Source organism: Perspicuibacillus lycopersici (assembly GCF_025660475.1).
In the GTDB taxonomy this organism is placed as follows: domain Bacteria; phylum Bacillota; class Bacilli; order Bacillales; family Caldibacillaceae; genus Perspicuibacillus; species Perspicuibacillus lycopersici.
Genome location: NZ_JAOUSF010000008.1, coordinates 1 through 52,672 on the forward strand (window position 1 = coordinate 1; position 52,672 = coordinate 52,672).

General features: G+C 35.5%; 53 protein-coding genes, 1 tRNA gene and 1 rRNA gene. 2 read left to right on the plus strand and 53 right to left on the minus strand.

What is annotated here, in order from left to right; all coding sequences use genetic code 11:
- Positions 1–581 precede the first annotated feature (581 nt).
- The 15 genes from lysS to spoIIE form a co-directional block, all read right to left on the minus strand.
- Positions 582–2,066 carry a lysine--tRNA ligase gene (lysS, locus tag OEV98_RS17165; protein ID WP_263074582.1) on the minus strand — a complete coding sequence of 495 codons (1,485 nt, stop codon included), beginning with the start codon at positions 2,064–2,066 and terminating at the stop codon, positions 582–584.
- Between the two features lie 281 nt (positions 2,067–2,347).
- Positions 2,348–3,349 carry a tRNA dihydrouridine synthase DusB gene (gene dusB, locus OEV98_RS17170; protein WP_263074583.1) on the minus strand — a complete coding sequence of 334 codons (1,002 nt, stop codon included), beginning with the start codon at positions 3,347–3,349 and terminating at the stop codon, positions 2,348–2,350.
- A 93-nt stretch (positions 3,350–3,442) separates the two neighbouring features.
- Positions 3,443–3,667 (minus strand): helix-turn-helix domain-containing protein, encoded by a 225-nt coding sequence (locus OEV98_RS17175; protein WP_263074584.1) that lies wholly within the window; start codon positions 3,665–3,667, stop codon positions 3,443–3,445.
- Positions 3,619–4,143, minus strand: a complete 525-nt coding sequence (gene folK / locus OEV98_RS17180; protein WP_263074585.1) for a 2-amino-4-hydroxy-6-hydroxymethyldihydropteridine diphosphokinase — start codon at positions 4,141–4,143, stop codon at positions 3,619–3,621. Before folK ends, OEV98_RS17175 begins: the two co-directional genes overlap by 49 nt.
- Positions 4,144–4,277: 134 nt before the next feature.
- The gene (gene folB / locus OEV98_RS17185; protein ID WP_263074586.1) at positions 4,278–4,637 is read right to left on the minus strand and encodes a dihydroneopterin aldolase; all 360 of its coding nucleotides are present in this window, start codon (positions 4,635–4,637) and stop codon (positions 4,278–4,280) included.
- 18 nt (positions 4,638–4,655) lie between these two features.
- A complete protein-coding gene (gene folP / locus OEV98_RS17190) occupies positions 4,656–5,486 on the minus strand; it encodes a dihydropteroate synthase (RefSeq protein ID WP_263074587.1) in 831 nt (276 codons plus the stop codon).
- A 165-nt stretch (positions 5,487–5,651) separates the two neighbouring features.
- A complete protein-coding gene (gene cysK, locus OEV98_RS17195) occupies positions 5,652–6,575 on the minus strand; it encodes a cysteine synthase A (RefSeq protein ID WP_263074588.1) in 924 nt (307 codons plus the stop codon).
- 111 nt (positions 6,576–6,686) lie between these two features.
- Complete coding sequence (hslO, locus tag OEV98_RS17200; protein WP_263074589.1) at positions 6,687–7,577, minus strand: Hsp33 family molecular chaperone HslO; 891 nt, start codon at positions 7,575–7,577, stop codon at positions 6,687–6,689.
- Between the two features lie 53 nt (positions 7,578–7,630).
- Positions 7,631–8,401, minus strand: coding sequence for a type III pantothenate kinase (locus OEV98_RS17205; RefSeq protein WP_263074590.1), 771 nt, complete (start codon positions 8,399–8,401; stop codon positions 7,631–7,633).
- A gap of 209 nt (positions 8,402–8,610) precedes the next feature.
- Positions 8,611–10,539 carry an ATP-dependent zinc metalloprotease FtsH gene (gene ftsH / locus OEV98_RS17210; protein WP_263074591.1) on the minus strand — a complete coding sequence of 643 codons (1,929 nt, stop codon included), beginning with the start codon at positions 10,537–10,539 and terminating at the stop codon, positions 8,611–8,613.
- A 163-nt stretch (positions 10,540–10,702) separates the two neighbouring features.
- Positions 10,703–11,245 carry a hypoxanthine phosphoribosyltransferase gene (gene hpt / locus OEV98_RS17215; RefSeq protein ID WP_263074592.1) on the minus strand — a complete coding sequence of 181 codons (543 nt, stop codon included), beginning with the start codon at positions 11,243–11,245 and terminating at the stop codon, positions 10,703–10,705.
- Between the two features lie 15 nt (positions 11,246–11,260).
- On the minus strand, positions 11,261–12,655 hold the full coding sequence (gene tilS / locus OEV98_RS17220; protein ID WP_263074593.1) for a tRNA lysidine(34) synthetase TilS: 1,395 nt from the start codon (positions 12,653–12,655) through the stop codon (positions 11,261–11,263).
- A gap of 250 nt (positions 12,656–12,905) precedes the next feature.
- Positions 12,906–13,889 carry a protein kinase domain-containing protein gene (locus OEV98_RS17225; RefSeq protein WP_317633831.1) on the minus strand — a complete coding sequence of 328 codons (984 nt, stop codon included), beginning with the start codon at positions 13,887–13,889 and terminating at the stop codon, positions 12,906–12,908.
- Entirely contained in the window at positions 13,873–14,610 is a 738-nt protein-coding gene (locus OEV98_RS17230) for a VWA domain-containing protein (RefSeq protein WP_263074595.1), read from the minus strand. Before OEV98_RS17230 ends, OEV98_RS17225 begins: the two co-directional genes overlap by 17 nt.
- A 91-nt stretch (positions 14,611–14,701) precedes the next feature.
- Positions 14,702–17,173 (minus strand): stage II sporulation protein E, encoded by a 2,472-nt coding sequence (spoIIE, locus tag OEV98_RS17235; protein ID WP_263074596.1) that lies wholly within the window; start codon positions 17,171–17,173, stop codon positions 14,702–14,704.
- Positions 17,174–17,516: 343 nt separating this feature from the next.
- Here spoIIE and OEV98_RS17240 point away from each other — a divergent pair.
- Positions 17,517–17,590: transfer RNA gene (locus tag OEV98_RS17240), tRNA-Met, on the plus strand.
- 165 nt (positions 17,591–17,755) lie between these two features.
- On the opposite strand, the gene OEV98_RS17245 is transcribed toward OEV98_RS17240, so the two are convergent.
- From OEV98_RS17245 to metG, 26 genes are all read right to left on the minus strand, one after another.
- Positions 17,756–18,175, minus strand: coding sequence for a S1 domain-containing RNA-binding protein (locus OEV98_RS17245; protein ID WP_263074597.1), 420 nt, complete (start codon positions 18,173–18,175; stop codon positions 17,756–17,758).
- A 72-nt stretch (positions 18,176–18,247) separates the two neighbouring features.
- Positions 18,248–18,640 carry an FtsB family cell division protein gene (locus OEV98_RS17250; RefSeq protein WP_263074598.1) on the minus strand — a complete coding sequence of 131 codons (393 nt, stop codon included), beginning with the start codon at positions 18,638–18,640 and terminating at the stop codon, positions 18,248–18,250.
- A gap of 15 nt (positions 18,641–18,655) precedes the next feature.
- Positions 18,656–19,288, minus strand: a complete 633-nt coding sequence (gene yabQ / locus OEV98_RS17255) for a spore cortex biosynthesis protein YabQ (RefSeq protein WP_263074599.1) — start codon at positions 19,286–19,288, stop codon at positions 18,656–18,658.
- Positions 19,285–19,590 (minus strand): sporulation protein YabP, encoded by a 306-nt coding sequence (gene yabP, locus OEV98_RS17260; RefSeq protein ID WP_263074600.1) that lies wholly within the window; start codon positions 19,588–19,590, stop codon positions 19,285–19,287. Before yabP ends, yabQ begins: the two co-directional genes overlap by 4 nt.
- A 100-nt stretch (positions 19,591–19,690) precedes the next feature.
- Positions 19,691–19,957: an RNA-binding S4 domain-containing protein gene (locus tag OEV98_RS17265; protein WP_263074632.1), complete on the minus strand. Its 267-nt coding sequence runs from the start codon at positions 19,955–19,957 to the stop codon at positions 19,691–19,693.
- A gap of 30 nt (positions 19,958–19,987) precedes the next feature.
- Complete coding sequence (gene yabN / locus OEV98_RS17270; protein ID WP_263074601.1) at positions 19,988–21,445, minus strand: bifunctional methyltransferase/pyrophosphohydrolase YabN; 1,458 nt, start codon at positions 21,443–21,445, stop codon at positions 19,988–19,990.
- The gene (locus OEV98_RS17275; RefSeq protein WP_263074602.1) at positions 21,442–23,061 is read right to left on the minus strand and encodes a putative polysaccharide biosynthesis protein; all 1,620 of its coding nucleotides are present in this window, start codon (positions 23,059–23,061) and stop codon (positions 21,442–21,444) included. The genes yabN and OEV98_RS17275 overlap by 4 nt, the downstream gene beginning before the upstream one ends.
- A gap of 187 nt (positions 23,062–23,248) precedes the next feature.
- A complete protein-coding gene (gene spoVT / locus OEV98_RS17280) occupies positions 23,249–23,785 on the minus strand; it encodes a stage V sporulation protein T (RefSeq protein ID WP_263074603.1) in 537 nt (178 codons plus the stop codon).
- A gap of 658 nt (positions 23,786–24,443) precedes the next feature.
- Positions 24,444–27,983: a transcription-repair coupling factor gene (gene mfd / locus OEV98_RS17285; RefSeq protein ID WP_263074604.1), complete on the minus strand. Its 3,540-nt coding sequence runs from the start codon at positions 27,981–27,983 to the stop codon at positions 24,444–24,446.
- Positions 27,984–28,136: 153 nt separating this feature from the next.
- Positions 28,137–28,367, minus strand: coding sequence for an anti-sigma-F factor Fin family protein (locus tag OEV98_RS17290; protein WP_263074633.1), 231 nt, complete (start codon positions 28,365–28,367; stop codon positions 28,137–28,139).
- Between the two features lie 119 nt (positions 28,368–28,486).
- On the minus strand, positions 28,487–29,047 hold the full coding sequence (gene pth, locus OEV98_RS17295; protein WP_263074605.1) for an aminoacyl-tRNA hydrolase: 561 nt from the start codon (positions 29,045–29,047) through the stop codon (positions 28,487–28,489).
- Positions 29,048–29,108: 61 nt separating this feature from the next.
- The gene (locus tag OEV98_RS17300; protein ID WP_263074606.1) at positions 29,109–29,741 is read right to left on the minus strand and encodes a 50S ribosomal protein L25/general stress protein Ctc; all 633 of its coding nucleotides are present in this window, start codon (positions 29,739–29,741) and stop codon (positions 29,109–29,111) included.
- Between the two features lie 124 nt (positions 29,742–29,865).
- Entirely contained in the window at positions 29,866–30,816 is a 951-nt protein-coding gene (locus OEV98_RS17305) for a ribose-phosphate diphosphokinase (RefSeq protein ID WP_263074607.1), read from the minus strand.
- Between the two features lie 15 nt (positions 30,817–30,831).
- Positions 30,832–32,205, minus strand: coding sequence for a bifunctional UDP-N-acetylglucosamine diphosphorylase/glucosamine-1-phosphate N-acetyltransferase GlmU (gene glmU / locus OEV98_RS17310; RefSeq protein WP_263074608.1), 1,374 nt, complete (start codon positions 32,203–32,205; stop codon positions 30,832–30,834).
- A gap of 220 nt (positions 32,206–32,425) precedes the next feature.
- Positions 32,426–32,716 carry a septation regulator SpoVG gene (gene spoVG, locus OEV98_RS17315; RefSeq protein WP_263074609.1) on the minus strand — a complete coding sequence of 97 codons (291 nt, stop codon included), beginning with the start codon at positions 32,714–32,716 and terminating at the stop codon, positions 32,426–32,428.
- 224 nt (positions 32,717–32,940) lie between these two features.
- Positions 32,941–33,312 (minus strand): RidA family protein, encoded by a 372-nt coding sequence (locus OEV98_RS17320; RefSeq protein WP_263074610.1) that lies wholly within the window; start codon positions 33,310–33,312, stop codon positions 32,941–32,943.
- Positions 33,313–34,143, minus strand: coding sequence for a pur operon repressor (gene purR / locus OEV98_RS17325; RefSeq protein WP_263074611.1), 831 nt, complete (start codon positions 34,141–34,143; stop codon positions 33,313–33,315). It lies immediately after the preceding gene.
- 233 nt (positions 34,144–34,376) lie between these two features.
- Positions 34,377–35,243 (minus strand): 4-(cytidine 5'-diphospho)-2-C-methyl-D-erythritol kinase, encoded by an 867-nt coding sequence (gene ispE, locus OEV98_RS17330; protein WP_263074612.1) that lies wholly within the window; start codon positions 35,241–35,243, stop codon positions 34,377–34,379.
- A 198-nt stretch (positions 35,244–35,441) separates the two neighbouring features.
- A complete protein-coding gene (locus tag OEV98_RS17335; RefSeq protein WP_263074613.1) occupies positions 35,442–35,618 on the minus strand; it encodes an alpha/beta-type small acid-soluble spore protein in 177 nt (58 codons plus the stop codon).
- A 134-nt stretch (positions 35,619–35,752) separates the two neighbouring features.
- Positions 35,753–36,007, minus strand: coding sequence for a biofilm formation stimulator Veg (veg, locus tag OEV98_RS17340; protein ID WP_263074614.1), 255 nt, complete (start codon positions 36,005–36,007; stop codon positions 35,753–35,755).
- 258 nt (positions 36,008–36,265) lie between these two features.
- Positions 36,266–37,135, minus strand: a complete 870-nt coding sequence (gene yabG / locus OEV98_RS17345) for a sporulation peptidase YabG (RefSeq protein WP_263074634.1) — start codon at positions 37,133–37,135, stop codon at positions 36,266–36,268.
- 118 nt (positions 37,136–37,253) lie between these two features.
- Complete coding sequence (rsmA, locus tag OEV98_RS17350; protein ID WP_263074615.1) at positions 37,254–38,132, minus strand: 16S rRNA (adenine(1518)-N(6)/adenine(1519)-N(6))-dimethyltransferase RsmA; 879 nt, start codon at positions 38,130–38,132, stop codon at positions 37,254–37,256.
- Entirely contained in the window at positions 38,129–38,686 is a 558-nt protein-coding gene (rnmV, locus tag OEV98_RS17355; RefSeq protein ID WP_263074616.1) for a ribonuclease M5, read from the minus strand. The genes rsmA and rnmV overlap by 4 nt, the downstream gene beginning before the upstream one ends.
- Before the next feature lie 99 nt (positions 38,687–38,785).
- A complete protein-coding gene (locus OEV98_RS17360) occupies positions 38,786–39,976 on the minus strand; it encodes a G5 and 3D domain-containing protein (protein WP_263074617.1) in 1,191 nt (396 codons plus the stop codon).
- 205 nt (positions 39,977–40,181) lie between these two features.
- Positions 40,182–40,946, minus strand: a complete 765-nt coding sequence (locus tag OEV98_RS17365) for a TatD family hydrolase (RefSeq protein ID WP_263074618.1) — start codon at positions 40,944–40,946, stop codon at positions 40,182–40,184.
- Positions 40,947–41,128: 182 nt separating this feature from the next.
- Entirely contained in the window at positions 41,129–43,096 is a 1,968-nt protein-coding gene (gene metG, locus OEV98_RS17370; protein WP_263074619.1) for a methionine--tRNA ligase, read from the minus strand.
- A 634-nt stretch (positions 43,097–43,730) separates the two neighbouring features.
- Between metG and OEV98_RS17375 the strand changes: the two genes are divergently transcribed.
- Positions 43,731–44,021, plus strand: a complete 291-nt coding sequence (locus OEV98_RS17375) for an AbrB/MazE/SpoVT family DNA-binding domain-containing protein (protein ID WP_263074620.1) — start codon at positions 43,731–43,733, stop codon at positions 44,019–44,021.
- A gap of 68 nt (positions 44,022–44,089) precedes the next feature.
- Here OEV98_RS17375 and rsmI read toward each other — a convergent pair whose 3' ends face one another.
- From rsmI to rrf, 12 genes are all read right to left on the minus strand, one after another.
- The gene (gene rsmI / locus OEV98_RS17380) at positions 44,090–44,968 is read right to left on the minus strand and encodes a 16S rRNA (cytidine(1402)-2'-O)-methyltransferase (RefSeq protein WP_263074621.1); all 879 of its coding nucleotides are present in this window, start codon (positions 44,966–44,968) and stop codon (positions 44,090–44,092) included.
- The gene (locus OEV98_RS17385; protein ID WP_263074622.1) at positions 44,940–45,227 is read right to left on the minus strand and encodes a GIY-YIG nuclease family protein; all 288 of its coding nucleotides are present in this window, start codon (positions 45,225–45,227) and stop codon (positions 44,940–44,942) included. The genes rsmI and OEV98_RS17385 overlap by 29 nt, the downstream gene beginning before the upstream one ends.
- Entirely contained in the window at positions 45,214–45,957 is a 744-nt protein-coding gene (locus OEV98_RS17390) for a tRNA1(Val) (adenine(37)-N6)-methyltransferase (protein ID WP_263074623.1), read from the minus strand. Before OEV98_RS17390 ends, OEV98_RS17385 begins: the two co-directional genes overlap by 14 nt.
- A 67-nt stretch (positions 45,958–46,024) precedes the next feature.
- On the minus strand, positions 46,025–46,456 hold the full coding sequence (gene yabA, locus OEV98_RS17395) for a DNA replication initiation control protein YabA (protein WP_407676528.1): 432 nt from the start codon (positions 46,454–46,456) through the stop codon (positions 46,025–46,027).
- A complete protein-coding gene (locus OEV98_RS17400) occupies positions 46,410–47,237 on the minus strand; it encodes a PSP1 domain-containing protein (RefSeq protein WP_263074625.1) in 828 nt (275 codons plus the stop codon). Before OEV98_RS17400 ends, yabA begins: the two co-directional genes overlap by 47 nt.
- Entirely contained in the window at positions 47,230–48,240 is a 1,011-nt protein-coding gene (holB, locus tag OEV98_RS17405; protein ID WP_263074626.1) for a DNA polymerase III subunit delta', read from the minus strand. Before holB ends, OEV98_RS17400 begins: the two co-directional genes overlap by 8 nt.
- A gap of 38 nt (positions 48,241–48,278) precedes the next feature.
- Positions 48,279–48,719, minus strand: coding sequence for a YaaR family protein (locus OEV98_RS17410; protein ID WP_263074627.1), 441 nt, complete (start codon positions 48,717–48,719; stop codon positions 48,279–48,281).
- Between the two features lie 98 nt (positions 48,720–48,817).
- On the minus strand, positions 48,818–49,147 hold the full coding sequence (locus OEV98_RS17415; RefSeq protein ID WP_263074628.1) for a cyclic-di-AMP receptor: 330 nt from the start codon (positions 49,145–49,147) through the stop codon (positions 48,818–48,820).
- Positions 49,148–49,602: 455 nt separating this feature from the next.
- Positions 49,603–50,238, minus strand: coding sequence for a dTMP kinase (tmk, locus tag OEV98_RS17420; RefSeq protein ID WP_263074629.1), 636 nt, complete (start codon positions 50,236–50,238; stop codon positions 49,603–49,605).
- A gap of 202 nt (positions 50,239–50,440) precedes the next feature.
- The gene (locus OEV98_RS17425; RefSeq protein WP_263074630.1) at positions 50,441–51,904 is read right to left on the minus strand and encodes an aminotransferase class I/II-fold pyridoxal phosphate-dependent enzyme; all 1,464 of its coding nucleotides are present in this window, start codon (positions 51,902–51,904) and stop codon (positions 50,441–50,443) included.
- A 143-nt stretch (positions 51,905–52,047) separates the two neighbouring features.
- Positions 52,048–52,248 (minus strand): sigma factor G inhibitor Gin, encoded by a 201-nt coding sequence (locus OEV98_RS17430; protein WP_263074631.1) that lies wholly within the window; start codon positions 52,246–52,248, stop codon positions 52,048–52,050.
- Positions 52,249–52,591: 343 nt separating this feature from the next.
- Positions 52,592–52,672 (minus strand): 5S ribosomal RNA (gene rrf, locus OEV98_RS17435); the annotation flags it as partial.

The window sequence follows — 52,672 nt, forward strand, 5'->3', positions numbered from 1 at the left end:
ACGCCGCCAGCGTTCGTCCTGAGCCAGGATCAAACTCTCCAAAAAGTGTTTGATTAGCTCAAAAATGTTTTAAAAATAGTTTAATTAAACGCTTCGTCTTGTTCAGTTTTCAAGGTTCAATTTCAATCACTTCACTAAAAGCGACTTATTTATTGTATCAAATCCAAAGTGATTTGTCAACATTTTTTTATCACTCGAAAGTTTAAAAACTTTCAAAAGCAACTTTTATATAATATCAAATCATTTTTACATTGTCAAGCAATTAATTTATTTCGTTTTGTGTTCTTAACAACAGAAATAAATATACCACCTTTTTTCCATCGAATCAACTAAAAAATGAAAAACAATGTATTAAAAAAATTTATTATATTTGTTCAGCTATTTACGTTTCGCACTAGTTCCTAATAGCTTTTTAGTTTACTATGTTTCGGATACCAAAATGACGAAGCTTTTGTCCTATTCACCGGCTACGCAACAAAGAAAAAGCGCAGCCTCACCGTTCCCTCTTTAAAATAACAACTGTAACAAAAAAGAGAGCAGCTTTAAAAGCATGCTCTCTAACAATAAGACATTTATTTGAATTAACGATGGCGCATTAATGGGAATAATAGAACATCACGAATGGATGGTGAATTCGTTAATAACATAATTAAACGGTCAATCCCTATTCCAAGGCCGCCTGTTGGAGGCATTCCATATTCTAACGCTTCTACAAAATCTTCATCCATCATATGTGCTTCGTCATTTCCTTGTGCACGTTCTTGTAATTGAGATTCAAATCTTTCTTTTTGATCAATCGGGTCGTTTAATTCTGTAAATGCATTCGCATGTTCACGACCAACAATAAATAACTCAAAACGATCCGTAAATCGTGGATCATCAGCATTTTTCTTCGCTAATGGAGAAATTTCAACAGGATGTCCAAAAATAAAGGTTGGTTGGATTAATTTATCCTCTACCTTTTGTTCAAAGAATTCATTTACAATATGCCCGTATTGCATCGTATTATTGATTTCCACACCGTGTTCTTTTGCTAGCGCACGAGCTTCTTCTACCGACATCTCGTTCCAGAAATCAGCACCGGTAAATTCTTTAATTGCATCTACCATATGAAGTCTCTTCCAGTTTGGCGTTAAATCAACTTCATATTCACCATATTGAATTTTCGTTGTTCCTAATACTTCTTTAGCTACATGTGCAATTAAGTTTTCAGTCAAGTTCATAATATCATGGTAATCTGCATATGCTTCATATAGCTCTAATAATGTAAATTCAGGATTATGTCTTGTTGATACTCCTTCATTACGGAATACTCGTCCAATTTCATACACTTTTTCCAGACCACCAACAATCAGTCGTTTTAAATGCAGCTCAATTGCAATACGAAGATATAATTGCATATCTAAAGCATTATGATGAGTAATAAACGGTTTCGCTGCCGCTCCACCTGCAATAGAATGAAGTAGCGGTGTTTCTACTTCTAAAAAACCTAATCCATCTAAATAGCGGCGAATCGATTGGATAATTAAACTACGTGTAATAAATGTTTGTTTACTTTCTGGGTTCACAATTAAATCTAAATAACGTTGACGGTATCGTTGTTCAACGTCTTTTAAACCATGGAATTTATCCGGTAATGGACGTAGTGCTTTCGTCAACATTTGAAATTCGTCTGCTTTAATAGAAAGTTCTCCAACCTTCGTTTTGAAGACCATCCCTTTAACACCAACAATATCTCCTAAATCAGCTGTTTTGAAAACAGAATACTGCTCTTCCCCAACATGATCCTGGCGAACATATATTTGAATTTGGCCAGTTAAATCTTGAAGATGGGCGAAACCAGCTTTCCCTTTTCCGCGTTTCGTCATGATTCTTCCTGCAAATTCTACTATTACTGCTTTTTCTTCTAATTCTTCATTCGAGAACTCTTCAAACATATTAAATATTTGCTCAGAACTATACGTTCTGTCAAATCGTGCTCCAAATGGGTCAATACCGTTCGAACGCAAGTCTTCCATTTTTTCTCTTCGAATCTTTAATTGGTCATTTAATTCTTCATGACTCATAGAAAATCATCTCCATCATTATATTTCGAAAAAAGCTTACTGCTTATGTAAAAGTATACTTTGGTGAAAAATAAATTCATAAATAAGGAAAACTGCCAGCATATTACTGGCAGTATATAACTCAAAAATATTATAGGTTAAATTTGAACTTATTGTCAAACTAGCCTTTATCATTATTAGCTCCAATTATCTAGATTTCATTCGATAGAGCGCGGTTTTGTTATCTCAAAATTTTCAACTATTTTTTAAAAAACAGCCTATTACAAACAACTTTTAGTAGGTTAAACTGCACCTGCAGCTACTAATACTCTTCTTTCTACTTCTTCAACTAATTGATTTAATAGGTCTACTATCTCTTGCCGAGTTTCACATGTATTTATTGCGTTATAAAATTTGTTACTACCTGTGATTTCTTTTAAATACCATACAGCATGTTTTCGCATTTCACGAACAGCTACCGTTTCCCCTTTTAATGTAATAAGTCGTTCTAAATGTAAAATACAAACATCTACTTTTTCACGAGCGGATGGCTCTTCAGCTAAGACACCTGTTTCTAAATAATTTACGGTTTGATAGATCATCCACGGATTTCCTACTGCTGCACGACCAAGCATTACGGCATCGACACCAGTTTCATCAAGCATTCTTTTTGCATCTTTTGGCGTGTTTATGTCGCCATTCCCTATAACAGGAATAGAAACAGCTTGTTTTACTTCACGAATAATATCCCAATTAGCGACACCATCGTTCATTTGTGAACAAGTTCGTCCATGGATAGTAACTGCCGCTCCACCTGCACGCTCCACAGCTCTTGCGTTTTCCGCTGCATAAATATGCTTGTTATCCCAACCGATACGCATTTTAACTGTAATTGGTTTTTCTACCGCATCTACAACTGCAGAAACTATATCATAGATTTTATCAGGATGTAATAGCCATCTTGCAGCCGCTTTACCTTTAACGAAATTATTTACTGGGTAATCCATCATAATATCAATAATATCTGCATTCGTATTTCTATCAACAAATTTAGCAGCTTCTACTAAGTTTGTTTTTTCTTCGCCGAAAATTTGTATGCTGATCGGCTTTTCTCTTTCATCTATATATAACATGTTTAACGTTTCATCGTTTTTATTAACAATACCTTTATCACTAATCATTTCACAGCAAACTAATCCTGCACCAAATTCTTTTACTGTTAATCGGAATGCCGAATTACCGATCCCTGCCATCGGTGCTAAAATGACACGATTTTTTATATTAACATTACCAATTTTAAACAATTGATTCCCTCCGTACATTTGCTTACTAATCATTACGGCACACATAGGACATTCTTTATCCTTCATTTTCCTTAATGGAAAGTGTAAAAAGAATTAGCTTGAACTATTTTCCTCTTCTGGTGGCTTTAAATCATCGATCGTGATACTCAATATTTTTGAAATATCGGAGACTAGCGCATTTGAAGGTAATCTTGTTCCCCTTTCTACTTCTCCTAATACAGAGACAGATATTCCTAGCTCATCAGCCAGCTCCTTTTGCGTAAAACCTTTTAACTTTCGAAAAGCTCGTATACGTCTACCCCACTTTTCACTTTCCATAACCGAACTCCTTTATTAAAAATATTGTCAATTAATTGCGTAATCGATCTCTCTTGAGATGGAATCTTTAATAACGGATTGATTTCTGCTAAAGGTATAAGGACAAATGCTCGTTCACTCATTCTCGGATGAGGAATAACAAGCTGTTCAGTGTCTATATTTTCTTGATTATATAATAAAATGTCAAGGTCTATCGTTCTTGGACCCCAATGGATAATTCGTTTCCTGCCTAACTTATGTTCAATCGATAAGCATTGATCTAATAGCTCATTCGCACTGTAGTCTGTTTCTATTTCTACTACCATATTTAAAAAACATTGTTGGTCTTCGTATCCGACAGGATCTGTTTCATAAATAGAGGAGTAGTTCGTTAGTTTGATTTTATCGGATATATTTAGTTCAGAAATTGCTTCTTTTAGATACATTTCCCTTGTACCAATATTTGATCCTAGCGATAGATATGCCTTATTATTCATATGATCATCTTCCATTTTTCATTTTTAAAATCGGTAGTTACCAATAGATTATTGCTTGTTGTTAATATCCCGCTGACTAAACAAACGAATGCCAACAATCATCAGAAAACACCCTTACAAAAATTACTACTTCCTTATCTCGTTCTTGTTATTTCTACAGCAACCGATCGATAATGGCCAGGTATCGGCGGGTCCGGTTTGATTAATTTAACCGTACAAAATTGTACTTTCGAATATTTTTCGAGAATCGTTTGGGCAATTTTTTCTGCAACTGCCTCGATTAATTGATAGCTTTCCCCTTCCACTATTTCTTTACAAACGAAATACATTTCTGCATAATTGACGGTCTCTGCTAAATCATCCGTTTCTCCCGCTTTTTTCAAATCTGCTGCTACTGTTAAATCTACTATAAATCGTTGTCCTAATACTTTTTCTTCTGGGAGCACGCCATGGTAGCCATAAAACTCCATAGCATTGAGATATATTCGGTCCATTGTGTTACTCCTTTATGTTTATGATTCCATTTTTGTTTTTCCAATTAACACATCCATCATTTTTGCCATTCTGCTCATTTCTTTGACATCATGGACACGGATGATGGAGCTACCTTTTTCTATACCATAACAAACAGTTGCTCCTGTTCCTTCCATTCTCTCATTAACCGGTAAGTCTAATACCGCTCCAATCAGAGATTTTCGGGAGGTACCCAATAATACGGGATATCCTAAAGCTACTACCTTATCTATATTTCGCATCATTTCAAGATTTTGTTCCACTGTTTTAGCAAAACCAATGCCTGGATCAAGAATGATTTGATCATCTCTTACTCCACGCTTTTTTGCTATAGTTATACTTTCATATAGATCCAAAAGTGCATCACGAATAAAGGATTGATAATCCATATTCTCTCGATTATGTGTCAAAATAATCGGCACATTATATTCCGAAGCAACATCTGCAATCTCCGGGTCCTTTTTTGCACCCCATATATCATTAATGATGTGTCCTCCTGCTTCGATTGCTTGTTTGGCTGTTTCTGCTTTATATGTATCAATAGAAATCGGTACAGGTAACATTTTCGCCAATTCTGAAACGACCGGGACGATTCTCTCGATTTCCTCCTCTGCGGAGACAGGAGCAAATCCTGGTCTCGTTGATTCACCACCGATATCGATTATATCTGCACCATCTTGTACCATTGCTCTAGCATGGGAGAGTGCCCTATTTATTTCATTATGTCTTCCACCATCTGAAAAAGAATCAGGAGTGACATTCAATATCCCCATGATATAGGTTTTATTACGAAAATCTAACAAATAGGACCTACATTTCATCTTACTCATAAACACACCCCTTATTAACGAACTATACGCATTTACCATTTTATCAAAAAAGGCTCTATTAAATAGAAAAATTTTTTCTAATACTATAAATAAAAACTCCCTACTGTGTAGCAATATTTTCACACAGTAGGGAGCCTTATCTTTTAACAGTTTTTCATATCTTTATTATTCAAAGTTATATAATGGTGTACTGAAATAGCGTTCACCAGTATCTGGAATAATCGCTAATACTTTTTTACCTTTTCCTAATTCTTTCGCTACCTTTAATGCTGCGCTAATGGCTGCACCTGAAGAAATACCACCTAAAATACCTTCTTCACTTGCAGCACGACGAGCACCTTCAAATGCTTCTTCCGTAGAAATATGGATGATTTCCTCATAAAGCTCCGTATCCAAAACAGTTGGTACAAAGTTTGCACCGATCCCTTGGATTTTATGCGGCCCTGGGTTTCCTCCAGCTAATATTGGAGAATCCTTTGGCTCCACTGCAACGATTTTTATATTTGGATATTTCTCTTTTAAAACACTGCCAGCACCAGTAATGGTTCCTCCAGTACCAATTCCTGCAATAAATGCATCTAATTGGTCACCCATTTGTTCTATGATTTCTGGACCTGTCGTTAATCGATGAACTTCTGGGTTTGCTGGATTATCAAATTGTTGTGGCATGAAATAGCCATTTTCCTTTGCAAGCTCTTCTGCTTTATCGACAGCACCCTTCATTCCTGCTGGTCCTGGTGTTAAAACGAGATCTGCTCCATATGCACGCAGTAAATTACGTCTTTCCACACTCATTGTTTCTGGCATTACTAAAATTGCTTTATAGCCCTTTGCAGCTGCAACCATAGCTAATCCAATTCCAGTATTACCACTTGTTGGTTCAATGATTGTATCACCTTTTTTTAACTTTCCAGCTTTTTCGGCTGCTTCAATCATAGAAAGTGCAATACGATCTTTCACACTACTGCCAGGATTAAAATACTCTAATTTTACATAAACATCTGCAGAATTTTCGTCAACCATATGGTTTAATTTAACGATAGGTGTCTGGCCAATTAATTCCGTAACAGAATTTACAGCTTTTAACATTTTCACCACTCCTAATTCCTAGTAAGTTTATTGGATTAATATAATTTTATTCCTTTAAAAAACCACTGTCAAACAAATAATTTATTCTTCTTGAAATTTTAACCCAATATTTTAGTTGTAGTGTGCTTCAGCTTCTTCTTTCAAATGTTCTAATTCTTCTTTTGAATAATGATAGGTTTCATTACAGAAATGACATTGTGCTTCTGCTTTTCCATCTTCATCTATCATATCCTGTAACTCTTGAACCCCTAAGCTAACCATTGCATTTGCAAAACGTTCCTTTGAGCAAACACAATTAAATTGTACAGGACTTTTATCTAGGAATTTCACATTGTCCGTTCCTAAAATTTCTTCTAATATTTGCTCCGGGGTTAACCCTTCTTGAATTAAAGTGGAAATTGGTTTGATGGATTGAATCCGATTTTCTAACGCAGTTATAGTTTCGTCTGTAGCCCCAGGCATCACTTGGATAATAAATCCACCTGCTGCTAAAATTGAATGGTCTGGGTTAACTAAAACACCTACACCAACTGCGGAAGGAACTTGCTCTGATGTTGCAAAATAATAAGTGAAATCTTCCCCTAATTCACCAGAAACAATCGGTACTTGTCCGGAAAATTTTTCACGTAATCCAATATCTTTTACAACCGTTAATGTACCGGAAGTTCCAACAGCACGTCTTACATCTAATTTTCCATGCTCATTTATTGGAAAATGAACCTGTGGATTGGTTACATACCCACGAACATCTCCAGACACTTTTGCGTCAACTAGGATGACACCAATCGGCCCATCTCCTTCGACTTTCACTGTTATTTGCCCTTCTCCTTTTAACATTGACGCCATCATCACACTTGCTGTCATCGTTCTTCCTAATGCAGCAGATGCAGTCGCCCATGTATCGTGTCTTCTTTGCGCCTCAGCAACTGATTCCGTTGTCCGTACAGCAAATGCCCGAACCTGACCATCATAGCCTAAAGCCTTTACTAAATAATCGTTCATTGTATTACTCCTTCCTTATGTAAAACCAATTCCGTATCTACTAAAATTAAGTATTATCTTTCGGTGTTTCTTTTATAAATTAAATGCAAGCCTTTTAACGTTAACATGGAATCAACGGTGTCAATTTCATTAGATTCCTTTGCAATTAAATTAGCAAGTCCGCCAGTTGCAATTACTTTAGGTTCTTTTTTAGCATGAGCTTTCATGCGCGAAACAATACCATCTACTTGACCAACATATCCGTAAACAATTCCTACTTGCATTGATTCAACTGTATTTCGACCAATAATTTTTTCAGGTGCAGCAATTTCAATTCTCGGAAGCTTTGCAGCCTTTGTATAAAGTGCTTCTGTGGAAATGCTAATTCCTGGTGCAATTGCTCCACCCATATATTGCTTCTCTTCATTTACGTAGCAATAAGTAGTTGCCGTGCCAAAATCCACAATAATTAACGGACTTCCATATTCATGAATACCTGCAACAGCATTTACGATACGGTCCGCTCCAACTTCCTTCGGATTATCATATTTAATATCTAATCCTGTTTTTACCCCTGGTCCCACTACTAGTGGCTTAACTCCGAAGTATTTTTCACACATTTTTTCCAAAAAGAACATAATCGGAGGAACAACAGATGAAATAATAATTCCTTTTACTTCTTTAAACGATCTACCTTCATGTTCAAATAAAGATTTTATGATCATTCCATATTCATCTTCTGTTCGATTACGATTTGTTTCGATTCGCCAATGATGCTTTAATTGGTTATCTTCATATACACCCAGTACTATATTTGTATTCCCTACATCTATAACAAATATCATTTCTCCACCAACTTTTATTATGATTAAACGCACCAACATATTATCATAAATAGGGTATTGATAAAAACCTATTTGCTTGATATTAATGTATTGGTGTTTGAAAAAAATTATACAGTTAAAAACTGGTAAATAAAACGAGTGTTCTGCAAAATTCACACTCTAAATCCATGAAAAAAGCTGGCTTTCTCAAGCCAGCTTTTTCATCTGAATCAGTCTTCTTTTTTCGTCTCAGAATCTACATCCTGTTTACCAGTAATATTGACTTTAACATCACCGCTATCGTCACTACTGTCAGAAGTATTATCTAGTTCAGGAAGTGTACCATGATCATACAAATGACGAATTTGTTTGGCATCTAATGTTTCAACTTTTAGAAGTGCTTGTGCAACAGCTTCTAATTTATCACGATTTTCCGTTAAAATATTTCTTGCCTTTTCATAGCATTCTTTAATAAAGCGTTGAATTTCCTGGTCGATTTCATAAGCAATCGTATCGGAATAATTTTGCTCGTTGTTAATATCTCTTCCAAGAAATACTTGACCTTGTGAATGACCAAATTGTAATGGACCTAGTTTTTCACTCATTCCAAATTCAGTTACCATTCTACGTGCAATACCAGTTGCCCGTTGGAAGTCATTGCTAGCTCCAGTACTTACTTCACCAAAGACAATTTCTTCCGCTACACGGCCACCTAGTAAGCCAGTGATTTTATCAAGAAGCTCTGGCTTTGTCATGAAGTAACGATCTTCTTTTGGAAGCATAACAGCATATCCACCAGCTTGCCCACGAGGAACGATTGTTACTTTATGTACCATGTCAGCATCTTCTAAAACTAAACCAATAATTGTATGACCACCTTCATGGTAGGCTACAATATTTCGTTCTTTTTCAGAAATTACTCTTGTTTTCTTCGCTGGCCCTGCAATAACCCGATCTGTTGCTTCATCAATATCAAACATATCGATTGTTTTCTTATTCTGCCTTGCAGCAACAAGCGCAGCTTCATTTAGTAAGTTTTCTAAATCTGCTCCTGAAAAACCTGGTGTTCTCATCGCAATAGTTTTCAAATCGACAGATTCATCAAGCGGTTTATTTCTTGCATGTACTTTTAATACTGCTTCTCTTCCGTTAACATCTGGACGATCTACAGTAATTTGTCTATCAAAACGGCCTGGACGTAATAATGCAGGGTCGAGAATATCCGGACGGTTAGTAGCGGCTACAATAATAATACCTTCATTCGCACTGAATCCATCCATTTCAACCAGCAATTGGTTTAATGTTTGTTCTCTTTCGTCATGACCACCGCCAAGACCTGCCCCACGTTGACGACCTACTGCATCAATTTCATCGATGAAAATAATACAAGGTGCGTTTTTCTTTGCATTTTCAAATAAATCACGAACACGGGAAGCACCGACACCGACAAACATTTCGACGAAATCAGATCCACTGATTGAGAAGAAAGGTACGCCAGCCTCACCAGCAACTGCGCGAGCAAGAAGTGTTTTACCTGTTCCTGGAGGTCCTACTAATAAGACACCCTTTGGAATACGTGCTCCTAATTCAGAGAACTTACGAGGATCTTTAAGAAATTCTACTACTTCTTCAAGTTCTTGTTTTTCTTCATCCGCTCCTGCTACATCACGGAAGCGAACCTTTTTCTTCTCATCATTATATAATCTCGCTTTACTTTTACCAAAGTTCATTACACGGCCACCGCCGCCTTGGGATTGGTTTAGTAAGAAGAAAATAAAGAAGAAAAGGATGATGAACGGAATCATCGAAGTTAGCAGTTGAATCCATCCACTTGTTTCTTTTGCTTGTAAATTATTGTGCTCAGTTCCATTTTTTAGCGCAAGTGATTCAATTCTTTCCAATGTAGCTGGACTATTCCAAGCATTTACAGTGAAAAATTGATTTTCATCATATGATTTCAATTTACCAACAATGACATATACTTGTCTTTCAGGCTGAGCCTCAAATTCCTTAACCTCACCTTTTTCAAGGTGTGAAATAAAGTCACTATAAGACATTTGTGTATTGGCTTCTTGACCGCCTGTAAAAATGCTGACAACACCAATGATGACTAAAAATACCAATAGATAAAATACGGTATTTCGTAAAATACGATTCATCCTTGACCTCCTCTCAAGGGGAAACAGACTTATTAAATAGTATCATAGAAAAATACGGTAATACAAGAAATTCGGTTTGTATAACACTTAATTTTCAAACAATAGTTTCTTCCGTAAGGACTGCTATCTATTCCCTTGATATAATAAACTAGATGCTTCTTCTTTAATTTTTAGTATAAACCTCAGGTTTTAATACTCCAACATATGGTAAATTACGATATTTTTCCTCGTAGTCTAATCCATAGCCTACAACAAATTCATTCGGAATAATAAAGCCCGTATAATCAGCTTGAATATCGACTTTTCTTCCTTCTGGTTTATCTAGCAATGTGACGATTTTTATCGATTTCGCTTTCCGATATCGGAACAAATCCACCAAATATTTCAACGTTAAGCCACTATCAATAATATCTTCAATAATGAGAATATCTCTACCTTCTACCGATGTGTCTAAATCCTTTAAAATTTTTACTTCACCAGTGGAAACAGTTCCGCCACCATAGCTAGATACATCCATAAAATCCATTTCTAAATATGTATCTACTCTCTTAAGTAAATCAGCCATAAAAGGCATCGCACCTTTTAATACACCGATAGCTAGTGGATATCTCGTATTATATTCTTCCGTCAAAGTATTTGCTAGCTCTTTTATTTTAGCTTGGATTTCTTCTTCTGTTATTAATATTTTTTCGATATCCTGGTTCATCGATTTTTTATCCTCCTAGAAGTCCTCGTACGTTTTGTACTGTAGTATGATTACATTTTCTTGATTTAATGCTTCAAACTGTGATTTTTTTAACAACGGAATCCATAAAATATTGCCTTCTCTATCCGTTACAATTGGCCACTCATCACGCATGTGAAGCGGTATCTTGTAATCAATAAACACTGATTTTATTTTTTTCGTTCCTCCAGAACCTTTTAACTGAATGCGATCTCCTTCATTTCTAGTTCGAACGATTAATGGAAATGCTGATTGTTCTTTTAGAAGGTAATAGTTATTACCCTTTTCTAAAGTCTCCTTATTGCAATGCATTAACAATTGATTTCCATTGGGAAGTGTAATAGTCTCCCCTTTATTCCATTCATATGTATACGCTTTTGGTTTGGAATGGTTAAAGGTAAAACGGCAGGTTTGATACGACATTATTGCTTGTAAACCATTAGGTAAATCAACTTTGCTTGAAGGCTTCGTACTCCCCATCGTTTCCAATAAGTAGTTTATATGTATTGCAGCTAAATTTTCTGGAAGCTTCCCTTTATAGAGATAGTTTAATATTAGATGAATACATCTCCTTTGTAAAGGCATAGGCTCCCGAAGAAGTTCATTCCTTTTTATGGTTAAATCTCCAGCTTCCTCTTTTGTTACAAGGTTATTATATACTGTTCTTGCGTGATTCATTATGTATTCTTCGTCTTCTGTTAACTCTTCACTAAATCGTTGAAAATGCATATGTACATTTTTGTTTTCTTGCTTTAAAAAAGGTAATACATACTTTCGGAATCGATTTCTAGTATAAATATCTTTCTTATTGCTTGGATCATATACCGGTTCTAATCGATTCTGTCGGATATATTCTTCAATTTCAGCCTTTGTTACACAGAGAAACGGGCGAATAATCTTACTATGGCCAAAATCACGATGCACTCTGATACCAGCACTTCCTTTTAATGAAGATCCTCTTGTTAACCGCATTAAAATGGTTTCCATTTGATCATCACCATGATGTGCTAATGCAAGAACAGGGATGTGGTGCTTTTCCATAACTTCTTGATAAAACTGGTACCGTAGTTCTCGAGAGACAGCTTGCGAACTCTTAGACTGCTTGGAAATTGCTAAAGGTACATTTAATTGAACACCTTCAAATCCAATATCCCATTTTGTACAAATTTGCTCAACGTATTTTAATTCGTTAAATGATTGTTCTCCACGAAACATATGGTCAACATGTGCTACAGTTAGCTTTAAATCCCATTGCTCGCGAATTCGTTTTAAGAAATAGAGCATGGCTAATGAATCGGGTCCACCAGAGACTCCTACTAATACATGCAGTCCCTTAGATAATAGTTTATGCCGTTCAATAAAATTATTAACCTTTGCTTCAAACAAATCCATTATTTAATTCCTTCTTCTACTACAAATTCTAACCGAATGGTTATTGTAACCTTGAGATAATGATGAACCCAACGATAATAATTGCATTAGTAGTGTAAGCTAAGCTAATACTTTTATGCAATCATTCCTAGTGAAAGGAAAGCATGTGATACCTATGTTGTGTCGCTAATGTTGTTATTCAATATTTTACATCAACAAACTCGTTTTTAAAAACATTTTCCTATACAAATTTCTATTTACTCGTAAATAATTAAATTTGTTGATATATATAAAGAACATACAAAAAGCAAACCACCATGAAGATAATAATAGTTTCTTTTATACCAGAATGTTTTCTCGGGCGCTTCTTCGTACTTGGTTGTATTTGTTTAACCGTTCGTTTTTTATTCGGAGTCGGTGACACCGTTGTTTTTTGTTTTAATGCTCTTGATTGATTTCTTAATGAGGATTTCGAAATACTGTCAAGTAAATCTTCCCTCATTTGAATAGCTGTAGCATATTTACCGGTAAGTGCACGTAGGAGCACCTGCTCGTGTTTTCTTAATTCAGGAATAGCTTCAATTTTTTGCCTTAATAAGGATAGCCCATCTTGTTGCTTCGGAAATCTTTGTGGATAATATGTATTGATCATAATCATGGCGACAGCAAATAAATCAAAGGACGGCTCTGCTTTCCTACTGCCTAACCCCCAATAGCCTCGATCATAAAACTCGGTAAATTCTTTAATGGCTCTTCCCTGTAACGTCACACCACCAACATCAATACAGCGAATTTTAATTGGTGGGCCGGTAACGATTAGATTATCTGGCTTTAAATCACCAAATACCCAGCCTTGTTCATGGAGCTTTTCTAAGTCAGCTAATAATTGAAGAATAAATATATCTACCCATGATTTTCCCTTCTGTTGAATAAAAGCAAGAAAATGGACACCTTCAATAAATTCCATCACATAAAATGGTATTGTTTTATTTCCAAGTACCCAATCATCAACATCTAATAAAGAAGGCCCGAGGGTAACCCCTTGGGCTTTCGAGAACGATTTAAGTACATTCATTTCTGATGTTATCGTGACATTATTATCACTTACCTTGATTGCTACCCTTTTCTTATTCCAATCCGCTAAATAAACGACTCCATTTGCCCCTCGACCTAATTCCTTTACAATCGTATAGCTCTGTAGGTGCCATTTTCCTTTAATAACGGTTCCGTTTGGAATATTAAATGGATTCTTCATAGAATTCATCATCATGACGAGATAACAATCCCCTTATCGATCGTTTTTTTCTAAAGTAGCTAATAGCTTCTTTAATGGCAGGTCCAGTTGGGGTCATCCCACCAGGTGTTAACTTAGAGAATGCCGATGTTAATGTTTCCAGTCTCGGTGACCAATCTAGTAATTTTTCGACATCATTCTTTTTCCCGGGAAATATAAATAGTGAAAACAAATTATTGCCCAATCTAGCATTTAAGCTTAATGATAAGTCTAGCAGTGCCTCTTTTACTGTTGGCAATTTATGCTTCATACTTGCACTAGTATCTACTAATATTAATACCTCTAAATTAACCGTCTCATTTAAGTCATCGACTACCTCCATTATTTCTCCACGTTTTTCTGGAGGTAAATCTTCCATTGATGAGCTAGAGCCTAATATTTGTTTTAGCTCCTGGTTGACAACACCTTGTAATGTTTGTGTCATCGCTTGTCTAGTTACCATTTGAACAGTCTGTGATAATTTCTTGGCGTAAACAACCTGACTGACACCACCGCCTTGACTCGCAATTTGTTCTATTTCTCGCATTCCTTGATCATCGATTACGTCGTTTTCCATCACACCAATTACATTCACCGATATCCCTTGCTCTTTTGCTAACGCAGCCATCGCCACCGGATCCTCTCCATGGTTTGAACAGCCATCGGTAATAAGTAAAATTTGCTTTAAAGTACCAGTTTGCATACATTCCCCTCCTACAATAATTTTTATCATCCTTACCTTTTAGAAGGGGTTTTATACATAATATACTGAATTTTCATCTGTTTGATTCAAATTATGCATATTTCCTGATTGACTCTACCGGAATCGTTTTCCACTTCGGATTATTATGCTTAATTTTGGCAACAACAACGGTCATGTCATCTTCAATATATCCTCCTCTTGTTCGAATTACCTCCTCCATTAATAAATCTGCTATTTCTTGTGGATCATTTGTTTCTATTTCTAATATTTTTCGTTTTAACCAGAGATCGATATTTTCAATATGCTTCGGCCCTTCAAATATTCCGTCACTCATCATGATTAAAATATCTTCTGCCTTTAACTGCTCACTAACCACATCTACCTCAAATTCTTGCAAAATACCAATTGGTAAATTATTTGCTTGGATTTTGATAACTTTATCTGATCGCTTAATAAAACTCGGAGTCGATCCAACTTTTATAAATTTGGATTTTGCATCTTGTAAATCGATAATGGCAAGATCCAATGTCGCATAAATCTCATCCGTTGTCCGAAGCGTTAAAATGGAATTAATCGATTTAATAGCAACCTCCTCATCTATTCCTGACTGGAGTATTTTTTTCAGTAAAAGTAATGTTTCATAGCTTTCATTATGGGCTCGCTCTCCATTTCCCATTCCATCGCTAATTGCTAGTGCATACTTTCCAGCGCCGATTTCAATCATCGTATAGCTATCACCTGATAAAAAGCCACCATCCTTTGCCGCATGTGCAACACCGGTATCGACAACAAATTTTTTGGCAGAACGAAAATTGGCGTAGCACGATTCATGTGGAAATGCAGCACATTCTTCTTTATATACAGTGATAGTTTCCCCTAAAATATCAGATAGCAATGGAGCAATTAGCTTTTCACATTGACCCATTCCCCCACAATAAGGAATTGTAATATCAATGTCGACATTTCCTTGCTCCAAATTATAAATTTCAATATGATCGATCTCTAACCCGAATGATTGTAGTGTATCAATTAACTGTTCTTCTTGTTTTTCATGGTTCGCCCTTTCTTTTTGGATTTCTTTGGCAAAATTACTCATTACTTCAGATACCCCTAGTAGTTGATCGGCGACTAGACGCCTACTTTCCTGTACCTGTTTTTTTAATTTTTGGTTTGCCTGGTATAGATGTAATTGTTTTTGAATAGAATCTACAACCTTATCACTTCGTATACAATGCTGACTCCAATCCTTCTTTGTCTTTGACGACAAAACTCCGTCATTATCACTTAATTCTGTCATAATCGAGGTCATTGAATCATATGTTTTATTAAACTGGCGAACCCAACAGTTTTCTTTTTTAAAACACATTTGGCACGTCTTTTCTGTCACATTACTTAAGAAATAATCCATCTCTCTTGCATCATCATAGTCATCCAATGGAGCCTGCTTGGAAAAGCTTTTCGATAATGTTTGAAATATCGAGGAAAACTGGTCTACTCTTCTTGCCGTAACATCTCGAATTTTTCTCATATATTGTTGCTGCTCTGCTGAGTATTCAGCGGTACCAGGAATATGTTTGGCAACCTTATTCGTAAGTGATTTAGGTGTCAGGAAGAATAATAAGGATGCAACAAGCGATTCATATAAACTCATCGTCAAAATACTCGCACCTTCCCCATACATTCCGATGAGTAGTGTTGCAATTAATAAGCCGAAGGATACACCTATTTTCTTTCCTTCTTTTAATAAACCACCTAATAATCCAGAAAATGCAAGTAAACTCATTTCTGGGAAACTTTCAATATTCGCTAAGCCAAAGATAAGTCCCGTAACCACTCCGACAGTACTTCCAACGGTAGCCCCAGCAGTAAAAGCAAAAATTAATACTAAATATCTTGATAAAACATGTGATACCGTTAATCCTTCTACTTCCCATTGAATTGTTCCAGTCATCATCGACGCCAGTAAGATAATTAACGAGACAATTTCTTCCGTTTTTAAAGATTGTTTCCGCAATGACATTGTCAATAAGGGGATGCTTTGGAGAAAAATAATAGTTAACACAAATGCTAAGCTTGCTTCAATTCCACTCATTAATATGTGGTACAAGGTTATATTACTTGTTTCGATAAAATGCCATAAAAGTCTTCCGATAAATATGGAGCCCAACACATAATACGGAAGCGCCCTCATTTCGTTTTTTGCCAGATTGGAACCTATTCGATAGATAATAAGAAATAGACTAATAATCCCAAAAGAGTATATGGCATTTGGGATTGATACAGTCAATGCACCACTAACTAGTCCTATAAAAATGGCGGGTGTTTTATTTTTCTTCATAAAATATGCAGCCGCAAAAAAGGGTAAGCTAAATGGAGATAATGTTGATAAAATAAAGGCACGTCCCAACATGAAGCCGAATATAAATAACAATAATCCGCGCTTAATAAAAAGAATTTCTAATCTTTTTTTAGTAGCCTCCAGGAAGTTATGCATTGTGAGTCTGTAGTCTATTATTTTCCTCTCTTGAATCGGTTCAACATAGTTACCTAGAACTTTTTCCATAGTAAACTCACCTCTTATATTATTCTTTTGGCTTATTATAAGAGATTATTTGTTAGAAATTTGTCAAAATTACATGTCCACCTATAAAAAACGTTCGACTTTTCTCTACCTATTTTTTTCTTACTATACAATTTATTTCAAAAATAGCATGGGGAAAATCGAGCATCTTCTACAATCAACTTGTTCCATTGCCCAGAAACGTTCATAAATCTAGCATTCGACATTTTGTCAGCATAAAAATAGATTCGACAAATATTGTATAAAATATTTTTAAAATTTAGTTATAAACCAGAGATGTTGACAGGTTTCCGTTTTAACGGTAACATTATTTTTGTGTCTTTTTGGCGGTGTAGCTCAGCTGGCTAGAGCGTACGGTTCATACCCGTGAGGTCGGGGGTTCGATCCCCTCCGCCGCTATATATAAAACTAAAGAGCCTGCTTAGGGACTTATAGTTCAACTTATAAAGTATTTTAATCATAAGAAAAGGTTGCCTCAATAACTGAGACAACCTTTATTTATATTCAACGCAATGGTAATTTATCTATTTATCGGCTAGCAAGATCCTTAAGAATGATTTATAATTATCCTCTTCTTGCTCCTCTGCCTCCACGTTTCGATTCCGTATTACGTTTAAGCGAGGATAGGCGGTCTTCGCTATCTTTTAAGAAACGCGCCATTTTTTGTTCGAAATTCTCGGTATTTTTACGTTCGAAATTTCTTCTATTATTGGTATTATTATTGCGAGGACGCTGTGGTGTTTCTTCTTTTGCCTTTGCTTTTTTAATGGATAAACCTATTTTGCCATCCTTCTCAACGTTCATTACCTTCACTTCAACTTGATCGCCAACTTTTAAGTGTTCATTAATATCTTTTACATAAGTGTCAGCGACCTCACTAATATGAACTAGTCCAGTTGAGCCTTCTGGCAGCTCTACAAACGCACCAAAATTAGTAATTCCTGTTACCTTACCTTGTAACTTGCTGCCTACTTCAATTGACATAAAAAAGAACTTCCTCCTTAAAATTTAAAAAATACATCTACTTTATATTATAGCCAATAACAAATTTATGTGTCAATCAGCGTCTTGCCCATCTTTCTCATTTGGAATAGAAAAGATAATTTCTCCATCATCTGACAGGAAAAATTCTTGACGTGCATATTTTCCAATATACTCATCGTCCTGCAATTTAATAATTTCCTCTTGAAGTGCGCTTTGTTTCTCTACCAAATCATTATATTCTGTTTGCAGAGATTTAAGCTGTTCTTGTTTTGACTGAAGTAAAGCCTCTTGATTATGAAAAGATTTTACAAGTAATACCGTGAAAACTGCCGCAAAAACAAAAAACATCGTCAGCCTGCGTACAAGGAGTTTCTTTTTTCTGCTTGCTTGCATGCTTTGCAATTGCTGCTGATGATTATAAGATTGATTTACTATTGGTATTTTTCGATTGGATAGCATACTCATACACAGGCCCCCTTTTTATTCGTTCTTTTTTCGAAACCTATTAATAATCCACTTGATAATATTTGAAATATTATTGAAAAGCGTGTACCCTTTCATTTTAAACGATTTCGGTAGCTTATTCCATAAAAATTTTCCAAATAAAATAAGTGGATGAAAAATGAATGCAAGGATAGAAGCTATCACACCCCAAATCCAATAAAGCAACTTTAATAGAAACTGTAAAAGTTTCAACAATAGCTTCCAAAAGAAAAGCAGCACCGATAACAAAAATGTTAAGAGCATGGCAATCGGTCTTACAATAATATTGGAAAATAATTTTACAGAAAAGCGAAAGGTGTTTACCATTATTTGAATCAACGTTTCTAAAATAGAATTGTATAGTTTTTTTAGTAAACTTTGATAGGCAGCAAATCCACACAATAATGCAACAAAAATGTAAAATCGGATTTCCCCATTATTTACCAAAAATAGGACATAAAATAGGAAAAGTCCTTGCAAAAACCAAAATAAAATGTCGTTGATAAAAACGTACCATCGCTTTCGTTTGGATCGTTTTAAAAAGCGGCTATACGTGTCTAAAGCCGCTCCTAAATAACTCCCCATTCCGATCATGGCAAGCATTGTATAAAATTGTGTCGTTAAACTCATTTGAACAACTTGCTAAAGAATCCTTTAGCTTTATCTCCGTGATGTTCATCTAAGTAAACCATATCAAAAATTTTACCTTTGATGGATACAATCCCTTTATCAACATCCAAATTTTTCATTTGTAAATTTTGCCCTCTGATTGCTAAATAGCCCATGACCGTTTCTAATAAAAATTCTTCATTGTCAAAGCTTTCTACTTGTTTTACACCAGTTATTTCTAATGTTTTTCTTCCTCGTAAAATAACATCATGGTCCTGAACGATGTTGCTTGGATTTTTTGATTGATTATTATATTGGTTCATTTTTATCCCCCGCTTCAACCTAATCTACTCTATTACCAATAGATATGCTCGTCCTTGAGGTAATAGAACATAAATTAGGAAAACGGGATGTACGACTTAGTTATTTATCATCATTGATTTTCACTTCTCTAATTACTTTATACATAGAACCTGCGTCTTCTTTTTTCGTTATCTCTTGAATTTTTTCAATTTGAACGACGACTAGCTTTTGCCCAAACTGAATTTGTAATTCATCGCCTGCTTTTACCTCAGAACTTGCCTTCGCCTGTTTGCCATTAATGGAGACTCTACCTTTATCGGCTACTTCCTTAGCTAATGTTCTTCTCTTAATTAGTCTAGATACCTTTAGAAATTTATCTAATCTCATAGTCATTTTTTCTTTCCCCTTATTGTTATGTCATAAACCTAATTTTTTTGCTTCTTCCCAATATTGATCCAATTCTTCTAACGTAAACATCGTGAAGTCTTTTCCACTCTCCTTCACTTTCTTCTCAATATATTCGAATCGACGTGTGAACTTTTGATTAGTAGCAAGCAATGCTTCTTCTGGATGGATATGTAGCTTCCTTGCCACATTTACAATCCCAAATAGCACGTCACCTAATTCAAGCAGTATATTTGCTTTTTGGTCCGCCTTTATTTCCACTAATAATTCTTGTATCTCTTCTTTTACTTTCGTGAGAACTGGCTCAATTTCCTGCCAATCAAAACCAACTTTTCCTGCTGCCTTCTGTATTTCATAAGCTTGCATTAATGCGGGTAACCCTTTTCCAACCTTCGCAAGAACAGATGGCGTTTCCCTACCTGGCTCTTGCTCTTTAATTTTTTGCCAATTGGCTACCACTTCATCTGCATCATTTACGACTACTTCACCAAATACATGGGGATGTCTCCGAACCATTTTACTTGCAATCGATTCAATTACATCTTCAATTGAAAAATAACCGTTATCCTCACCAATTTGTGCATGGAGCATTATTTGTAATAGAACATCTCCTAACTCCTCTACAATATGGTCATCATCCTCTTCATCAATCGCTTCCAGTAGTTCGTACGCTTCTTCTAATAAATATTTTTTTAGTGAGCGATGTGTTTGTTTAATATCCCATGGACATCCATTTGGTCCTCTTAATGTCGCAATAATTTGTCGGAAGTTTTGAAAGTCCTTATATAATAGCTCCACTTGTTTTACAGGCGGAACATAAATACTTGTTAAATTATTTATATCCCAGTCATGATCCAATAAATATAGTGGGACTTTTTTTACCGTTTCTTGTGCGTTTCCTGCATTTGTTACAATATATACTTCATAGTCGTCGGGTAATAAATCCATCAGCTCCAATTTCACATTCGACGCGGACATTGCATCATATACTTGCCCAATAATCATATGTTGCGTTAACCGAATATCACCTTTGTGAAAGTTCGTTCCATCTAAAAGCTGGAAGCCATCAATTGGATCCATGCGTACGGATTGAAATAATGCATCCAAAAAGCTCTGTCCCCCCGCAAGGATAATTTCATATTGATTATCTTTTCCTTCTTCCATTAACAATTGAACCGTTCGTTCCGCTACTAATGGATGGCCAGGGACAGCATATACAATCGGACCTTTTTCCGCAGCAAGGAGTAACGCTTCGACTATTTCTGTATAGACGCTTTCAAACTGCTCATGTGCTTCATAAATAGAATCAAAAGATTGATAGGTTAATCCTTCCTTTTCAAGCTCTGCGATTACAGGATGTTCCCTCGTTCGCAAATATAGCGGATAATTCTCATTTAATAGTCGGTAGACTCCTAACGGAAGCTGATTAATATCGCCAGCCCCTAGCCCAACTACTGTTATTTTTTTCATTTCATAAACCTCCGATTATTCTTTTTCCTAAAAATTTCTAACTTATCTCCCCAAGGTAATAAAAGTAACTCCTCTCGGCTAAATACTTCACCTCTAATAACGAATAGAAGAAATACAATTCCTCCAACAATAGCGCCACCTAATGATTGAAAGCATGCAAATAGCCGAGAATCAATAGCTTCTGACTTTAGCTTATTACATGCAATAAAAAAGAAGGTAATCACCAAGACCATACTCACTAATGAATAAAATAAAACAAAAAAGAAGTGCGGATCGATAATACGGAATTTAACCGTTTTCCTCAATTTCATTACTAACAAAAATAACATAACCATCATGGCGATGTTTGTTGCAACAGCCGCTCCTGCTATCCCAATTTTTGAAAGCAGGAAGAAATTCAATCCAATTTTTATGAAGAGCCCGATGAGCACAATAATAGATGGATAATATATATATCCTAACCCTTGCATAATCGAAATGATGGTGGCATTAATAGATGCGAATAAAACAGCAAAAGATAAAATAATTAACACTTCTGTGCCAGACGAATTTTTAAATAACATTGTATTCAATGGATCCATAATGACCATTAAGCCAATAGCTGCTCCTGCACCAACAACAATGCTAATGTATAAGGACAAGCGTAAATAATCATGTAAATCTTTCCTATTACGGTTATTGATGGAAGAAATAATTGGAACGATAGATAGCGATAAGGAGGTTGCCAACACTAAGCCAATTTGTATTAATGGCTGTCCTCTGTCATAGATTCCCTTTAATATTTGTGCTTCTTGAAACGGAAGCCCTTGTTTAATTAATGCCGAATATACTTGGAAAGCATCACTCATTTGAAAAAGTACTAATGTTAAACCACTAATACAAACCGCTATTCCATGCCCGAAAATCGTCCGAATAGCAAAAAAAGATGCTCTAACATTGCCTATCAGTTGTTTGAAAGAAACCGAATGCTGGTGAAAAACAAGCCAAATTAATAATGTAATTCCGAATAAATTCCCTACCACCGAGGCGAATAATGCAGCTTGTCCAATTTTGTAAAGGGAAGCTCCATTTCCAACAAAAATTAGTGCGAAAACTAATATCAATGCTACGCGAACTGTTTGATCTCCTACTTGGGAAATGGCCGTCGGTGTCATATTTCCAGTTCCTTGAAAATAGCCACGAATAATGGATATTACCGGTATTAATAGAAACGCATAGGATGTTATTTTAATCAATGGACTAAGGTGAATATCCCCCATTTGTATTGCTAAAAAATCGGCTCCAAAAAACAAACCAAAATATAATAAAATGCAAAAGCAAAAAATAGCAAGGAATAATGGAAAAAGCAGCCTATTAGCCTCTTCTTTACCTCTTGTACTATATGTATCTGCGTAGAGCTTTGAAATAATTACAGGGAAACCATAAGTAGATAGTGCAATAGCAATTCCATAAAAGGGGTATACTTGCTGATAAATATAAAATCCAATATCCCCTACAATATTTTGAAAGGGAATCCGATATACTGCACTTAGCACCTTTGTCACGATGGCAGCAATCGATAAAATAATTGCCCCCTTGAGAAGTACTTGTTTCTGATTAAATGTAATATTACTCATGTCCTTGCACCTTTTCTTATTGTTACCACCATTGGAAGGCAATAGTAAATTATTTATAACATACTCCCTAGTATAAAACAAAAAACAGCATTGTAATAGCTTGGAAATACGTTTTTCCCAGCATTTACCACCAAAAAAACATTCATAAAAAAGAAGACAGATCACTGTCTTCTGAATCGGAATTATTTTACTGTTCCATTTGTCTAGCTAAAAATCCTGCAGCTGTTTCTGCTGCTTTTTTCTCCACTTCACCTAATGTTTGTTCCTTCGATATAATCACGACGGAACCAATTGGATCTCCGTTAGCGATAATTGGACTAACGGTATAGGATGATAATTGTTCTTCGGTTCCTTCAATTAAAGCGATGGAACCTCCATTTGTTTCTAATACGGTGGAGCGGTCTTCCATTACTTTTTCAATTAATTCACTAATATTTTTATTTAAGTATTCTTTTTTTGAACCACCAGCGACTGCGATTACGGCATCTCGGTCACAGATTAATACTGGACTACCTAAGCTATCAAAGAGCGCTTCTGCATATTCTCTTGCAAAATCACTTAATTCACTAATTGGTGAGTATTTTTTAAGGATAACCTCACCATCACGATCAACAAAAATTTCTAATGGATCTCCTTCGCGAATACGTAATGTTCGTCTGATTTCTTTCGGAATAACTACGCGACCTAAATCATCAATACGACGTACAATACCAGTTGCTTTCATCTTGAGTTGCCTCTCTTTCTTATGATGATTTTCTTTTGATAATACCTTGTAAAACCGTTTGTTTGCTGCTCTACCTAGGCAAATCTTCAATGCGGTCCTTTTTTTGTACAGGATGTACTAGGTGATAATATCCAGTCGTTCATTTGTAGCTATTTATACCATTACATCGAATAATAAATGCTTTATGCTAAGCACCTGTAGCGGGGCTGTACCACAAGGAAGGCTTTGTCAGATTTACCTTGAATAGCAAAACCAATGATTTCTCAAGTTGCCTCCGCATAATTGGAATCATCATCCTGTCTTACATTTATTATCTTTCATATGGAAAGTTCTATGCACAATCTAGAAATTTTTCTCGAAATAAGTAATGCTGCCACAGGAGGCAATATCTACCTTTCTTTGTTCTTGATTGGTTTATTCCCTTTATTTGCGGGGGTAAACATTGGTTATTTTAACAAAATGGTTACAAATATTTTACGGAATGAAAGTACCCTTCATTTTTCCACTATATATTCCGAATATAAAAAAACTCACCTCCTAACATATTATAGAGATTCTTCAAGTCTCCATAATTGCGGAAAGTGAGTGTATCATTTCCATGCAAATAAGTTGCATTTAGTAAATGTCATTAAATTTGAACAGATAATCAACTATTACCTTAAGATACAGTTTTTATTTTTTGCTCTACTAGATCTGGAATATTTTCCATTATTGTTTCTACCATTTGGATTCGTTTTTCCTCTTTTTCATTTTTTGCACGAATAACAATTTTGAATTTGGAACCTTCCATGCCGAAGCTTACGAAGCGACCGAATGGTTTACAAATTGCTACTAGCTTTTGCACACTAATATTTTGTGAGGAGTTTTCATTGAACAGGATTTGGATTTCTTCTTTTCCTTTTTTCACGGATTCTACTCCACCTAATTTTCCAAATAGCTTAATTTGTGTAATTCTAAAGAGGTTATCTACTTCGACAGGATAGTCCCCGAAGCGGTCAATCATTTCTTCTTTTAACTCCTCCATATCTTCAAAAGAAGCAACGTTTCTAAATCGCTTGTACATTTCAATTTTTTGGTAGCCATCGCTAATATACTTGTCTGGAATATACGCATCTATTTCTAGGTCTATTTCCACTGGAAGGTCTTCCTCCTGAGAAATATCCCCTCTTCTTTGATCAATTGCTTCCTTCAGCATTTGTGAGTACAGATCAAATCCGACCGATTCAATAAATCCATGCTGCTGTGCCCCAAGGATATTACCGGTACCACGAATGGAAAGATCACGCATCGCAATTTTGAAACCAGAACCAAGCTCTGTAAATTCTTTTATTGCCTGTAATCGTTTTTCAGCCACTTCGGTTAGTACTTTATCTCTTCTATACGTAAAGTATGCATACGCCACCCGATTTGACCTTCCAACTCGTCCTCTAAGCTGATAGAGTTGCGATAGTCCCATTCTGTCAGCATTATCCACTATTAATGTATTCACATTCGGGATATCCACTCCCGTTTCAATAATAGTTGTACTAACAAGCACATCAAATTCACCATTTAAAAAGGATATCATCACATTTTCTAGCTCAGTTTCTGTCATTTTTCCGTGGGCATACGTAACCCGTGCATCTGGAACAAGCATTGATAATTCCTCTGCTTTTCGATCAATATCCTCAACTCGATTATATAGGAAAAACACTTGACCATTTCTTGCCAATTCCCTTTCGATCGCTTCCTTTACGAGTGCACCATTATATTCCATTACATATGTTTGCACAGGGAAACGATTTTCTGGTGGTGTTTCAATGACAGATAAATCACGAACTCCCAACATTGACATGTGCAATGTTCTCGGAATTGGTGTTGCAGTGAGTGTTAATACATCTATATTTGTTTTTAGCTGTTTAATTTTCTCTTTATGTGTAACACCAAATCTTTGCTCTTCATCGATAATCAATAGTCCAAGATCATGATACGTAACATCCTTCGATAATAATCGATGGGTCCCTACAACAATGTCTACTGTTCCATTTTTCAAGCCTTTAATTGTTTCTTGCTGCTCTTTCCGTGAACGGAATCTGCTTAACATACCAATATTAATCGGGTAGTCTTGGAATCGCTCACGCATTGTTTCAAAATGTTGCTGGGCTAATATTGTTGTCGGTACTAAGAAAGCAACCTGCTTACCATCCATAATAGCCTTAAAGGCTGCACGTAACGCTACTTCTGTCTTGCCATATCCAACATCCCCACACAATAGGCGATCCATTGGGCGGACTCGTTCCATATCTTTCTTAATTTCCGCAATGGAACGTAATTGATCCTCTGTTTCTTGATAAGGAAAGGCAGCTTCAAATTCTCGCTGCAAATCACTATCTGGAGAAAAAGCAAATCCCTTCGTCGCTTCCCGTTCAGCGTATAATTTGATTAAGTCATCGGCAATATCCTGTACAGAGGATTCTACCTTTCTCTTAACCCGCTTCCAATCACTTCCACCTAATTTATAGACCTTCGGCTCTTTATTTTCCGATCCTACATATTTTTGTACTAAATGAATTTGGTCTATCGGTACAAATAATTTATCGGTTCCTTGATATTTAATTTGCAAATAATCTTTATGAATACCATTAATATCTAATGTTTCTATTCCTAAATATTTCCCAATCCCATGATTCACATGGACGACATAATCGCCGACCTTTAATTCATTATAACTTTGGATTCTTTCTGCATTCGATAGTTTTTGTTTTCTTGATGTCCCTTTTCTGGCTCGCTTATTAAATAGCTCATCCTCTACTATTACTGCCAATTTATAAATGGGCAGCTCAAAACCACTCGTTAAAGATCCTCGAATAATTTGAGGTTTCCCTATAACAAGCTGATCTCCTTCACGGTTGTTCAGAACATCTACCGCATAATCCTCTAATACACTTTCTAATTTTTCGACACGACCTTCATCCGCACCTAAAAAGATTACTGTATAACCACTTTTCCTCCAGCGCTCCATTTCGGTTTTCAATAAATTCATTTGACCGTGGAAATTTTGCATTTGCTTATAAGAAATATTAATTATGTTTTGCGGATTAATTTTTGCAACATGGCGTAAAAATAAGGAAAAATATAGGATTGGTAACTTAGCCTCGTGTATACGTTCGACGACGTCATGGGCAATCATTAAATCATGCACAATCTTTCCTTCTGCTAATAGGTCTGTCTGCCATTGTGCTTCTTCTTTTTCTAATGATTCTCTCATCTCAACAACTCTACTGATTTCGTCAATACAAATTATTGCATTATTACCAACATAATCTAGTAAACTTGCTGAATCATCGTATGCTAATGATAAATATTTGAACACCTGCTCTGGTATTTGACCGTTCTTCAATTGTTCCATATCATGTTCCATTTGAACGACTAATAACTCTTTTACTTTTTCATCTTTAATTTTCATTAAGCTAGCAGGTAATTTCTTTTCCAGCCCGGCTATTATGTTCTGAAGATGCAGTTTCTCTAAAATAATTTCTGAAGCAGGTCCAATAACTATCTCTTTTAATTTTTCCTTTGAACGTTGGTTTTCAATTGTAAAATATCGAATGGAATCAATAACATCATCAAATAATTCAATACGAATTGGATCACTCTCCGTTAATGGATAAATATCAATAATTCCACCACGGACACTAAACTCTCCTGGTGCAGAAACCATTTCTGCTCGTACATATCCCATCTGTACAAATTTTTCGATGGATGCTTCTAAATCAATTTCCCCATCTAGCTTCCAATGAATAAGATGGTTTTCCCATACAGCTTTAGGTGGTAATATTTTTCTCATCCCAGCAATTGGAACAATGACAATTCCTTGCTTGTTTTCGCTTAAAAAATTGATTGTTTCAATTCGCTGCGATTTCAACTCTGGACTTGCTACACTCATATCTGCGATTACTAATTCATTCGCCGGATATAAAAATACTTTTTCCTCAGGAAGCAGTTGCACTAAATCATCATATAATTTTTGCGCTTGTAGTAAGTTATACGTGATTACAAAAAGCGATTTATTTGTATCGGAATAAAGGGTAGCATAGTAAGCTGCTCTTGCTGATCCTGATATTCCAGAAATTAATTGTTCTTTTAAGCCTTCATTAATTCCAGTAATAACCGATGTTAAATCATCCTGTTGTCGTAATGTTTTAATAATCCCCCTCATAGCTGCCTCCTTTCTTTCCAATCAAGCAAAACTATTAATTTATCCTAAATTTACTAGCTTACGTTTATCTATTAATTAAGTAGAGCATTCTACTAGGTTAAAATGTCAGTATGAAGAAAAACAAACAGAAAAACGCTTTGGATAACCAAAGCCTCAATGGATGATATAGTCATTTTCATAATTCAGCGGATTTTTCGCAAATGATTCATGACAATCTTCGCAAATACATTTCACATGAATATCCCCGCTAGAATCATAGGAGATCATATCCTGTCTTTCATCCTCCGATAATTTATGGAATCCGAGTTGTTCAGAGTATAAATTATTGTTATCTAAACTTCCTACTGTTGTCCCACAATGCCGACAATGATAGTGAACTGCCATTTCCTTCATACACTTCCTGTCCTGATAAATGTAATAAAATCTCATATATAGGATTAACAAAACAGGAAGTAGTTATTCATATACCCAGTATAACAAATCATATTCAACTACATAAATTTTTATTTATTATATTTATTCATTACTTCTTGAAAAGGTTTCTCTATCCACATTTCACAAGCTTGAGCACTTTTTGCAATACTATCCTTTAATACCTCTTGTTCTTCCTTGCTAAACTTCCCTAGAACATAATTTGGAATCGGGTACCCTTGCTCTGGACGGTCAATTCCGATCCGAATACGATTAAATTCCTGAGTTCCTACATGAGCAATAATGGATTTTATGCCATTATGTCCGCCAGCACTGCCCTTGTATCGGAGGCGGATTTTTCCTACAGGCAAATCTAACTCATCGTAAATTACTAATAAATTTTCTACAGGAATATCATAATATCTCATTAATGGTGCTACAGATTCACCGGATAAATTCATAAAGGTTAGTGGCTTAAGTAAAATCACTTTTTCCCCATTAATAGTACCTTTTCCGAATATCCCATTAAATTTCATTTCATCCAATCGGATATTTAATCGTGAAGAAATTTCGTCAATTACTTTAAAACCAATATTATGTCTTGTATCTTCATACTGCTTACCGGGATTTCCAAGACCCACGATTAACTTCATAAGGCTTTCATCCTTTCATTCCCCTATTACAAAAAAAAGGTAACCGAGTTTGGTTACCTCTTTACACTTCTTCCTGTTCTTCTCTTCCTTCCAGATTATCTGGAATTCCTGGCTCCTGTTCTTCTCCAGTACTAATTTCTTCCTCTTGCTTCGGTGGTAAAATAGATGCAATCACTTCATCTGCTTCATGATGGATTTGAAATTGATATTTTGAACTAATTTCACCAACTGTAACTGTTTCTCCAACTTTTAAGTTCGTGACATCAACTTCAATTGCCTCTGGTATTTGGTCTGGTTTTGCAGTAATTGCTAATTCGAACATTGGCTGCTGCAACACGCCACCATCCTTCACACCTTCAGCCTCACCAGTTAGATTAATTCTTACATTCGTATTAATTTCTGTGTTTGCATCGACTGCTAAAAAGTCAATATGGAGAATTTCCTTTGTTAATGGATCATCCTGATAATTCCGAACCACTACCTTTTGCTTTGACCCATCGAGATTTACAGATAGAACACCATTTCTTCCAACTTCTCGAATTTCTTTTAAAAAATCACTTTTTTGAACTACAATTGGCGTACTACTTATATTTTTACCGTATACTACTGCTGGAATTTGTCCGGATTCTCGTAATGCATTAAGAACGGACCTTTGGAAATTTGTTCTTTCCTTTGCTTGTATCATTGCTTCCATGTTTGGACACCTCTTTTGTAATCCTATGAATCGTTCATAGGCGATTAGAAGTCAATTATTTGAACCATTTTATAGGATGCCCACACTTCACAAAAATTATCCGAAAAAATTTTCTTATCGAATGCTAGAAAAGGACACTTACAGATTTATGTTCAAACACACGTACAATTGCTTCTGCAATTAATGGTGCCACTGACAGTTGTACTAATTTATCCATATGTTTATCTTCAGGTAATGCAATGGAATTTGTAATTACTAATTCTTTAATCTTCGAATGTTGAATTCGTTCAATTGCAGGTCCTGATAAAACAGGATGTGTACAGCATGCATATACTTCTTTTGCCCCATTTTCTACAAGTGCATTAGCTGCTAAAGTAATTGTACCTGCTGTATCAATGATGTCATCAATTAGAATACATGTTTTACCTTGAATATTTCCGATAATATTCATAACTTCCGCTACATTTGGTTTTGGACGACGTTTATCAATAATAGCAATCGGCGCTTTTAGACGATCTGCCATTTTTCTTGTACGGACTACACCACCATGATCTGGTGAAACAATAACAATATCATCTAGGTTTTTCGTTTGGAAATACTCCGCTAAAATCGGTACACCCATTAAATGGTCAATTGGAATATCAAAGAAGCCTTGAATTTGTGGTGCATGTAGATCCAATGTAATCATTCTAGTAGCACCAGCTGTTTCTAAAATATTTGCTACTAATTTTGCAGTGATTGGCTCACGAGAGCGTGCTTTACGATCTTGTCTTGCATAACCATAATAAGGCATTACAACATTTATCGTTCTGGCAGACGCACGTTTTAATGCATCAATCATGATAAGTAATTCCATAATATTATCATTTACTGGCAAGCTAGTTGATTGAATTACAAAAACATCACAGCCGCGGATACTTTCTTCGATATTTATTTGAATTTCACCATCACTAAAACGACTAACCGAGCATTTCCCTAATTCTAAACCAATTACATCGGCAATTTCCTCTGACAACGCGCGATTGGAATTTAGTGAGAAAAGTTTTAATTTATGATTGGGATATAAGTTTGACATTAGGAACCCTCCGTGTTATTTCTTTCGATTCATTTTTGCTGTGTAGTCTTCTTTATTAACTTGGCGTGCGCGTGCAATGGAAAGAGCTTGAGGCGGTACATTATTTGTAATCGTTGATCCAGCCGCGATAAATGCGCCTTTCCCAACAGTAACCGGAGCGACTAAATTAGAATTACATCCGATAAATGCATCATCTTCAACAACTGTCTTATATTTATTAACTCCGTCGTAATTTACGGTAATGGACCCGCAACCTACATTCACACCACTGCCAATTTCCGCATCTCCGATATAGGAGAGATGAGAAACCTTACTGCTTTTTCCGATGGATGATTTTTTGATCTCCACAAAATTACCAATTCGAACCTCATTTGCAATCATGGATTCTGGACGAATATGGGCAAAAGGTCCAACTTGTACAAAGGAACCAATGTTGCTATCAATGGCAACTGATTGCCGGACAACTGTTCCTTCGCCAATGATACAGTTATTTATTTCACTATTTGGTCCAATCGTACAATCCGATGCAATATTCGTGTTACCTTTTAAGATTGTTCCAGGATAGATTACCGTATCTTGACCGATAGTGACTCCCGCTTCAATATAGGTTTGATCTGGATCAATAATGGTAACGCCATTTCTCATATGTGTTTCATTAATTCTTTTTTGCATTAGCTTTTCAGCCTGTGCAAGTGCAACACGATCATTTACTCCTAGGGATTCCGAAAAGTCATTTGTAACAAAAGCAGAAACAACCTCGCCATTACTCTTTAATATTTCTAGTACATCTGGTAAATAATACTCCTGCTGTACATTATTATTTGACACTTTTTGTAAAGCAGCAAATAATGCTTGGTTATCAAAACAGTATGTTCCTGTATTGATTTCTTTTACTAATCTTTCCACTTCTGAGGCATCTTTATGTTCAACAATTTTTTCAACGAATCCCTTATCATTTCTGATAACACGTCCATATCCAGTGGGATCATCGGCAATTGCTGTTAATACCGTCATTGTTGCCTTTTCTTTATTATGATGTTCCATTAATGATTGTATTGTATCAGCCTTTAAAAGTGGTGTATCTCCACAAACGACTAGTGTAAGTCCATCCTTTTCCTTTAATAAATCATATGTTTGTAGCACTGCATGTGCGGTTCCTAATTGTTTTTCTTGAAGGACAAAATCACTCTTGCCTTCAAGCTCCTTTTTAACTAGCTCCGCTCCATGACCTACAACCGTAATTATTTGGTCAGCTCCTACATCCAACATTTGATCAATGACATGTTGGACCATTGGCTTCCCACATACTGGATGTAATACTTTATATAATTTGGACTTCATTCGCGTTCCTTGCCCAGCAGCTAATATAATAACGTATCTATTTGACATAACGCGCCTCCAATAACCTTTTTATCCATAATGAATATATATCAAAAAACGAATGATTTCAAGGAAGTCACGTAAAACCCATAACTTTAATTATACGGAAAAACGGGAAGAAAATCGAGGAATTCTTTGAAGGGGTACACAAATGGCGTATTATCAATAACGTAAGGGTTTACAAAAAAAGAGCCTCCTTGGTAGTAGGCTCTCAGATGCAATATTTGATTCAGGATGCGCCAGCTTCTTCTAATTCTACTTCTAGCTCTCCTAGACGGTGGTATTCGTTTAACACCGCTTCTTGAATTTTTCCTCTAGTAGAAGAATTAATTGGATGGGCAATGTCTCTAAATTCACCATCAGGTGTACGTTTACTAGGCATTGCGACAAACAATCCATTGTTTCCATCAATTACGCGAATATCATGGACAACAAATTCATTATCAAGTGTTATTGAAGCAATTGCCTTCATACGGCCATCCGTGTTTACACGACGTAGTCTAACATCTGTTACTTCCATTCTTTCACCACCTTCAAAAATGACTTAATTATTAGATTTCTACAAAGCTTCTCTTTTTCCTGCTAATAATTATAAATTTTTTTATTATTTTTTAAAAAAATATCATTTTTTTATTGGTGTAGGTTTTGGTAGGGAAAAAAGACTATTTTCGTATCATTTGTTGCTACTTATATAGCTCAGCGCTTTATTTTATAAATCCAAAAAAAATAAGAGGGTTTCCCCTCTTATTTTGTAGCGATTAATTCTATTTCTACTAATACATCCTTTGGTAATCTAGCGACTTCTACGCAAGAACGGGCAGGTTTGTGTGTGTGAAAGAAGCGACTGTATACTTCATTCATTGCTTGGAAGTTATTCATATCATTAAGGAATACAGTTGTCTTTATGACTTTATCCAAACCTGATCCCACTTCGTTTAATACTGCTTGTAAATTTGTTAGTACTTGTGCTGTTTGTTCTTCAATTCCACCATCTACTATTTTCCCTTCTAGTGTTAATGGAATTTGACCGGAAGTAAAAATAAGATTATTGGAAACAATCGCCTGTACATAAGGTCCAATTGCTGCAGGCGCTAATCTAGTAGATACTGTATCCATTTATTCAGCCTCCAAAGTATCAAAGTAATTACCTTGTTGTACCTCTATTTTTTTCTCATTTATATCAACATTACTTAATTTGACCATGGATATATATTGATCAACTAAACGATTTTCAATATCTTCTGCTTCTACTAATACAGCAATTCCTGCAAAGCTTGCATTGAATTCTTCTAGTAAACTGATCATACCATTAATGGTACCGCCTGCCTTCATAAAGTCATCGACAATTAACACTCGAGACCCTTCCTGTAAGCTTCTCTTCGCGAGTAGCATAGATTGGATTCGCTTCGAAGAACCCGATACATAGTTAATACTTACAGTAGAACCTTCTGTAATTTTATTATCCTTACGTACAATAACAACTGGTACATTTAAATATCTTGCAGTTGCATAGGCTAACGGAATTCCCTTTGTTGCCACTGTCATTACTGCATCAATTTGTTGATTACTAAATCTTGATGCAAATACTCTTCCGACACGGTCCATAATTTTCGGATCGCCAACAATATCTGCCATATATAAGTAGCCACCTGGCAATAGACGGTCAGGGCTTGCAAACAATTGACATAGTTCCTCAATGAATGGTTTTACCTGTTCATCATTTACTTTGACAAAATATTTAACCCCACCCGCTGCACCTGGAATAGTCACTAATTTCCCGATTCCTTGTAGTTCAAAAGTATCCTTTAAAATTGCGATATCCTCACTTATAGATGATTTCGCTGCATCGTACCGCTCCGAGAAAAAGGTAAGAGGGATTAATGATTTAGGGTGATTTAATAAATAGTTCGTCATATCAATAAGTCTTTCACTTCTTTTCCAGCTCACAATGTCACCTCCTGTATATAATACGAATATTATTAAATATATAATAAGATATTGTTCGTTTATTATCAAGAGCTCTTACAAATATTACATATTTTTCATAAGCTCGTTGTAATAAGCCTACAGAATATGAATACACTCCGCCTTTTTGAAAGGACTTCGTGAACTCATTCTCCTCAGCGTGCTCGTCCATGTTACTGGCTAATTATACGATATACTTAAAAATGATTGTTTCCTTATTGCTCATTTCTTTTCCCTAACATTCGAACAGCATATACTTGGTTACAATAGCCACGCAAACCGTTATATAGTCTTTGCATTCTTGAATCGTGTTGAACAAGTGCAAATACAGTTGGGCCGCTTCCACTCATTAAAACAGCGTCTGCTCCAAATCTTTTCATATCGTTTTTGATTGATTTAACTTCAGGATAATGATTTAAAGTAACAGATTCAAGCACATTACCTAGGTTTTGACACATCCCGAAATAGTCATTTTGTTCAATTGCTTCAACCATCGCCTTACTATTAGGATGAACAACATTATGTAATTGCAAATTCTCATATACCTCTGCAGTCGAAACACCAATTGGCGGCTTCGCTAAAACCACCCAGCAATTTGGTGGTGCAGGAAGTGGTGTTATAATTTCCCCTCTTCCTTTCGCAAGCGCTGTTCCTCCATATACACAAAAGGATACATCCGAACCAATTTCCGCCCCGATTGTAGCTAATTGATCCAATGTTAAGCCTAGTCCCCAAAGTTTATTTAGCCCTCTTAACACTGCTGCAGCATCACTACTTCCACCAGCCAAGCCAGCAGCTACAGGAATATTTTTTTCGATTGTAATTTCTACACCTTTTGGTATTCCTAGTCGATCCTTTAATACTTTCGCTGCCTTATATGCCAAATTACGTTCATCATCAGGCACAAAGCGGCTTTGGGAATAAACGGTAATCCGATCATCATTTCTTAATGCCAATTCAAGGCGGTCTGCCAAATCAACGGTTGTCATTATCATTTCTAATTCGTGATAGCCATCGTCTCGTTTATGTAGAACATCTAATGACAAATTAATTTTCGCAGGTGCCTTTACTAGAAGTTTCACCAACGTCCACCTACTTTAAGTGTATTATGCATAATTTTGTCCTATTTTACCATATAATCACTATGTATAAGAATAGCTAAAAATAAACCCACAGTTCAACCATTATTTAGGAAAATGATAAAAAAATCCGAGGAAGAAAATCCTCGGATGTCACAGCAAGAATTTTAATTTGTTGTTAAAAAGGAAGATGAAGATAGCTTATTGCTTGTTTCTGAGCTGTTCCTCGGCAATTTCGATTGCTCTTTTTACCATATTACCCGCATCACGTGCACGGATACCGCCCCATCCTTCTTTCTGGACCACATCATAGAACCCAAGCTCTTTCGCAAGCTCCTCTTTCATCTGATCGGACATAATTCCTCTTCTCCTACCCATTCGCACAACCCCTCTCATGCTGTGACAAGGTTAGTTTTTGTCGAAAAGTTGTCATTCATTCCTGTATAAAGTTGTTAAACTAGGCAAAAAAAGACCAAAATAAAAAGCAGTAAACAATTTCGTTCACTGCTAACTTAAATTAATTCCTTTTTGTCTTCATAAAATGTAAGTTGTACAGTTTGCGTTAAAATATCAGCATAACTGTAAGAAACGCGTTCAAATGAGTTTTCTTCTTGATCTAATTCAACTACAAAAACAGCTGGATAGGTTTCTGCTAAAACACCGGAACGTTCAATTGTTTTTTTTCGTCCACCATTTGCTTTTAGCATTAGCCGTTTTCCCAAGTTAGAATCAAGGTTCTTCTTTATATCGGATAATGTTCTTGGCATATCTTATACACCTCACTAGGAATAATTGTAACATATTTTTCACATGATTGTCAAGGGTAAAATATTAAATTATATCAAGAGATTTTTTCTCTTGTCAATAATTTTTTTTAACAAATTTCAACTTTTTTCGACATCAGCTATATACTTTCCCTAATTCTTTGGAAATATGTATAAACATATATATTTCTTGTATATTTACTACCTTTTCTAATAAAAATGAAAAAGCTAACGCAATACACGTTAGCTAACCATCAATAGTTATTCATTTTTCGGATGATAAGGCATGCCCATTCTAAGGACACCTTTCGTTTCAATACCACCAATTCCTTTTTCTCCTGTAATGGTATTTCGGATAAGGTCCCAAACATGCGCACGTTCCGTGAACGGTGTATAACTTAATTTAGATACAATATAGACCGGATCTAATGCATGAATATTAACCCTTAATGGGGAACTTGCGAAATTGGCTCCTGCATTAATTAATGATTCAAAATGCGATTGACAAGCACCAGCAAAAATAATTAATTGATCGAGGTTCGGATGCTTTTGCCTAATTTTTTTCACAGTCGCAACAAAATTTTTGGAATGTCTATATGCATTTATATCCGTTTTCTTCCCTTTATGTTTAGAATATGCGTCATGTCCGGTAATCACTAAAATATCCGGCCGAAACTCTTCCACCCATCGTGGCACCTTCAACGGCATTTCCTTTTCATCACAATAAACGCCAACCACCGGAACTCCTATTTCTTTATATAAGGTTAGACATTTTTTTAAATAGGCTGGATCTCCATCCACATGTAATACCTTTCCTGGCATATGAAATAATTGGTATTCACTATTATATCCGGAGGTTGATTTGTACTCCTGCCTCTCCTTAATCACTTTAAAATCTTGACGAAATAATTGAAAGGATTGCTCCTCCAACGAACGTAACGGAGCAAGCAATTGCTGTGTTTTATTCCCATCTAAAGGAAGTAAATCATCTATTGGCGCATCGGCAATCAGACGAATATCCTCTCCATATAACAACGCATAACGCTGACCATTGTTCTCGTAAATTTGTATGACACGGAATGGTATATCACATTGATATGATTTTCTTCCAACAATTTCATTTTTATTTATCCCATGGCCTTCACTCCATGTTCGTTAAGTAAGTACCGTTAAATCCTTAATAGGCTATGCAACAGCTCCTCAAGTGGTGAAGGTTTGCCACGGAAAAAATAGCAGCAACAATAACTAATTAGTGGAAGTACGGATACAATTCATTGCTTAAGGTTCCGAATTCTTCTATTGTTAATGTTTCTCCTCGTCGTGCCGGATCTATATTAGCTTTACTTAAAGCAGATAAAATTGCTTCCTTCTTTTCTTTTCCTTCCTCTAATTGACTTGTTAAATTATTTAAGATCGTTTTTCTGCGATGAGTAAAGCTTGATTTCGTTACTTTAAAAAAGAACGCTTCGCTTGTCACAGAAATTGGAGGATTTTCTCTTCTATTCAATCGAACAACAACGGAATCGACATTCGGTTGAGGAACAAAAACGGTTTTCGGAACATTCATCACGATCTCTGCTGTCGTATAATATTGAACAGCAATGGATAGGGAGCCATAATTTTTCGTTCCTGGCTTCGCACTTAGTCTGTCTCCCACTTCCTTTTGCATCATCACCACAAGGCTGCGAACAGGCAGTCGATCCTCTAATATCTTCATAATAATTGGTGTCGTAATATAATATGGTAAATTTGCGACAACCGCGATGTCTTCAATACCTTTAAAATGCTCATTAATCGCGTCCTGAACATTTGCCTTTAAAATATCCTGATTTATGATACTTACATGCGGATAAGGTGCTAGCGTATCCTTTAGTACAGGAATTAAGCGTTGATCGATTTCAAACGCAACTACTTTTTTACAGTTTTTCGCTAATTGTTCTGTTAACGCACCAATTCCCGGACCAACTTCGATTGCTCCGCTTTCAGGAGATAGATCTGCATATTCCACAATATTTCGTAATATATTTGGGTCAATTAAAAAATTTTGTCCTAAACTTTTCTTAAAATTAAATCCATGCTTTTCTAATATCGCCTTAGTTCGTATGGGAGTTGCAATGTCTTTGTTCATTTTTGTTCCTCCTGATGAATTTTCCTTGCCGCATCTTCAAAAACATTTTTCGGTATTTGAAACATTTGTAGTCGTTTATGTAATTGCTTTCCGTTCGTATAGCCAATTTTCAATAAAGCACCTAGTTTTTCTCTTCTTTCCTTTGAACGTGTGTCCCCAATAAATCCGTAATAAAGCAGGTCATCCTGTGTGATTAATTCTTGTAAATCAGATTCCATCAAATATGCATCCTTCAATGCATTTTGGATATCAATCGGAGATGCATGTTCTACACCGATGCCTTTTCCTGTCTTCGGTTTTGCTTGATTTTTTGGTAAAAATGCATGCTTACAATTCGGTACACTTTCGGTAATTGTCTTTCGTATTTTTTCCCCTGGAAAATCGGGGTCCGTAAATATTATTACGCCTCTTTTTTCAGCTGCTAATTTTATCTTTTCAATTGTTTCTTCATTTATTGCAGAACCATTGGTTTCGATTGTATCTGCATCAACCGCTCGTTTAATTGCAACGGTATCGTCTTTTCCTTCCACCACTATTATTTCTTTAATCTTCATTTCTTCCTCCAAAATAAACTATTGGTTATCCTTGTCTTATTATGATATGTAACAGTAGAAAAGTAAAATGCAGAGGAAATTCTTCCTCTGCATTATTAATTATTCCAATATTTTTATTTTTACTTTCTTCATTCCCCAACGATATGCTTCGCTTTGTGTTGGGAAATAAACATCAATTTTGTAGCCTGATACATTTCCACCAATATCGGCAGCAACTGCATAACCATATCCTTCAACCCAAACCTTCGTACCTAACGGAATGACACTTGGGTCAACTGCAATAACTTTTATATTCGGATTGGCTTTTAAATCAATACCTGTAGCTGTTCTACCAGAACATCCATTACAATCAGCTGTATAAGCTGTAGATGTTACATAAAACTCTTTCCCAGTTTCCGCACCACGTGATACTGTTTGCTGAATTACCTTTGTACCGACAGCTACTATTTTGTCCGTAGATTCTTGGACTACTTCTTCACTAATTAATTTTTTGGAAACGACTACGCCATTTTCCATAACTACTTCATACTTTTTCTGAAGCTTTCCTTCTTGCCCCGTTTGGACAACCTTTTGTTTTCCATTCTCCAAACTGCTATCCTTCTTAGTTACGACAGAATAATCAATTGATTCTTCCACTACATCGGTGACTTTTTCAACTCGGATGACTTTAACTACAGAATCTTTCGACAATGTCTGCTCTAGTTCTGGCTCAATACGATCCAATTCATTTAACTTGATTCCTTGTTGTTCTAAAAAGTCAGCGACCGTAGTCGAAGTGGACCATACTTCTTTCTCAGTTCCACCATCATTTACTACTACCTTAAATGCAACATCTAGCTGAATCTCCAAATCATTTTTGATTTTCGTATCAGCAGCTACATTTAACTTATCCTGATCGTTCACTACTAGATTTTGCTCTTTTAAAAATTGCCCAACCGTATCTGATGTCGTCCACACTTTCTGTTCTTCGCCATCAACTTTTAAGATTACTTGCTGTGCTTGCTTCCACACAATTTTTTGATTCTCTTTTATTTTCGTATCAAGTGCTGGCGATACATAATCGTGTGCTTTATAGTTAATATCTAAATCTACTAGAATATCTTCTACTGTTTTTGCATGTGTCCGGATTTCTTTTGTTTCTCCATCCAGTGTTAAGGCAACGGTTGTTTTCGTACCTTCAAATATGAAAAGTCCTGCTATCAATAATACTACTAAACTAGCAGATATTATGAACCATTGCTTCCTATTCGGTCGCTTTTTAAACAGGCCTTTCATGGTCGTAAAATTCATGAAATTTGCCTCCTTTACATTTGGAGATTATATAAGAGAATAAACCGGTTGTCAAATGAAGGGCGGAAACTGTTTTTCTATTATGTCATATGTTTTTACAATGAGTAAAGGACAAGTTATCGACAAATATGTGTAATATTGTCAATAAAAAGAGGGGGTTTGACAAGTTTTGCTAAATTTCTTCCTCTTCCCCTCTATCGTATTACTAGATTTTAAAGAGAGCTTTTGCATTTCGAGTGGTAGCTTCCGCCAGCTCCTCTAATGTTATCTCCTTAATGGCTGCTATTTCCTCCGCTACTAGCCGCACATAGGCAGGCTCATTTCGCTTTCCTCTGAAAGGATGTGGTGCTAAATACGGACAATCTGTTTCAATCAAAAGCTTCTCCAACGGAACTTCCTTTGCCACCTCTTTCGGCTTTTTCGCATTTTTAAAAGTAACTGGACCACCAAGAGAAATGTAAAAGTTCATTTTCACGCATTCTTTCGCAATTTCAGGACTACCACTGAAGCAATGCATAATGCCTCCAACTTCTTCGGCATGCTCTTCTTTTAATATCGTCATAATATCATCGGTTGCTTCACGATTATGAATAACGATTGGTAGCTTTAGTTTCTTTGCTAGTCTTATTTGCTTCCGAAAGATTTCTTTTTGGATATCCTTTGGTGATTTATCCCAATGATAGTCCAAGCCCATTTCTCCGATTGCAACAACCTTAGGATGTTTACTCAATTCCTCAATCCACTGTAAATCTTCATCCGTACAGTCAATTGCATCTACTGGGTGCCAGCCAATACAACCATATATATGATCGTATGCTTCAATTAATTCCATTGCTTTTGTAATCGTTGGTCGATCAAATCCAACTACAATCATGTCAGAAACGCCTGCATCCGCCGCTCTATTTATTACTTCCTCTAAATCTTCGTTAAATTGTTCGTCATTTAAATGTACGTGTGTATCAAATAACATTTTGTTTCACCTTTTTTTATCGACGAATATTTGGTACAAATTACCTATTATTCGTATATAAATCGCTTTCTTATAGGATAAAAATAACATAGAAATGTTTCTTTTATGTAACATTTCTATGTTATTTTAAGTACAATACTATTATTTTATTGTGTAATTTTTAAAATTACTAAAACTTACCATTATTTCACTTTCGCACCTATTGGTAAGGAGGCATCAACAGTTGCCAACGATAGTACACCGTCTTTTTCCCCTGCTAAAATCATTCCTTGGGATAATTCGCCTCGTAGTTTTACAGGTTTTAAATTAGTAATACAAATCACTCGTTGACCAACTAATTCTTCTGGTTTATAAAACTGTGCAATTCCGGAAACCACTTGTCGCTTTTCATAGCCTAAATCGAGTTGTAGTTTTAAAAGCTTATCTGCTTTTTTAACTGGTTCTGCTTGAACAACTTGAGCAACACGGAGATCTACTTTCATAAAATCATCGATAGAAATTTCCGGAAGCACCTCTACAGACTCTGCCTTTTCTTCAGCTGAATCAGGAGCTGGCGCTGCCACAGTACCTTGCATTTTTTCTTTTATAAAGGCTACTTCCTGCTCCATATCCAATCTTGGGAAAATAGGACTCCCTTTTTCGACTTTCGAACCAGCTGGAATCTGGCCAAAACTAGATAAACTATCCCAATTACTCATTTCTCCATCAACTAACCCTAATTGCGCTAGCATTTTCTTTGGTGTTGCTGTTAAAAATGGTTGTAATAATATAGCGACCCTTCTTAAAGTCTCTGCTAAATGTGCTAATACACTAGCAAGTTCTTCTTGGTTTTCTTCATCCTTTGCAAGCTTCCAAGGCATTGTTTCATCAATAAATTTATTTGCTCTACTTATAATTTGCCATACAGAAGTTAATGCTACAGAGAATTCCATCTTCTCCATTGCCTCTTCATATTGGCGAACACCTTCTTCATTGGCACTCACTAATGCTTTTTCATATTCTGATGTCGTATCTTTATAGGTTGGAATAGTTCCACCGAAATATTGGGAAATCATAGCGACTGTACGGTTTAATAAGTTCCCTAAATCGTTTGCTAAATCAAAGTTAATTCTCTCAACAAATCCTTCTGGTGTAAATACGCCATCCGCTCCAAATGGAACCTCACGTAATAAATAATAACGTAGAGCATCAAGACCATAACGATCAATTAAAGTTACCGGATCCACTACATTTCCTTTAGATTTCGACATTTTCCCATCTTTCATTAACAACCAGCCGTGGGCGAATACTTTCTTTGGTAATGGTAAATTTAATGCCATTAACATTATTGGCCAATAAATTGTATGGAATCGAACAATTTCCTTACCAACTAAATGAACATCTGCTGGCCAATACTTTTTGTATTTACTATCATCATCTGACCCATAGCCTAATGCCGTAATATAATTTGTTAACGCATCAATCCAAACATAAATCACATGTTTTGGATTACCTGGAACTTTAATTCCCCAATCAAATGTTGTACGCGAAACTGCCAAATCCTCTAATCCAGGCTTGATGAAATTGTTAATCATTTCATTTTTTCGTGATTCGGGTTGGATAAATTCTGGATTTTCCTCATAATATTGCAACAAGCGATCAACATACTTACTCATTTTGAAAAAGTAGGATTCCTCTTTTACCTTTTCTACCGGACGACCGCAATCTGGGCAATTTCCATCTACTAATTGCCTCTCCGTAAAAAACGATTCACAAGGTGTACAATACCAGCCTTCATATTCATCTAAGTATATATCCCCTTGTTCCACTAATTGAGCAAAAATCTTCTCAACAATTTCTTTATGGCGTGTCTCTGTCGTACGAATAAAGTCATTATAGGAAATATCAAGCTTGTCCCAAAGCTCTTTAATACCACTAACAATTTCATCGACATATTGCTGTGGCGTAATACCTTTTTCTTGTGCTTTCCGTTCAATCTTTTGTCCATGCTCATCCGTACCAGTTAAAAACATTACATCATAGCCTGTCATCCGTTTATAGCGAGACATTGCATCGGCTGCAACAGTCGTATACGCGTGACCAATGTGCAAATTACCACTAGGGTAATAAATAGGTGTCGTTAAATAAAACGTCTTTTTGTTTTCTGCCACTTTAATCTCCTCATTTCTTAAGTCGAATACAGAAAAAGCCCTCGATTCATGCGGCCCGAGAGCAATTAACAGATTTTCCCATAATGGTAAAATCAATTATTTCCTATGTTATCTTAACCGCTTATATGAAAAAAATATACATAAAAAACCAAAAAAGTGCAACTTACATCTATCATACCACAAATACATCATTTTCCGCATGAGTCCACTAGTGAAAGCTTACATCGATCAGTTTGTCAAAATTCTCCATCCAATAAGCAACTGCTAGCTAAAAATCCAATAAAACAAATAATAGGTTTATAATTATTTGCATTAAGTTGTCAATTTAAACCAAAAAGGGGGATTTTAGTATTGAATAAATATTCCGCTACTCTTATATTTAGTAATTAATAGTTACCATTTTTTTGTTGCCAAAAGGCGAAATAGTTGGTATGATTCCCTTTAAAATAACGATACTTATCCTCGTTGTATAAATTTGAAAATAATTTCAAATATTGGTTTAAATTATAGGTTTTAGGGTATTAACTTATTGACGGATATAGTAATCCACTGTTACTATAAAACTAGACGAAACTGTCTAAAATTTACTAGAAAGAGAAATATTATAAAAACTATTTATTTTTTGAGAGGGGAAATGAATATGAAGTCAACAGGGATAGTAAGAAAGGTTGATGAATTGGGTCGGGTGGTAATTCCAATCGAACTTCGACGAACTCTAGGAATAGAAGAAAAAGATGCATTAGAGATTTATGTCGATGATGATAAAATTATCTTAAAAAAATATAAGCCAAATATGACCTGTCATATTACAGGTGATGTTTCCGATGATAATGTTGTTTTTGCAAACGGTAAACTTGTATTAAGTCGCGATGGAGCAGAACAACTATTAAATGAAATTAAAAATGCATTTCAACTTGCTAAATAAGAGTCAACAATAAAAAGACAAGGGCTACTTCATACAATGTCCTTGTCTTTTTTCTGTCCATACACGGATTATTCCGTTTCACCATTAATATGGTAAATCTGATAAACCTCACGCTTCCCTACACCGCGATCCTTCGCTGTAGTTTTTATTGCATCCTTTGTTTGCATTCCTTGTTTAATGTAATGATCCACATGTTCGACGACATTTAAATTTTCCCACCATACCTGCTGTTCGAAAATATTTTCTTCTTTTGTTCCTTCAATAACGATACAGAACTCTCCTCGAATCTCTCCTTCTTTCAGCCATTCCAACACCTCTGAAAGAGTTCCGCGTATATATTCTTCAAATTTCTTTGTAAGCTCTCTTCCTAAAACAACATTGCGATTACCAAAAACTTCAAATAGGGAAAGCACGGTTTCTTTAATTCGATGAGGGGCTTCATAAAAAATCATCGTTGCCTTTATGTATTTTAATGATTCTAACTCTGACTCTTTCTCTTTTTTCTTTCTAGGTAAAAAACCGTAAAAATAAAATGGCTGTGGTGCAATACCAGATGCTGTTATTGCAGTTAATGCAGCATTTGCACCCGGTAACGAAATAACATTGATCCCTTCCTTAATTGCTTCGGCAACTAATTCATAGCCTGGATCTGATATTGCAGGCATACCAGCATCACTTACTAATGCAATAGTTTTCCCCTCCTGCAACATTTGGATTAATTGTCTTCCACTTATTTCCTTATTATGTTCATGATAGCTTGTCATACTTGTCGTTATTTCAAAATAATTTAATAGCCTTTTTGTATTTCTTGTATCCTCTGCAGCAATTATATCGGCTTCCTTTAAAATCCGAATAGCACGAAAGGTCATATCTTCTAAATTTCCAATCGGAGTAGGAACTAAATATAAAATGCCATTATCATTTAGAAAGCTTTTTTGTAATTTCAAATTGTATAACTCCTTTTAAAAATTCCTCTTTTTTCTTACGTGGAAGTTGTTTAAATCGGTATTCTGCCCGTAATGCGTCTCCTTTTGTAGAAAAGGTTTCATGATAAACTAATTTCACTGGACCTCTTCCTCTTGTATATTTTGCTCCTGTACCGGAATTATGTGCCTGTAACCTTTTCTCCAAGTCTACCGTGTAGCCACCGTAATAGCTACCATCTTTGCACTCTAATACATAGAAATAATACTCACTTTCCTCCATACAAGATCTCCTTTACTTCCTCCGAATACTCATTATTCGTATTATAGACAATTAGTGGTGGGAGAATTTTTAAATCAGAATTTCCATCTTTAATTCCCTCTACTAACACTGTATTTGCTTCCTTACCTAGCCTAGGATGAACAAAACGAAGTCTTTTCGGCTCAATTTTATACTTTCTCATTAAAGAGAGAATCTCTAATAATCGACCTGGCCGATGGACAAAGGCTACCTTCCCACCTTGGCGGACTAATTGACTACTTACCTTCACTACATCCTCTAACGTACAATAAATCTCATGTCTCGCAATTGCAAATGGCTCTCTTTCATTAATAATGGATCGACCGTTTATTGGAAAATATGGTGGATTGCAGGTCACAACATCGAATTTACTATGCCCTAACACACTCGGCATCTCTTTAATATCTCCGTGGATTAATTCAATTCGCTGTTCCAGCTGATTATACTCAACACTTCGCTCAGCCATATCAAATAATCTTTCTTGAATTTCTACTCCTGTTACCGTTCCCTTCGTTCGTGTCGATAATAACAACGGAATAATGCCATTTCCTGTACAAAGATCGATTAATCTTCCTTTTTGAATTGGAACATAAACAAATTTTGCTAATAAAACTGCATCTAATGAAAAAGAAAAAACAGAAGGGCTTTGTATAATACGTAAATTTTCTGCTAACAAATAATCTAATCTTTCATCTCCTATTAATTCAACCATAGAAGCCTCCATCATTTTTTTACCATTAATCATTACTATAAAAAAACCTTCCTAGAAAAGGAAGGTACTACTTGTTTTTATTTAAGAACGAGAGACAAAACATACAATCTCCCTCTTTACGCAAACTACCAAACTGTAAATTACAAATGTGAAAACCTTCATGATATAAACGCGCTAAATTATCATAGCCTTCTCCAATATCAAGAAGTGTTTTTTTATCGACATTTATTTTACTTAAGTTTTCTTTATTGGCTTGTTTCTCACTTTTTGTCAATCGTTTTTCTAGTTGATGACGTAAATGCTCATTTTCTAGTTTTAGTGAATTATTTTCTTCAATCATATCGACTAGATGCTGTTTTAATTCCCCTAGTTGCTGATATAGCTGTCCGATTTGTTGCTCCATGTTACTTACCGAATCGAATAGATCCTTTTTATTCATATTGTCCACCTCGTTAATCCGCGGCTTTACTAGAGATAGCACCTTCTTCAATAATTTCATCTAACGTATATTCAACCACTCTTTGCTGTTTCGCTAACTCGATTTGAATAACTCGTTCCATTAAGTTCAAGCCGACGACTTTACCATCACCATGAGCCGTATTAATATATTCTCCTAAATCTGGTAACTGCTCTTTTGCACTTTCATACTCATCATTTTCATATTTTAAACAACACATTAATCTACCACATAAACCAGAAATTTTCGTTGGGTTTAGTGATAAATTCTGATCCTTTGCCATCTTAATGGAAACTGGATCAAAATCTCCTAAAAAGGTAGAACAGCAAAGCATTCGTCCACATGGACCAATCCCGCCTAACATTTTTGCTTCATCACGAACGCCAATTTGGCGAAGCTCAATCCGTGTTTTAAATATAGCAGCTAAGTCTTTTACTAGCTCACGAAAATCAATCCTGCCATCGGCAGTAAAGTAAAATATCACTTTATTCCGGTCAAATGTAAATTCGACATTGACTAACTTCATATCTAGTAAATGTTCTTCTATTTTTTGACAACCAATGTCATAGGCTTCCTTTGCATCTCTTCGATTTTCCTCGACTTGCAAACGGTCCTTTTCGTCGGCTATTCGAAGCACTTTTTTCAATGGTAATACTATATCTTCCTCGTCTACCTGCTTATTTGCAATGACGACTTTCCCAAACTCTATTCCACGAACCGTTTCCACTATTACATAATGATCCTTTTCGACCGTAATGCCATCTGGATCAAAATAATATATTTTTCCGGCTTTCTTGAAGCGCACACCAACTACATTATACAAAATTTGATCCCTCCTGCAGCTTAATTAAAAGCTGTTCCATTAAAAGTGGTCCGTTTACATTTGATTGTAATCTCTTTTTTGTTTCTAATATTGCTAGAATTTGATTTGCTAGTTTTTCTTTAGAAACCTGAAGGGCATTCTTTTGCCAATCATTTTTTTGATCTGGGTAGACGAGCATATCGTCACTATCCAGCTGTATATATAATAAATCCTTATAAATATAAAGAAGCATGTCCAAGCCTGTATCTATTTGTGATCTTTCCTTAAAATGGGATAACCAATCACTATGCAAAAATAATAATGCATCCATTAATTGATTTTTGCTTAGTATTTCATATAATTTTAACACTATTTTCTGTGCTTGTAAAAACCATTCGTCTTCCTTCATTTCCAATGCCTCTTCTACATTATTCGTTAAATGCGCATAAAGTGGGGCCTTTTCTGGTTTAACCCCTTTATTTACCAGTAATCGAATCATTTCATTTTTTGAAAGAGGCTTAAAGGAAACATGTTGACATCTCGAATAAATGGTCGGTAAAATTTTTTGGATATTTTCTGTAATAAGTATTGCTGTCGTCTTTTGATTTGGCTCCTCTAAAAATTTCAACAAACTATTGGCTGCATTTGTAGTCATTTGATCTGCACCAATTAACATATAAAATTTTTGTGACGATTCCATTCCTTTTTTTGAAAATTCCTGTTGTAACAAATGGATTTGTTCCTTTTTAATTGACGCGCCATCTGGCTCAACAATATGTAAATCCGGATGGTTCCCATGATTAATTCTTTGGCAATGAATACATTGCTCACATGGCTGAAATCCATCCTTAAGATTTAAACAAAATAAAGCTTTGGCAAAGTAGAGTCCAATCTCTTTCTTCCCAGTACCCCTCATTCCTTCGAAAAGGTATGCATGGGCAATCCGATCCTTGATCAAAGCATTTTTTATTAACTTCATTACCGTTGGCTGCAAATTATATAATTCATTCCAAGTATTTTCCATTCCTACCACTCTTCTTCATTTACTTTCCGGTTGCTGTTTTACGTATATAAGTTGATTAATAATCCTTTTATTTCTCCCAATAGCGCTAATATTTTCATATTCTTTTCTTGGCTAGCTAATAGTTCATCTGCCAATTGAACTAGCTTTTCATCAATAGTTTGTACAATTTTTAATATTCGGTTTTGCCCAAATTGATTCCACGACTGATTGCTTTGCATCTCCAAGCCATAGTCTATCGTTTCCTTTAGGAAACTTTGCACAAGACCCCGGTATTTAGCTAAATCACGGAAATTTTTCGATCTTGCTAACCGGTCCCCAGCCTTTTCTAGTTCAACTAATAGCTGTTGTAGCTGTCCCATTTGTAATTTTTCGTTTTGATTTTTCACTATTTCTTGGAAATTAACATTTCCCTTGGAAGGTACCTTTACTTCCTGATGCAATTGTTTCATCTTCACCGGATAGTCTTGATTTACTTTCATCCTGCTCCTCCATGTAATGGGAAATTATTTATTTTATAGAACGAATACAGAATTGAAGCAATCGGAAAGGTCCGATTGCCTCTTATAATATGAATAGTTTAAAAGTGTAGGAATTGCTCAACTGGAAGAACGAATACTGTTGCACCGCCAACCTCTACCTCTACTGGATATGGAATATAGGAATCTGCATTCCCACCCATTGGCGATACAGGGGCAACTAATTGCTCACGTGATTTACAATTTTCCTTAATAATACTCAATGCTTTTTCTACCCGAATATCATCTGTACCGATAATAAACGTAGTATTTCCTGATTTTAAAAATCCACCCGTACTTGCTAATTTTGTTGCTCGAAAATTGTTATCTACAAGCGCATTCAATAACCGGTTACTGTCTTGATCCTGAATTACGGCAAATATTAGTTTCATGCTCTGTACCTCCGTTCTATAAAATAAAATAAAGCAACTTGTCTTAACTTTATTATAACAATAAATAGCCTTTGAAAGAAGAAAAAGAACTTAATATCAAAAAATTAAATTGAATTTTTATAATTTTTAGATTCGTATTGTTATAGAAAATCGTACCGACTAAGTTCATATCAATCTAGACCTTCTACCTTATCCTATGTAATCGCCTATATTTTTGTTCATCAATTGAAACAGCCTTAAATCCTATAAGTATTTTTATCCAAATAATGGTTTCAAACTATTGAATAATACACTGAGAAGACCGGATATTCGTTGACTTTTGAAAGAAAAGGCAACGAATTCGGTCTGCAGGCTATTTACCAAAACTAAAATAAAGACCCAAGGAATAATTAAAACCATCCTCCTTGGGTCTTCAAACGCTGTAGATCAACAATTACTTTTAAGATAGCAACTTTTTAACGTTTTTGTACGCAGTCCATAATATATGCTTTTGCTGCTTTTTTTACTTCCTCTACCGTCTGATTTGCATCAATTTTTTTAATTCGATTTGGAAATTGTTCTGCAAGTGTTAAATAGCCTTCACGAACAAGCTTATGGAAGCTTAAACCTTCTAAATCAAGACGATTAACCTCTGAAGATCGATTTTTCTTAATCCTCGCTAATCCAATCTCAGGTTCAATATCAAAATATAAGGTAAGATTAGGCATTGTATTTTCAACAGCAAATTCATTAATGGCTAATACTTCCTCTACTCCGATTTTTCTCGCATATCCTTGATATACGATTGAAGCATCAATAAACCGATCACATAACACAATATCTCCTTTTTCCAGAGCAGGAACAACCTTTTGTACTAAATGCTGTCTTCGAGCTGCCGCATACAATAGTGCTTCTGTTTTCGGATCCATTTCCGTATGTGCTTTATCCAAAATAATATTCCGGATTTTTTCTGCAATTGGAATACCGCCTGGTTCCCTCGTTAAAATGACAGAATAGCCTTCTGTTTGAAGCTCCTCGGCAATTAATTGGATTATAGTTGTTTTCCCTGCCCCTTCTGGTCCTTCTACCGTTATAAATAGTCCTTTATTCATGCTATCCTCCAAGTTGTTTAAATGCTTGTCCATAAAGTATTGCTGTCTTCTTCGTAACATGTTGTTATTTAGAATTAGTTTGGAGATTAACAGATATATTATTTATCTTATTAAATATCAACAATCTTTTAGAAAACAGCTTAAAGTATTGTAATGTAAGGAATATACATTACTTATCGAAACAATACGATTTATATGAAACTCACATTTCATTTTTAACAATCATTATTTTTCTTTCTTTTATCCAATCTCCACCATGGAACTTTGCCCCAACCATTACTAATTTTTCTATTAATAAAATATGCTCGTCCACAATGATTTCACCCTTAAGAATTACCGGAATTCCCGGTGGGTAAGGGATGATATTTTCAAATGATATCTGACCCACTGACTGTTCAAATGGTACTACTTCTTTTTCCGTCTGATTTAATTTTTGATAATTCGCTTTGCTATGGGAAAGTCGAATCCCTTCATATTGTAATATATCCATATCAGAATTCCAATGTAACTTGGAATCTTGTAAAGATTTTATCGCTTTTTTTATACGAATAATTGTATCCTTTATAGGATATTCCACGCCACTCTTTAATAATGGAAAAATTAATAACACATTCCGTAAGTCTGCCAATTCTGCAAATATCGACTGTTCTTCAAGTGCTCTTTGTAGTGCGTAACCAGAAAATCCCATCGTTGACTGAATGGTAATTTTTAATGGATCGATGTAATATTCATGACCTTTTATAACAGTAATATCTTTAAGTTTATCCAATTCCTCCATAAACGAACGTATCTGACCCACTAAAAACTTCAGATCTTCTTTTGTATAGGAGGCAACGTAGCCCCTAGCATAATCAAGGGATGCCATAATCGGATAGGAAGGCGAACTGGACTGTAGCATGCGTAAATAGTCTTTTACTTTTTGAAGCGAAATCAAAGAGCTATTGAAATGCAAGTAAGAGCCCATTGTCATAGCAGGTAATGTTTTATGTGCAGAATGAACTACAATATCTGCACCATATTCCAAAGCAGATTTAGGAAATGGCTCTCCAATAACAAAATGAGCACCATGTGCCTCATCTACAAGTACCGGAATCGAACGCGAGTGTGCTAAATTTATAATTTCCTTTATCGAATAGTTAATCCCATAATAATTAGGATTTGTTAAAATAATGCCTTTTATATTTGGATATTTTTCAAGTGCTTCCTTAACAAAGCTTACTTCTACCTCACCAGATATTTGCCTTGTCTTATCAATATTAGGCGCAAGAAATATTGGCTGCACATTTGCCAGCTCTAAGCCATTCATTATTGATTGATGGGAATTTCGTTGTACTAATACTTCATCACCCTCACGGAAGGTAGCTAATATCATCGCAATATTTCCCACCGTTGAACCATTGACAAGAAAAAAACTACTATTCGTGTTGTAAAGGTCTGATAATAATTGCTGTGCTTCTTCAATCGCTCCCTCCGGTGCATGTAAATCATCTAATCTACTAAGCTCGGTTTGATCGATTTGCATAATTGCTTGGAAAAATGGAGTTATCTCTTGATCTTGTGATAAAAGCATACCATTTTTATGACCAGGTACATGAAAGGACACTGGTTGATTTTTATTATGATTTATTAATGCCTGAACTAACGGCATCATCATTTTCTTCTCCATAAATAAATTACTCCTTTATCTTAACAAAACAAAATAACCTATCGTAACATAGGCTATTAAAAGTAATCATATGAACTTATTTATCTTATTATACTCTAATTAACGATAATTACGAATCTCGATTTCCTAATTACTTATAAATATTAAGAATAAATACTAGTTGATTTTATCTTTTTCATTTGGTTTACATAAAATTTATACAGTGGTTGATCAGTCTCGGTTTGAACAATATCTTTTTCGCACTCTCGGCAAATAAAGGAATTATATAAAAAGTAACCATGTTCTTTTTGCTGTTCACATATAATACATTTTTCTTTATTGGTTTGGTTCAAATCTTCACTCATTTCTCCACCTCCGCACATATAGTATGTACTATGAAGCTAGTTTTTATTCAAAATGTTAAACTTATTTTTTCTGAGGATAATAAATTGCCGTCTATATAAATTATGTAAAGTTAAGTAGATTAGTGATTGTATATATAAAAAGCACAAGCTGAGAAATTATGAATTGTTATTGTAATTGAAGTCCGCCACACAATAAATATAATGTTAATCCTTCGGCTAACCCATCGTGTATCCAATCTATTTAGCTGATTACTCAATAACCTTATCGCATCAAAGAACAACCATCCTTTAGAAAAAACAAGCACAAAAAAAGAACAGCTTTATTTCAGCTGTTCTTCGCGCTGCCTGGCAACGTCCTACTCTCACAGGGGGAAACCCCCAACTACCATCGGCGCTGAGAAGCTTAACTTCCGTGTTCGGGATG

Bases quoted from the DNA above. Each gene is read 5' to 3' on its own strand.
- OEV98_RS17265 (WP_263074632.1), bottom strand. From the start codon at position 19,957: ATGAGATTAGATAAATTTCTAAAGGTATCTAGACTAATTAAGAGAAGA.
- spoIIE (WP_263074596.1), bottom strand. From the start codon at position 17,173: ATGGAAAAAGTTCTAGGTAACTATGTTGAACCGATTCAAGAGAGGAAA.
- OEV98_RS17290 (WP_263074633.1), bottom strand. From the start codon at position 28,367: ATGGCAGTTCACTATCATTGTCGGCATTGTGGGACAACAGTAGGAAGT.
- OEV98_RS17365 (WP_263074618.1), bottom strand. From the start codon at position 40,946: ATGTTATTTGATACACACGTACATTTAAATGACGAACAATTTAACGAA.
- OEV98_RS17320 (WP_263074610.1), bottom strand. From the start codon at position 33,312: ATGGATACAGTATCTACTAGATTAGCGCCTGCAGCAATTGGACCTTAT.
- holB (WP_263074626.1), bottom strand. From the start codon at position 48,240: ATGGAAAATACTTGGAATGAATTATATAATTTGCAGCCAACGGTAATG.
- yabA (WP_407676528.1), bottom strand. From the start codon at position 46,456: ATGAAATTATTGAAGAAGGTGCTATCTCTAGTAAAGCCGCGGATTAAC.
- OEV98_RS17305 (WP_263074607.1), bottom strand. From the start codon at position 30,816: ATGTCAAACTTATATCCCAATCATAAATTAAAACTTTTCTCACTAAAT.
- OEV98_RS17175 (WP_263074584.1), bottom strand. From the start codon at position 3,667: ATGGAAAGTGAAAAGTGGGGTAGACGTATACGAGCTTTTCGAAAGTTA.
- OEV98_RS17225 (WP_317633831.1), bottom strand. From the start codon at position 13,889: ATGAAGAATCCATTTAATATTCCAAACGGAACCGTTATTAAAGGAAAA.
- folB (WP_263074586.1), bottom strand. From the start codon at position 4,637: ATGGACCGAATATATCTCAATGCTATGGAGTTTTATGGCTACCATGGC.
- yabP (WP_263074600.1), bottom strand. From the start codon at position 19,590: ATGAACCAATATAATAATCAATCAAAAAATCCAAGCAACATCGTTCAG.
- veg (WP_263074614.1), bottom strand. From the start codon at position 36,007: ATGCCAAGAACATTATCCGATATAAAGAAGAACCTTGATTCTAACTTG.
- OEV98_RS17245 (WP_263074597.1), bottom strand. From the start codon at position 18,175: ATGTCAATTGAAGTAGGCAGCAAGTTACAAGGTAAGGTAACAGGAATT.
- OEV98_RS17430 (WP_263074631.1), bottom strand. From the start codon at position 52,248: ATGAGTGAAGATTTGAACCAAACCAATAAAGAAAAATGTATTATATGT.
- OEV98_RS17300 (WP_263074606.1), bottom strand. From the start codon at position 29,741: ATGGAAGCAATGATACAAGCAAAGGAAAGAACAAATTTCCAAAGGTCC.
- yabQ (WP_263074599.1), bottom strand. From the start codon at position 19,288: ATGAGTTTAACGACACAATTTTATACAATGCTTGCCATGATCGGAATG.
- yabN (WP_263074601.1), bottom strand. From the start codon at position 21,445: ATGAAAAAAATAACAGTAGTTGGGCTAGGGGCTGGCGATATTAATCAG.
- tilS (WP_263074593.1), bottom strand. From the start codon at position 12,655: ATGGATTTGTTTGAAGCAAAGGTTAATAATTTTATTGAACGGCATAAA.
- OEV98_RS17425 (WP_263074630.1), bottom strand. From the start codon at position 51,904: ATGGAGAAGAAAATGATGATGCCGTTAGTTCAGGCATTAATAAATCAT.
- rsmA (WP_263074615.1), bottom strand. From the start codon at position 38,132: ATGAACAAAGACATTGCAACTCCCATACGAACTAAGGCGATATTAGAA.
- glmU (WP_263074608.1), bottom strand. From the start codon at position 32,205: ATGTCAAATAGATACGTTATTATATTAGCTGCTGGGCAAGGAACGCGA.
- OEV98_RS17275 (WP_263074602.1), bottom strand. From the start codon at position 23,061: ATGAGTAATATTACATTTAATCAGAAACAAGTACTTCTCAAGGGGGCA.
- OEV98_RS17250 (WP_263074598.1), bottom strand. From the start codon at position 18,640: ATGAGTATGCTATCCAATCGAAAAATACCAATAGTAAATCAATCTTAT.
- OEV98_RS17360 (WP_263074617.1), bottom strand. From the start codon at position 39,976: ATGAATTTTACGACCATGAAAGGCCTGTTTAAAAAGCGACCGAATAGG.
- mfd (WP_263074604.1), bottom strand. From the start codon at position 27,983: ATGAGGGGGATTATTAAAACATTACGACAACAGGATGATTTAACATCG.
- hslO (WP_263074589.1), bottom strand. From the start codon at position 7,577: ATGAACGATTATTTAGTAAAGGCTTTAGGCTATGATGGTCAGGTTCGG.
- lysS (WP_263074582.1), bottom strand. From the start codon at position 2,066: ATGAGTCATGAAGAATTAAATGACCAATTAAAGATTCGAAGAGAAAAA.
- spoVT (WP_263074603.1), bottom strand. From the start codon at position 23,785: ATGAAAGCAACTGGTATTGTACGTCGTATTGATGATTTAGGTCGCGTA.
- pth (WP_263074605.1), bottom strand. From the start codon at position 29,047: ATGAAGTTAATCGTGGGTCTTGGAAATCCCGGTAAGCAGTATGAAGAT.
- cysK (WP_263074588.1), bottom strand. From the start codon at position 6,575: ATGTTAAAAGCTGTAAATTCTGTTACGGAATTAATTGGCCAGACACCT.
- OEV98_RS17230 (WP_263074595.1), bottom strand. From the start codon at position 14,610: ATGCAAACTGGTACTTTAAAGCAAATTTTACTTATTACCGATGGCTGT.
- OEV98_RS17390 (WP_263074623.1), bottom strand. From the start codon at position 45,957: ATGGTTGAATTAATAGGAGATGAAAGATTAGATTATTTGTTAGCAGAA.
- tmk (WP_263074629.1), bottom strand. From the start codon at position 50,238: ATGAATAAAGGACTATTTATAACGGTAGAAGGACCAGAAGGGGCAGGG.
- folP (WP_263074587.1), bottom strand. From the start codon at position 5,486: ATGAGTAAGATGAAATGTAGGTCCTATTTGTTAGATTTTCGTAATAAA.
- spoVG (WP_263074609.1), bottom strand. From the start codon at position 32,716: ATGGAAGTAACAGATGTTAGACTACGTCGTGTAAACACGGATGGCCGT.
- OEV98_RS17385 (WP_263074622.1), bottom strand. From the start codon at position 45,227: ATGGAGGAAAGTGAGTATTATTTCTATGTATTAGAGTGCAAAGATGGT.
- OEV98_RS17335 (WP_263074613.1), bottom strand. From the start codon at position 35,618: ATGGGTAGGAGAAGAGGAATTATGTCCGATCAGATGAAAGAGGAGCTT.
- OEV98_RS17205 (WP_263074590.1), bottom strand. From the start codon at position 8,401: ATGATATTTGTTATAGATGTAGGGAATACAAATATAGTACTGGGTGTA.
- OEV98_RS17410 (WP_263074627.1), bottom strand. From the start codon at position 48,719: ATGAAAGTAAATCAAGACTATCCGGTGAAGATGAAACAATTGCATCAG.
- rnmV (WP_263074616.1), bottom strand. From the start codon at position 38,686: ATGAAGATTAAAGAAATAATAGTGGTGGAAGGAAAAGACGATACCGTT.
- OEV98_RS17415 (WP_263074628.1), bottom strand. From the start codon at position 49,147: ATGAAACTAATATTTGCCGTAATTCAGGATCAAGACAGTAACCGGTTA.
- folK (WP_263074585.1), bottom strand. From the start codon at position 4,143: ATGAATAATAAGGCATATCTATCGCTAGGATCAAATATTGGTACAAGG.
- OEV98_RS17375 (WP_263074620.1), top strand. From the start codon at position 43,731: ATGAATATGAAGTCAACAGGGATAGTAAGAAAGGTTGATGAATTGGGT.
- ftsH (WP_263074591.1), bottom strand. From the start codon at position 10,539: ATGAATCGTATTTTACGAAATACCGTATTTTATCTATTGGTATTTTTA.
- hpt (WP_263074592.1), bottom strand. From the start codon at position 11,245: ATGAACCAGGATATCGAAAAAATATTAATAACAGAAGAAGAAATCCAA.